This window comes from Candidatus Caccoplasma merdavium (assembly GCA_018715595.1).
Classification (GTDB): domain Bacteria; phylum Bacteroidota; class Bacteroidia; order Bacteroidales; family UBA11471; genus Caccoplasma; species Caccoplasma merdavium.
Genome location: DVLI01000024.1, coordinates 1 through 57,671, shown reverse-complemented (window position 1 = coordinate 57,671; position 57,671 = coordinate 1). Strand labels below are relative to the sequence as shown.

Annotated in this window: 55 protein-coding genes, 1 tRNA gene and 1 rRNA gene (1 of these 57 running past the window's edge); 30 read left to right on the top strand and 27 right to left on the bottom strand. The window is 54.6% G+C overall.

Annotated features, from left to right (window positions below; all coding sequences use genetic code 11):
- From xseA to IAD09_08165, 8 genes are all read left to right on the top strand, one after another.
- Positions 1-780: the 3' portion of an exodeoxyribonuclease VII large subunit gene (xseA, locus tag IAD09_08200; GenBank protein HIT82200.1), read on the top strand. The gene continues 459 nt to the left of window position 1, outside the view; only the last 780 of its 1,239 coding nucleotides appear in the window; the start codon falls outside the window, past its left edge; the stop codon is at positions 778-780.
- Between the two features lie 10 nt (positions 781-790).
- The gene (gene xseB / locus IAD09_08195) at positions 791-1,000 is read left to right on the top strand and encodes an exodeoxyribonuclease VII small subunit (GenBank protein ID HIT82199.1); all 210 of its coding nucleotides are present in this window, start codon (positions 791-793) and stop codon (positions 998-1,000) included.
- A gap of 49 nt (positions 1,001-1,049) precedes the next feature.
- A complete protein-coding gene (locus tag IAD09_08190; protein ID HIT82198.1) occupies positions 1,050-2,588 on the top strand; it encodes a glutamate--tRNA ligase in 1,539 nt (512 codons plus the stop codon).
- Between the two features lie 19 nt (positions 2,589-2,607).
- A complete protein-coding gene (locus IAD09_08185) occupies positions 2,608-3,858 on the top strand; it encodes a 3-deoxy-D-manno-octulosonic acid transferase (GenBank protein HIT82197.1) in 1,251 nt (416 codons plus the stop codon).
- A complete protein-coding gene (locus tag IAD09_08180; GenBank protein ID HIT82196.1) occupies positions 3,848-4,630 on the top strand; it encodes a Cof-type HAD-IIB family hydrolase in 783 nt (260 codons plus the stop codon). The genes IAD09_08185 and IAD09_08180 overlap by 11 nt, the downstream gene beginning before the upstream one ends.
- A 249-nt stretch (positions 4,631-4,879) precedes the next feature.
- Positions 4,880-5,887 (top strand): phosphate acetyltransferase, encoded by a 1,008-nt coding sequence (pta, locus tag IAD09_08175; GenBank protein ID HIT82195.1) that lies wholly within the window; start codon positions 4,880-4,882, stop codon positions 5,885-5,887.
- Between the two features lie 24 nt (positions 5,888-5,911).
- On the top strand, positions 5,912-7,111 hold the full coding sequence (locus tag IAD09_08170; protein HIT82194.1) for an acetate kinase: 1,200 nt from the start codon (positions 5,912-5,914) through the stop codon (positions 7,109-7,111).
- 109 nt (positions 7,112-7,220) lie between these two features.
- On the top strand, positions 7,221-8,189 hold the full coding sequence (locus IAD09_08165) for an alpha/beta hydrolase (GenBank protein HIT82193.1): 969 nt from the start codon (positions 7,221-7,223) through the stop codon (positions 8,187-8,189).
- A 42-nt stretch (positions 8,190-8,231) separates the two neighbouring features.
- Here IAD09_08165 and IAD09_08160 read toward each other — a convergent pair whose 3' ends face one another.
- From IAD09_08160 to ribD, 11 genes are all read right to left on the bottom strand, one after another.
- Positions 8,232-9,011 (bottom strand): UDP-2,3-diacylglucosamine diphosphatase, encoded by a 780-nt coding sequence (locus IAD09_08160; GenBank protein HIT82192.1) that lies wholly within the window; start codon positions 9,009-9,011, stop codon positions 8,232-8,234.
- 24 nt (positions 9,012-9,035) lie between these two features.
- Positions 9,036-9,350 carry an SUF system Fe-S cluster assembly protein gene (locus tag IAD09_08155; GenBank protein HIT82191.1) on the bottom strand — a complete coding sequence of 105 codons (315 nt, stop codon included), beginning with the start codon at positions 9,348-9,350 and terminating at the stop codon, positions 9,036-9,038.
- A gap of 29 nt (positions 9,351-9,379) precedes the next feature.
- Positions 9,380-9,784, bottom strand: a complete 405-nt coding sequence (locus tag IAD09_08150; protein ID HIT82190.1) for a hypothetical protein — start codon at positions 9,782-9,784, stop codon at positions 9,380-9,382.
- Positions 9,785-9,791: 7 nt separating this feature from the next.
- Complete coding sequence (murI, locus tag IAD09_08145; GenBank protein ID HIT82189.1) at positions 9,792-10,637, bottom strand: glutamate racemase; 846 nt, start codon at positions 10,635-10,637, stop codon at positions 9,792-9,794.
- A 54-nt stretch (positions 10,638-10,691) separates the two neighbouring features.
- Positions 10,692-11,195, bottom strand: a complete 504-nt coding sequence (locus IAD09_08140) for an OmpH family outer membrane protein (GenBank protein HIT82188.1) — start codon at positions 11,193-11,195, stop codon at positions 10,692-10,694.
- 62 nt (positions 11,196-11,257) lie between these two features.
- The gene (locus IAD09_08135; protein ID HIT82187.1) at positions 11,258-11,773 is read right to left on the bottom strand and encodes an OmpH family outer membrane protein; all 516 of its coding nucleotides are present in this window, start codon (positions 11,771-11,773) and stop codon (positions 11,258-11,260) included.
- A gap of 73 nt (positions 11,774-11,846) precedes the next feature.
- Positions 11,847-14,507, bottom strand: coding sequence for an outer membrane protein assembly factor BamA (gene bamA, locus IAD09_08130; GenBank protein ID HIT82186.1), 2,661 nt, complete (start codon positions 14,505-14,507; stop codon positions 11,847-11,849).
- Positions 14,507-15,244 carry an isoprenyl transferase gene (locus tag IAD09_08125; GenBank protein HIT82185.1) on the bottom strand — a complete coding sequence of 246 codons (738 nt, stop codon included), beginning with the start codon at positions 15,242-15,244 and terminating at the stop codon, positions 14,507-14,509. Before IAD09_08125 ends, bamA begins: the two co-directional genes overlap by 1 nt.
- Before the next feature lie 46 nt (positions 15,245-15,290).
- Positions 15,291-15,968 carry a hypothetical protein gene (locus IAD09_08120; GenBank protein ID HIT82184.1) on the bottom strand — a complete coding sequence of 226 codons (678 nt, stop codon included), beginning with the start codon at positions 15,966-15,968 and terminating at the stop codon, positions 15,291-15,293.
- Between the two features lie 91 nt (positions 15,969-16,059).
- Entirely contained in the window at positions 16,060-17,592 is a 1,533-nt protein-coding gene (locus IAD09_08115; GenBank protein HIT82183.1) for a hypothetical protein, read from the bottom strand.
- A 117-nt stretch (positions 17,593-17,709) separates the two neighbouring features.
- Positions 17,710-18,783 (bottom strand): bifunctional diaminohydroxyphosphoribosylaminopyrimidine deaminase/5-amino-6-(5-phosphoribosylamino)uracil reductase RibD, encoded by a 1,074-nt coding sequence (ribD, locus tag IAD09_08110; GenBank protein HIT82182.1) that lies wholly within the window; start codon positions 18,781-18,783, stop codon positions 17,710-17,712.
- A 239-nt stretch (positions 18,784-19,022) separates the two neighbouring features.
- Here ribD and prmC point away from each other — a divergent pair, with 239 nt between their 5' ends.
- From prmC to IAD09_08075, 7 genes are all read left to right on the top strand, one after another.
- On the top strand, positions 19,023-19,871 hold the full coding sequence (gene prmC, locus IAD09_08105; protein ID HIT82181.1) for a peptide chain release factor N(5)-glutamine methyltransferase: 849 nt from the start codon (positions 19,023-19,025) through the stop codon (positions 19,869-19,871).
- Between the two features lie 14 nt (positions 19,872-19,885).
- A complete protein-coding gene (locus tag IAD09_08100) occupies positions 19,886-20,371 on the top strand; it encodes a RecX family transcriptional regulator (GenBank protein HIT82180.1) in 486 nt (161 codons plus the stop codon).
- A gap of 136 nt (positions 20,372-20,507) precedes the next feature.
- Entirely contained in the window at positions 20,508-21,044 is a 537-nt protein-coding gene (locus IAD09_08095) for a ComF family protein (GenBank protein ID HIT82179.1), read from the top strand.
- Positions 21,045-21,171: 127 nt separating this feature from the next.
- Positions 21,172-21,810 (top strand): orotate phosphoribosyltransferase, encoded by a 639-nt coding sequence (locus tag IAD09_08090; GenBank protein HIT82178.1) that lies wholly within the window; start codon positions 21,172-21,174, stop codon positions 21,808-21,810.
- A gap of 33 nt (positions 21,811-21,843) precedes the next feature.
- Complete coding sequence (locus tag IAD09_08085; GenBank protein HIT82177.1) at positions 21,844-22,257, top strand: SRPBCC family protein; 414 nt, start codon at positions 21,844-21,846, stop codon at positions 22,255-22,257.
- A gap of 15 nt (positions 22,258-22,272) precedes the next feature.
- Complete coding sequence (gene argH / locus IAD09_08080) at positions 22,273-23,616, top strand: argininosuccinate lyase (GenBank protein HIT82176.1); 1,344 nt, start codon at positions 22,273-22,275, stop codon at positions 23,614-23,616.
- 13 nt (positions 23,617-23,629) lie between these two features.
- Complete coding sequence (locus IAD09_08075) at positions 23,630-24,127, top strand: hypothetical protein (protein ID HIT82175.1); 498 nt, start codon at positions 23,630-23,632, stop codon at positions 24,125-24,127.
- A gap of 183 nt (positions 24,128-24,310) precedes the next feature.
- On the opposite strand, the gene IAD09_08070 is transcribed toward IAD09_08075, so the two are convergent.
- The 8 genes from IAD09_08070 to IAD09_08035 form a co-directional block, all read right to left on the bottom strand.
- Complete coding sequence (locus tag IAD09_08070; protein HIT82174.1) at positions 24,311-25,426, bottom strand: ABC transporter permease; 1,116 nt, start codon at positions 25,424-25,426, stop codon at positions 24,311-24,313.
- Between the two features lie 8 nt (positions 25,427-25,434).
- Positions 25,435-26,541 carry an ABC transporter permease gene (locus IAD09_08065; GenBank protein HIT82173.1) on the bottom strand — a complete coding sequence of 369 codons (1,107 nt, stop codon included), beginning with the start codon at positions 26,539-26,541 and terminating at the stop codon, positions 25,435-25,437.
- 1 nt (position 26,542) lies between these two features.
- Entirely contained in the window at positions 26,543-27,289 is a 747-nt protein-coding gene (locus tag IAD09_08060) for an ABC transporter ATP-binding protein (GenBank protein ID HIT82172.1), read from the bottom strand.
- Positions 27,279-28,199 (bottom strand): ABC transporter ATP-binding protein, encoded by a 921-nt coding sequence (locus IAD09_08055; protein ID HIT82171.1) that lies wholly within the window; start codon positions 28,197-28,199, stop codon positions 27,279-27,281. Before IAD09_08055 ends, IAD09_08060 begins: the two co-directional genes overlap by 11 nt.
- Before the next feature lie 15 nt (positions 28,200-28,214).
- Positions 28,215-28,436 carry a hypothetical protein gene (locus IAD09_08050; GenBank protein HIT82170.1) on the bottom strand — a complete coding sequence of 74 codons (222 nt, stop codon included), beginning with the start codon at positions 28,434-28,436 and terminating at the stop codon, positions 28,215-28,217.
- Between the two features lie 4 nt (positions 28,437-28,440).
- Positions 28,441-29,358 (bottom strand): HlyD family efflux transporter periplasmic adaptor subunit, encoded by a 918-nt coding sequence (locus IAD09_08045; GenBank protein HIT82169.1) that lies wholly within the window; start codon positions 29,356-29,358, stop codon positions 28,441-28,443.
- A 13-nt stretch (positions 29,359-29,371) separates the two neighbouring features.
- The gene (locus IAD09_08040; protein ID HIT82168.1) at positions 29,372-30,646 is read right to left on the bottom strand and encodes a TolC family protein; all 1,275 of its coding nucleotides are present in this window, start codon (positions 30,644-30,646) and stop codon (positions 29,372-29,374) included.
- Positions 30,647-30,715: 69 nt separating this feature from the next.
- The gene (locus IAD09_08035; GenBank protein HIT82167.1) at positions 30,716-31,351 is read right to left on the bottom strand and encodes a TetR/AcrR family transcriptional regulator; all 636 of its coding nucleotides are present in this window, start codon (positions 31,349-31,351) and stop codon (positions 30,716-30,718) included.
- Positions 31,352-31,869: 518 nt separating this feature from the next.
- Between IAD09_08035 and IAD09_08030 the strand changes: the two genes are divergently transcribed.
- Positions 31,870-31,953, top strand: a tRNA-Leu gene (locus IAD09_08030).
- Positions 31,954-32,201: 248 nt separating this feature from the next.
- Here the strand turns inward: IAD09_08030 and IAD09_08025 are convergent.
- Positions 32,202-34,109: a T9SS type A sorting domain-containing protein gene (locus IAD09_08025; protein HIT82166.1), complete on the bottom strand. Its 1,908-nt coding sequence runs from the start codon at positions 34,107-34,109 to the stop codon at positions 32,202-32,204.
- Between the two features lie 485 nt (positions 34,110-34,594).
- Between IAD09_08025 and IAD09_08020 the strand changes: the two genes are divergently transcribed.
- From IAD09_08020 to IAD09_07985, 8 genes are all read left to right on the top strand, one after another.
- Entirely contained in the window at positions 34,595-38,158 is a 3,564-nt protein-coding gene (locus tag IAD09_08020; GenBank protein HIT82165.1) for a SusC/RagA family TonB-linked outer membrane protein, read from the top strand.
- A 27-nt stretch (positions 38,159-38,185) separates the two neighbouring features.
- Entirely contained in the window at positions 38,186-39,685 is a 1,500-nt protein-coding gene (locus tag IAD09_08015) for a RagB/SusD family nutrient uptake outer membrane protein (protein ID HIT82164.1), read from the top strand.
- 11 nt (positions 39,686-39,696) lie between these two features.
- Positions 39,697-40,644 (top strand): hypothetical protein, encoded by a 948-nt coding sequence (locus IAD09_08010; protein HIT82163.1) that lies wholly within the window; start codon positions 39,697-39,699, stop codon positions 40,642-40,644.
- 46 nt (positions 40,645-40,690) lie between these two features.
- Positions 40,691-42,382, top strand: a complete 1,692-nt coding sequence (locus tag IAD09_08005) for a S8 family serine peptidase (GenBank protein ID HIT82162.1) — start codon at positions 40,691-40,693, stop codon at positions 42,380-42,382.
- A gap of 6 nt (positions 42,383-42,388) precedes the next feature.
- Positions 42,389-43,552, top strand: coding sequence for an aspartyl protease family protein (locus IAD09_08000; protein ID HIT82161.1), 1,164 nt, complete (start codon positions 42,389-42,391; stop codon positions 43,550-43,552).
- Between the two features lie 13 nt (positions 43,553-43,565).
- Positions 43,566-44,708: a hypothetical protein gene (locus IAD09_07995; protein HIT82160.1), complete on the top strand. Its 1,143-nt coding sequence runs from the start codon at positions 43,566-43,568 to the stop codon at positions 44,706-44,708.
- Between the two features lie 60 nt (positions 44,709-44,768).
- The gene (locus IAD09_07990) at positions 44,769-46,010 is read left to right on the top strand and encodes a thioredoxin fold domain-containing protein (protein ID HIT82159.1); all 1,242 of its coding nucleotides are present in this window, start codon (positions 44,769-44,771) and stop codon (positions 46,008-46,010) included.
- A gap of 82 nt (positions 46,011-46,092) precedes the next feature.
- Entirely contained in the window at positions 46,093-46,722 is a 630-nt protein-coding gene (locus tag IAD09_07985; protein HIT82158.1) for an NYN domain-containing protein, read from the top strand.
- A 73-nt stretch (positions 46,723-46,795) separates the two neighbouring features.
- Here the strand turns inward: IAD09_07985 and IAD09_07980 are convergent, their stop codons facing one another.
- Together IAD09_07980 and umuD are read right to left on the bottom strand one after the other, a co-directional pair.
- Entirely contained in the window at positions 46,796-48,067 is a 1,272-nt protein-coding gene (locus IAD09_07980) for a Y-family DNA polymerase (GenBank protein ID HIT82157.1), read from the bottom strand.
- Between the two features lie 63 nt (positions 48,068-48,130).
- Positions 48,131-48,562: a translesion error-prone DNA polymerase V autoproteolytic subunit gene (gene umuD / locus IAD09_07975; protein HIT82156.1), complete on the bottom strand. Its 432-nt coding sequence runs from the start codon at positions 48,560-48,562 to the stop codon at positions 48,131-48,133.
- 313 nt (positions 48,563-48,875) lie between these two features.
- On the opposite strand from umuD, the gene IAD09_07970 reads away from it, so the two are divergent.
- From IAD09_07970 to IAD09_07945, 6 genes are all read left to right on the top strand, one after another.
- Positions 48,876-49,718, top strand: a complete 843-nt coding sequence (locus IAD09_07970; GenBank protein ID HIT82155.1) for a hypothetical protein — start codon at positions 48,876-48,878, stop codon at positions 49,716-49,718.
- A gap of 496 nt (positions 49,719-50,214) precedes the next feature.
- A complete protein-coding gene (locus tag IAD09_07965) occupies positions 50,215-50,403 on the top strand; it encodes a VOC family protein (protein ID HIT82154.1) in 189 nt (62 codons plus the stop codon).
- Between the two features lie 62 nt (positions 50,404-50,465).
- Positions 50,466-51,377 carry an alpha/beta hydrolase gene (locus tag IAD09_07960; protein HIT82153.1) on the top strand — a complete coding sequence of 304 codons (912 nt, stop codon included), beginning with the start codon at positions 50,466-50,468 and terminating at the stop codon, positions 51,375-51,377.
- Between the two features lie 271 nt (positions 51,378-51,648).
- Positions 51,649-52,338, top strand: a complete 690-nt coding sequence (locus IAD09_07955) for a response regulator transcription factor (GenBank protein HIT82152.1) — start codon at positions 51,649-51,651, stop codon at positions 52,336-52,338.
- A 562-nt stretch (positions 52,339-52,900) separates the two neighbouring features.
- The gene (locus tag IAD09_07950) at positions 52,901-53,386 is read left to right on the top strand and encodes an outer membrane beta-barrel protein (protein HIT82151.1); all 486 of its coding nucleotides are present in this window, start codon (positions 52,901-52,903) and stop codon (positions 53,384-53,386) included.
- A gap of 398 nt (positions 53,387-53,784) precedes the next feature.
- Positions 53,785-54,564: a ZIP family metal transporter gene (locus IAD09_07945; protein ID HIT82150.1), complete on the top strand. Its 780-nt coding sequence runs from the start codon at positions 53,785-53,787 to the stop codon at positions 54,562-54,564.
- An 83-nt stretch (positions 54,565-54,647) separates the two neighbouring features.
- Here the strand turns inward: IAD09_07945 and IAD09_07940 are convergent, their stop codons facing one another.
- From IAD09_07940 to rrf, 5 genes are all read right to left on the bottom strand, one after another.
- Positions 54,648-54,965, bottom strand: a complete 318-nt coding sequence (locus IAD09_07940) for a DUF5056 domain-containing protein (protein HIT82149.1) — start codon at positions 54,963-54,965, stop codon at positions 54,648-54,650.
- Positions 54,949-55,497 carry an RNA polymerase sigma factor gene (locus IAD09_07935; protein HIT82148.1) on the bottom strand — a complete coding sequence of 183 codons (549 nt, stop codon included), beginning with the start codon at positions 55,495-55,497 and terminating at the stop codon, positions 54,949-54,951. The genes IAD09_07940 and IAD09_07935 overlap by 17 nt, the downstream gene beginning before the upstream one ends.
- On the bottom strand, positions 55,484-55,954 hold the full coding sequence (locus tag IAD09_07930; protein ID HIT82147.1) for a hypothetical protein: 471 nt from the start codon (positions 55,952-55,954) through the stop codon (positions 55,484-55,486). Before IAD09_07930 ends, IAD09_07935 begins: the two co-directional genes overlap by 14 nt.
- Positions 55,955-56,111: 157 nt before the next feature.
- Positions 56,112-57,230: a hypothetical protein gene (locus IAD09_07925; GenBank protein HIT82146.1), complete on the bottom strand. Its 1,119-nt coding sequence runs from the start codon at positions 57,228-57,230 to the stop codon at positions 56,112-56,114.
- 324 nt (positions 57,231-57,554) lie between these two features.
- Positions 57,555-57,663: ribosomal RNA gene (rrf, locus tag IAD09_07920) — 5S ribosomal RNA — on the bottom strand.
- Positions 57,664-57,671 lie beyond the last annotated feature (8 nt).

The following is a 57,671-nucleotide window of genomic DNA, read 5'->3' as shown; positions in this document are numbered from 1 at the left end:
CGCATCGCCATCATCTCCTCGCCCACGGCCGCCGGATACGGCGACTTCATCGACCAGTTGCACCGCAACGCCTACGGATACCGCTTCTACACCACCCTCTTTGCAGCAGCCATGCAAGGAGCACACGCCGGGCAATCGATTATCGAGGCGCTCGAACGCATCTACCGCCACGAGGAGCACTTCGACGGCGTCGTCATCATACGCGGCGGCGGCGCCACCTCGGATCTGAACTGCTTCGACAGCTACGAGCTGGCACAAAACGTGGCCCAGTTTCCGCTGCCCATACTGGTAGGCATCGGGCACGACCGCGACGAGACGGTCATCGACAGCATCGCCAACGTGCGGGTAAAAACCCCGACAGCCGCCGCCGAATGGCTCATCGGCCGGGCCGCCGAGGCTCATCGGCGAGCCTGCGACCTGCAAGCCGCCATCTCGACCGCCATCAAAGAACGGCTGCACAACGAGAGCTACCGGGTACAAGCCCTCGGCCGGCAGCTCCCCACCCTCATCGACCGCCGCATCGTCATCGAGAAGAACCTCCTCTCGGGACTCCTGCCCCGGCTGCGACAAAACATCGACCGCCGCATGGCCGACGAACGACAACGCCTCGCCCTGCGAGAAGAGACCGTGAGACTGTCGTCGCCCCAGCATATCCTGAACCGCGGCTACTCGCTCACCCTGAAAGAGGGGAAATGCGTCCGCTCGTCCCAGGAGCTGAAACCGGGCGACCACATCACCACTTTTTTCGGCGAAGGGTGCAGCGAATCGCAAATTTTATAATCTTATAAATATGGAGAAAACCGAAAAACCGTCTTATGCCGCCGCCATGGAAGAACTCGAAGCCATCGTGGCCCGCATACAAGACGACACCTGCGAAATCGAAACCATCAAAGAGTTGACGACCCGCGCCCTGACCTTGCTGAAATACTGCAAGGAGACCCTTTTCGAGACCGACGAGGAGCTCAAAAAACTGCTCGGCGAGCTCGATGAAGAAAAATAAACCCCGAAACTTTTTCACTTCCCAAGAACATAAAACTTCCCAATCAACGATGGAAACGACAGAAAGAAAAGTCCGTGTACGTTTTGCACCGAGTCCCACGGGCGCTCTGCATATCGGCGGTGTGCGCACTGCCCTCTACAACTACCTCTTTGCCAAGCAACATGGCGGCGACATGATACTCCGCATCGAAGACACCGACTCACAACGCTTCGTGCCGGGCGCCGAAGCCTATATCATCGAGGCCCTCGAATGGCTGGGCATCAAGTTCGACGAAGGCGTGGGCTACGGCGGCAACTTCGCCCCTTACCGCCAGTCGGAGCGCAAGGAAATCTATCGCAAGTATGTCGACCAACTCCTGGCTGCCGGCAAAGCCTACATCGCTTTCGACACCCCCGCCGAGCTCGACGCCAAACGCCAGGAAATACCCAATTTCCAATACGACGCATCGACCCGCAACGGCATGCGCAATTCCCTCACGATGAGCGCCGATGAGGTCGAAAAGCTGATAGCATCGGGACACCCCTACGTCGTGCGCATAAAAATAGAACCGGGCGAAGAGGTTGTCGTCGACGACCTCATTCGCGGCAAAGTCACCATCAACTCGTCGATACTCGACGACAAGGTGCTTTACAAGTCGGCCGACAACCTGCCCACCTACCACCTGGCCAACATCGTCGACGACCATCTCATGGAGGTGAGCCATGTAATCCGCGGCGAAGAGTGGTTGCCCTCGGCACCGCTCCATGTGCTGCTCTACCGGGCATTCGGCTGGGAAGAGTCCATGCCCCGCTTTGCCCACCTCCCGCTGCTGCTCAAACCCGAAGGCAACGGCAAACTGAGCAAACGCGACGGCGACCGCCTCGGATTCCCCGTCTTCCCGCTCGAATGGCACGACCCCAAAACCGGCGAAGTATCGTCGGGCTACCGTGAAGCCGGCTATCTGCCCGAAGCCGTCATCAACTTCCTCGCCCTGCTGGGCTGGAACCCCGGCAACGACGAAGAGATATTCTCGATGGACGAGCTGATAAAACTCTTCTCGCTCGAACGGTGCAGCAAAAGCGGAGCCCGATTCGACTACGAAAAAGGCAAATGGTTCAACCACAAATACCTGCAAAAGAAGAGCGACGAGGAGCTGGCCGAGCTCTTTGCCCCGACCTTGGCCGAGCACCACGTCGAAGAACCCGACCCGGCACGGCTGGCCCGCATCATCGGCTTGGTAAAAGAGCGCGTCAGCTTTGTCAAGGAGTTGTGGGAACAAATCTCATTCTTCTATGTAGCCCCCGAGACCTACGACCCCAAAGCCATCAAGAAACGCTGGAAACCGGAGACGCCGGCCATCATGCAGGAGCTCATCGCCCTGCTCGAAGGGCTCGACGACTTCGAGTCGAAAGCCACCGAAGAGGTGGTCATACCCTGGATTGAGAAAAACGGCTACCACATGGGCAACGTAATGAACGCCTTCCGCCTGGCCGTCGTGGGCGAATGCCGCGGCCCGCACATGTTCGACATCACCGAGCTCATCGGCAAAGAAGAGACGCTGCGCCGCCTGCGCGTCGCCCTCGAACGAATCACACCGGCCAACGACTAAATACCGAACCCGCCGAAGCATGAAAAAAGCGCTTTACAACTTAGGCATACGCTCCTACCGGCTGTTGGTGAAAATAGCCGCGCTGCGCAACCCCAAAGCCCGCAAACTGGCCGAAGGCCAGAAATCCATCTTCCCCTATCTCGAAAAGGAGGTGACGAAAGAGGGGGAATACATCTGGATACACGCCTCGTCGCTGGGAGAGTTCGAGCAAGGACGCCCCCTTATCGAGGAGTTGAAAAAACAATACCCCGACAAGAAAATCGCCCTCACGTTTTTCTCCCCGTCGGGCTATGAGGTGCGGAAAAACTATCCGTTGGCCGACCTGGTATGCTACCTGCCGTTTGACCTGCCGCACAACGTATGCCGCTTTCTCGACCTGCTGAGACCGTCAATAGCCATTTTCATCAAATATGAGTTTTGGGGAAATTACCTGCGCGAACTGCGCCGCCGGCAAATTCCCACCTACATCATCTCGGCCATCTTCCGTCCCGACCAGATATTCTTCCGCCCCTACGGCGAGCTCTTCCGCCGCATGCTGCGCACCTATGCCCACCTCTATGTGCAGAACGAGACGTCGCGCGAGTTGCTGGCCGGCATCGGCATACACAACGTCTCGGTCGTGGGCGACACCCGGTTCGACCGCGTCGTTGACATACGCCGACAAGCCAAAAAGCTGCCCATCGCCGAAGCCTTCTCGGCCGGACGGCAGGTACTCATCGCAGGCAGCTCGTGGCCCAAGGACGAAGATATTTTCATCGACTACTTCAACCGCCACCCCGAACTGCGCCTCATCATCGCACCCCACGAGATACACGAGAGCCACATTACCGAGATACTGGGCAAGCTGAAACGCCCCGCCGTGCGTTACACCCAGACCGACGAAGCCGAAGCCGCCACGGCCGACTGCCTCATCGTCGACTGCTTCGGACTCCTGTCGTCGATATACCAATACGGACAGATGGCCTACATCGGGGGCGGCTTCGGCGTGGGCATACACAACGTACCCGAAGCGGCCGTCTATGGCATACCGGTCGTATTCGGCCCCAACTACCGGAAATTCCAGGAAGCCAAGGACCTCATCGCCGACCAAGGGGCATTCTCCATTTCCACCCCGGACGAGTTTGAGAAACTCATGCAACACTTCGAGAACGGAGAGGAATACCGCCGCCAATGCGGAGAAAACGCCGCTACATACATCTACACCCACACGGGTGCCACAAAGACCATTCTCATGGGCATAGCCCAAGAACTTTCCGTCCATGCAGAGTAAGGCCCTCTTTTTCGACATCGACGGCACGCTCATCAGCTTCCGCACCCACGAAATCGTGCCCTCGGCCTACGACGCCTTGGCCGCCCTGCGGCGGAAAGGGCACAAGGTATTCATCGCCACCGGCCGCCCGCTGCACCTCATCAAGGGAGTGGGCGACGCACAGTTCGACGGGTTCATCACCTTCAACGGGAGCTATTGCCTCACGGCCGACGGCGAAGAAATCTATTGCGACGCCATACCGGCCGACGAACTGGCCGCCCTGTGCCGGCACGAGCGGCAACACGGCCCCTACTCCTTCTCGTTCATGGGGCTCGACCGCGTCACCGTGAACCGCATCGACGACCGCGTGACCCGGGTAGCCAACATGCTCGACCTGCCCGTACCCACGCCGGCCGACATGGAACAGGTCGCCGCCAACGAACGCATCATACAAATCAACCTCTACACCGACGAGGCCGACGAAACCGACGTGATGCAGGCCATACCCCATTGCGTGTCGAACCGTTGGAGCCCCATCTTCGCCGACATCAACATGCGCGGCAACAACAAGCAGCACGGCATCGACCTCATTGCCGCCCACTACGGCATTGCCCTGCGCGACACCGTGGCCTTCGGCGACGGAGGCAACGACATCTCGATGTTGCGCCATGCAGGGACAGGCGTCGCCATGGGAAACGCGAGCGACGCCGTGAAACAGAGCGCCGACTACGTTACCGACGACATCGACAACGACGGCATCGCCAAAGCCCTGAAACACCTGGGTCTGCTCTAACGCACGCCTCATACCCTCCTTCCCTCCCGACCCGCCTCCGACCGGAGAAAAGCCCCAACCCCGAGTGCCGCACGTCCCGCCTTCAAGCATGGAAGGAAGGCGGCAAAGGGCTATTTTGCAGCCGGTTGCAAATTATTTTTACCTTTTTATTGGGATTTTGGACAAAAGTTGTTATTTTTACCCCTACTTTTGCAAGAGCATTTGTCTGGCTTACACTATACATAACACAACAATAAAATCATTTCAGCCATGAGCTTAATTGACGAAATCGTTGCTCGCGCCAAAGCGAACAAACAACGCATCGTTCTTCCCGAAGGTACCGAAGAACGCACTTTGAAGGCCGCCGACAAAATCATTGCCGACGAAGTCGCCCACATTATTCTTCTCGGAAATCCCGCCGAAATCAAAGCGCTTGCCGAGAAAAACGGATTGAAGAACATCGATAAAGCCACCATTATCGACCCCACAAACCACCCGAAAAAAGAGGCTTATGCCAACCTGCTTTTTGAGCTTCGCAAGAAAAAAGGCATGACCGAAGAACAAGCCGCCGGACTGGTGGAGAACCCCCTCTACCTGGCTTGCCTCATGATCAAGAGCGGCGATGCCGACGGCGAGATAGCCGGTGCCCAAAACACCACCGGAAACGTGCTGCGTCCGGCCCTGCAAATCATCAAGACGGCTCCCGGCATCAGCGTCGTATCGGGTGCATTCATCATGTTTATCCCCAACAAGCAATACGGCGAAAACGGCATCATGGTCTTTGCCGACTGCGCCGTAACGCCCAACCCCACGGCCGAACAACTGGCTCAGATTGCCGTATCGACGGGACAAACCGCCCGCATCATCGCCGGCTATGAACCCCGCATCGCCATGCTGAGCTTCTCGACCAAAGGCAGCGCCAAAGACGAAATGGTCGACAAAGTGGTAGAAGCCACCCGCATGGCCAAAGAGCTCGACCCGACACTGCTCATCGACGGCGAACTGCAAGCCGACGCCGCCCTCGTTCCCTCGGTAGGCCAAAGCAAAGCTCCCGGCAGCGAAATCGCCGGTAGAGCCACCGCTCTCGTATTCCCCACCCTCGAAGTGGGCAACATCGCCTACAAACTCGTGCAACGTCTCGCCGGCGCCGAAGCCATCGGCCCGATTCTGCAAGGCATAGCCGCTCCCGTCAACGACCTCTCGCGCGGCTGCTCGGTCGACGATGTCTACAAAATGATTGCCATCGCCTGCAACCAAGCCATCGGTCTGAAAAAGTAATTCATCACACATTCCGTTAAAATCATGAAAGTACTTGTTCTGAACTGCGGTTCATCATCTATCAAATACAAACTGTTCGAGACCGACACCAAAGCCGTACTGGCACAAGGAGGCATCGAGAAAATAGGGTTGAAAGGCTCGTTCTTGAAACTGACCCTCCCCAGCGGCGAGAAAGTGGTACTCGAAAAAGACATTCCCGAGCACACCGTCGGCATCGAATTTATCCTCGACACCTTGGTAAGCAAGGAATACGGTTGCATTGCCTCGTTGCAAGAAATCAACGCCGTAGGCCACCGCGTCGTACACGGCGGTGAGAAGTTCAACCAGTCGGTACTCATCGACAAAGCCGTCAAGGAAAAAATCATCGAATGCATCGACATCGCCCCGCTCCACAACCCGGCCAACCTCAAAGGTATCGATGCCGTTGAAAAGATTCTCCCCAACGTGCCGCAAGTAGCCGTGTTCGACACGGCCTTCCACCAGACCATGCCGCAATATGCCTACATGTATGCCCTGCCTTATGAGCTCTATGAGAAATACGGCATTCGCCGCTACGGTTTCCACGGCACCAGCCACCGCTATGTGTCGCGCCGTGCCTGCGAGTTCCTGAACCTCCCCTATGAGCAACAACGCATCATCACCTGCCACGTCGGCAACGGCGGCTCCATCACGGCCATCAAAGACGGCAAGTCGGTCGACACCTCGATGGGCCTCACCCCGGTCGAAGGTCTCATGATGGGTACCCGCTGCGGTGACGTCGATGCCGGCGCACTCGTATTCATTCAAGAGAAAGAAGGTCTCGACGACAAAGGCATCTCGACCCTCATCAACAAGAAGAGCGGCGTGCTGGGCATCTCGGGCGTATCGTCGGATATGCGCGAAATCGAAAGCGCCATTGCCCAAGGCAACGAGAAAGCCAAACTGGCTCTTACGATGTATGAATACCGCATCGCCAAATACGTCGGCGCTTATGCGGCCGCCCTCAATGGTGTCGATGTCATCGTCTTCACCGGCGGCGTAGGCGAAAACCAAGCCGTTACCCGCGAAGCCGTCTGCAACCAACTCGGATTCATGGGCGTGGAAATCGACAAGGAACTCAACAAGAAATCGCACGGCGTAGAGGTCGAGCTCTCCACCCCGGCTTCGAAAGTGCGTGTCGTTGTCATTCCCACCGACGAAGAGCTGATGATTGCCCTCGACACCCAAAACATCGTCATGAAATAATCGACCCTCACTTATTACACCCTTGTGCCCGACGGGCACAAGGGTGTTTTTTTATCCGACACAATCATCTTTCACCGAGACGACAGTCTCCTTACACTCCTTCATACTCATGAAAACCTCCCTACTCACAACCGCGTTCTGCCTCCTGTGGTTTGCAACAACCACCGCCCAAACCGTCATCATCGACGGGGTACCGCGCGACACCTCGTTCACCCTCGACGGCACCTACAAGAAAGAACGGAAATACCGTCCCTACATCGAACCGGTAAGAACCTCCCTCCCCGAGGGGGTGCGCGCCTACGAAGGGGTGACCTACAAGACCGTGTCGAACCCATGGGGTGAACATGCGCTGAAAATGAACATCTATCGCCCCGACGACGACAAGAAATATCCCGTCCTGCTCATGATTCACGGCGGCGGTTGGAACTCGGGAAGCCCCGAATTGCAAGTCCCCCTGGCGCAGCAAGTCGCCGCCCGGGGGTATGTAACCATTCCCGTCGAATACCGACTGATACCCGAAGCGCTCTATCCCGCCGGGGTCGAAGACCTCGAAGATGCCATCACATGGATTTACAAGAATGCCAAGCGATATGGCATCGACCGCAAGAAGATTGCCGTGTCGGGCTGTTCGGCCGGCGGCCAGCTGGCCATGCTTCTCGGCACACAGAACAAAAGCGGCAAAATAGGAGCCGTCATCAACATGGACGGCATCTCCTCTTTCGTCACCGAGGAGTCGGTGGGGCGCGCCCGCGAAGCCCGCAAAAAGGGGACGACGCTGCCGGTCGACGCCATTTGGCTGGGGGGCACCTACGAAGAGCAACCCGATAACTGGAAAGGCGCCTCGGCCCTCTTCTGGATAGGCCGGCAATCGGCGCCGGTGTGCTTCATCAACAGCTCGATACCACGCTTCCACAATGGCCGCGACGAAGCCATCGAGCAACTGCATGCCCTCGGCATCTACACCGAGGTGCATACCTTCGACGACACGCCACACACCTATTGGTTCTTCCGTCCGTGGTTCGACGACACGGTGTCATACATGGCCGATTTTCTCGACAAGATTTTCAAAGGCAAATAACGGCTCCCGACCGGGAGCGTAAAAAGACGAAGGGGAGACCTCTCAACAGGTCTCCCCTTCGATGTATTGTTCGAGAAACAGTTGTTCGCCGTCGAAACGGGCATAAGAAAAATGGTGAATCCAATCGCCGAGTATCACGACCCGACAGTCGCGGGCGAGCATCAAGTCGAGCATGATGTGGCGATGCCCGAAGATAAAGAAGTCGATATGCGGCGAAGGATTTTCGCGACTGTACTCCTTGGCATACCGCACCAGGAACTCATCGTCTTCTCCCTGATAAGGCAGGTCATCGCCATGTTTGCGGCTGTGCGACGACCATCGGTGGGCGAAGGCAACCGTCCAACGCGGGTGAATGGCCGAATAGAGTATCTGGCAGAAACGGCTGTGAAAAATGGCCCGTATCAGGCGGAAGGAAAACGGCGTGCGCCCCAATCCGTCGCCGTGGGCCAAATAGGCCGTGTAACGCCCCAGCGACACCAGGCAGGGCGACTTGTGCACAATGACCCCCAACTCGGCGGGGAGATAATCGAAAATCCAAATATCGTGGTTTCCGATGAACCAATGCACCTCGACCCCGCTGTCGGTGAGCTCGGCGATTTTGCCGAAGAAACGGGTAAATCCGCGAGGCACGACATACTTGTATTCATACCAGTAGTCGAGAATGTCGCCCAAGAGGTAGACGGTCGCGGCATCGTGCTTGATGGTGTCGAGCCAGCGCACGACACGCCGTTCCTGCTCCAACTGCTGGTCGTGCGTGAGCGTGCGTGTTCCCAAATGCAGGTCGGAGAGAAAATAGACGTTCGTTCTCATGGGGCTGGGCATCGGAGCGGAAAGGTTATCGGGCTATCAGAGGAAACCAAGTTCGAGTTTGGCCTCTTCGCTCATCATGTCCTTGTTCCACTCGGGTTCGAAGACAAGGTTGATTTGTGCCGAAGCGACCCCTTCGACACTTTCGATTTTCTGTTTTACGTCTTCGACGATAAAGTCGGCCGCGGGACAGTTGGGAGCCGTGAGGGTCATATCGATGACGACATGGGCGTCATCATCGACATCGACTTTGTAGATGAGGCCGAGGTCGTAGACATTGACCGGGATTTCGGGATCATATACGGTGCGCAACATCTTCACGATGCGCTCTTCGATTTCGAGGGTGTGTGACATTTCTTTCTTCGTTATTTTACGGGAAACAATCAATGTCGGCGGGGAGAGTGCCCGTCGTCTTTTTTCGACCCCGAGCGGCGGGGACGTCCGTTATGCGGTTTGAACGGCTCTTCGCGGTCGACCTTGTTGCGGAGACCGCCGCGGGTGCCGCGATGAGAGCGACGGGTCGGGGAGGTCTCTTCTTCCTCCACGGGGTAATGCGGGAGGGGGCGTTTCTTGGGTTTCGGCAACTTGGGGCGCTCGACAAAGGATTCGGGGTTGGGACGCAATATCTCACCGTCGATGCGCACGGTATCACCGGGCAAGACCTTGGTACCGGGCAAGGCGACCGCACCGTTGACTTCGACGCGGGCGTCATCGACCAACTTGTCGGCTTCGCGACGGGAGCAAAAACCGGTGTCGCTGATATACTTGTTGATGCGTACTTGTGCCATAAGACTATTATTCGAGGGTAAGACGGGTTACCGTCACTTTTTTCTGTAAAAATATCGAGGCAAGGGTCGAAAATTTCTCGGGCGACTCGGTGGTGTAGAACGTGCATTCTCCTCCTCGCTGGCAACGTTGTTCCATCTCGGGGTGGCGTCGCAGGTAGTCTTTGAGACTCTCGGCCACAATATCGCCCTGAACCAGCGGCTCGACTCCCTCGGGCAGATAACGGCGTATCTGGTGAAGCAGGAGCGGGTAATGGGTGCAGGCAAGTATCACGGTATCGATGTGCGCATCTTGGGCCATGAGTTCGTCGATGTATTTCTTGATGAAATAGTCGGCTCCCGGCGTGTCGTATTCGCGGTTCTCGACCAAGGGCACCCACATGGGGCAGGCTTCACCGAAGATTTGTATATGCGGGTAGAGTTTCTTGATTTCGAGGGTATATGAGCAAGACTGTATGGTGCCGAGCGTGGCGAGGACTCCCACCCGGCCGGTGCGGGTGACGTTTCCCACAATCTCGGCGGTGGGGCGGATTATGCCCAAGACGCGGCGGTCGGGCGCAATCTGCGGCAAATCGAGTTGCTGTATCGAGCGCAACGCCTTGGCCGATGCCGTGTTGCAGGCAAGTATCACCAGGCGGCACCCCATGGAGAAGAGCTTGACCACGGCTTGGCGGGTAAACTCATACACGACCTCGAACGAACGGGTTCCATAAGGGGCCCGCGCATTGTCGCCCAAGTAGATGTAATCATACTCGGGCAGCACTTTTCGGATTTTTTCCAAGATAGTCAGACCACCGTAGCCCGAATCGAAAATTCCGATAGGTCCGGGACGGTGGTCTGGCAGGAATGTCGGCATATCTTTCACGCAAAAATTTTTTTTCGGGTTAGACGGCCGCAATGCCGGTTGTTTTTATTGCAATCCCAATTTTGCTTTCACCAGGGGCGTCGCATCAATGGCTTGGCCTCCGGCATAAAGCACCGAAGGAATGCTCATGTCGAAGATGAAGGTGAAGCCGTTTTCCTGGCCGACAGCCTTCACGGCATTGGAGATTTTCTCTTGCAGGGGAGCCAAGAGTTTGGCCTGTTGCTCTTCGAGGTCACCGGTAGCCACTTCGCGGAAATTCTGAATGCGTTGTTGTATTTCCTGAATTTCCTGCATGCGACGTTGCTTGATGTTCTCGGGCATGGAATCTTGGCTGTTGACGAAGTCCTTGTACTTGTTGGTAAACTCTTCCTGCATCTTCATGAATTCGTTCTCGTATTGCTTCGAGAGGTCTTCGAGTTGTTTCTCGGCCGTGGCTTTCTCGGGCATGAGGTTGAATACATCGACGGTGTTTACGGTTCCGAATTTAAGGTTTTGGGCGGCAAGGCTCAAAGGCAATGCCAGGAAAGCAAGAATAAAAAGTTTCTTAATCATGATATGGTGTTATTATTATGTTTTTTTGTTGTCGTTTCGATAGGGCAAATGTAGGTAAATTATTTGGAATAACCCAACTTCGTCAGTACTTCGTTGCTGATGTCGATGCGCGGCGAGGCAAAAATAATGTTTGCCGACGAAGCCCGGTCTATGACCATCTGGTAACCCTTCCCTTCGGAAATCGATTTCACGGCTTCATAGATGTCGTCTTGTATGGGTTTCATGAGACTCTCACGCTTCTTGTAGAGCTCGCCTTCGGGGCCGAAATACTTCCGGCGCAAATCCTGCGTGGCCTTGTCTTGTGCCAGTATCTCCTCTTCCTTCTGCTGCTTCTGGGCATCGGTAAGGAACACGGCATTGGACTGATACTCCTTATACATCTCTTCCACTTTCTGAGCCTGGTCGGTAATCTCCTTTTCCCAACGGAGGGAGATTTGCTTCAACTGCTCATTGGCCATTTCATAGGCCGGTATGTTTTTGAGAATATACTCCATGTCGATGAGGGCAAACTTTTGCGCATTGGCCCCGACAAGGCCAAAAGCCAATACAGCCACTAAAAGAACGATTCGTTTCATAGGCTTTCTTTTTAGGGTTTGAGTTTTTCTTATACAACAATCGGTTTTGTATCCTGTTCTGCCGGGCTCCTCATCAGAACTCCTGTCCCAAGATGAAGTGGAGCTGGCTGCCGCTGATCTTGGCCGACGTGGGCAAAGCCTTGTCGAAACCATATCCCCAGTCGATACCCATGAGACCTATCATCGGGAGGAAGATGCGCACACCCACACCGGCCGAGCGTTTCAGTTTGAAAGGATTGACTTCTTTTACCTCGGTCCAGGCATTACCCGCCTCGGCAAATGCCAACGCATAAATGATGGTAGAGCCTTGCATCAGCACGGGGAAGTGCAACTCGGCACCCAAACGGGCGTAGGCATAACCCTCTTTTCCGTAGGGAGTGAGGGCTCCGTTCTCATAACCACGCAGGGCTATCGTCTCGGTGGCATAGTTGTAGGACGACCCGGTCATGCCGTCACCGCCCACATAGAAGGTCTCGAAGGGCGATTTCTTGTATTGGTTGTAAGAACCGAGGATTCCGAAATCGAAACGTCCCATCATCACGAGCGTATAGGTTTTGTCTTCTCCGAAACCGAACGATGCGAGGGGGAGGAAGAATTTGCTGTTGAACTTCCACTTGTGGTACTCAATCCAACGGTACATCTTCTGCTGGTCATCGGCGTTGGTAATATCGAGAGACGCATAATCGGTATTGTCGAAGAGCGAATAGGGCGGCGTGAGTTGCACCGAGAAGGAGAACTGCGAACCGCGGGTCGTGTAGTAGGGATTGTCGATGGAGTTACGCGCCAAGGTGAGTCCCAACGTGATGCTGTGCGACGTACCGTTCTGCATGCGGAAGAGGTACTCCCAGTTTTTGAGCTTATACAACTGGTAACTGAGGTCGGCCGAGAAGGTGAAGTAGTCATCGGGCCAAGTAAGTCGCTGTCCCAAGCCGACCGAGACGCCGAAGAGTTTGATATACTTGTCGGGGTCGATGGCATAGGTATAATCCGATGCGCTCGAATTGTAGCCGTAGAGGTAGTCGTAGTAGCTGTAATAGTTGTCGTTGTAGAACGAGGTACTCAACGCGGTCGATTTACTGTAATAGACCGAGAAGCTGAACGAGTTGGGGCGTTTGCCGCCAAACCACGGCTCGAAGAACGACATGCTGTAAGACTGGTAATAGCGGGCATTGGTCTGCACGCTGAGGGTAAGGGTCTGACCGTCGCCCTGCGGTATGATGCCTTTATAGGTCTTGGGGTTGAGCAGGTTCTTTATGGAGAAGTTGGTAAACTTCAAACTCAACCGGCCGATGATACCGGTCTGTCCCCAACCGGCCGAGAGCTCGACCTGATCGTTGGCTTTCGATTCGAGCACATAGGTAAGGTCTACGGTACCGTTCTCGTAATTGGGCTCGGGTTTCACGTCCATCGTCTCGGGATTGAAATGCCCCGACTGCATGATTTCACGCATCGAACGCATCAGCTCCGAACGGTTGAAGAGTTCTCCCGGCAGCGTACGCAACTCCCGACGCACGACATGCTCATAGAGGCGGTCGTTACCGGTAATGGTCACCTTGTTGATGGTGGCCTGTGGACCTTCGAGTATCGAAAGTTCGAGGTCGATGGAGTCATTCACGACATTATTCTCTATGGGGGTGATTTGGAAGAAGAGGTAACCGTTGTCCATATAGATGGTCGATATGGCATCTTCGTCGGTCTCGGTGCGCTCTTTGAGCAGTTTCTGGTTATAGACGTCACCGGGTTCGAGTCGCAGGACACGGTTGAGCTGGTCGGTCGTGTAGACGGTATTCCCCACCCAGTTGATGTTGCGGATAAAGTATTGGTCGCCCTCTTCGAGATCGATGTAGATGTCGACCGTTTTTTCGTCATAGGGCACGACACTGTCGGAGAGTATCACGGCATCGCGATAACCCAGCTCGTTGTACTTCCCGATAATGAGTTCGAGGTCCTCGGCATAACGTTCGGGCACGAACTTCTTGGGACGGAAGAGCGTGGGCAGATATTTGCGCTGACTGGTCTTTTTCATCGTGCGGTGCAGCTTGCGGTCGCTCAGCACCGTATTGCCGGTGAAATAGATCTTGTGTACCTTGATTTTTTCTTTCTTGTCGATGTCGATGTCGACAATGACCTGATTCTCGTGCGAGAGGTCATCTTTCTGATAGATGGTGACTTCGGCATTCTTGAAACCCTTGTCGTCGTAATAGCGTTTGATGAGGAGTTTGGCCCGGTCGATGAGGTTGGGGGTAATCTGGTTGCCTTTTATCAGGCCGAGGCGTTGTTCAAGTTCTTCGCGTTCCGACTTTTTTATGCCGATGTAGTTGACCTGCGAGATGCGGGGGCGTTGTTGCAGGGCAATGTTGAGCCACACCTTGTTGCCGGCCACCTTGGTTATCGAAATGGCAATGTCGGAAAAGAGGCCCTGTTTCCAAAACCGTTGAACGGCATTGGTGATGGCTTCGCCGGGAATCTCGATGACATCGCCCACCGAAAGGCCCGAATATCCGATGATGACAAAATCTTCGTAATTGTCGGTGGCTCCCGACACGGTAATGTCGGCTATCTCATATTTTCGGGGCAGGGCACCATAGTCGATGGCCGGATTGTAAATCGTATCGACCGGAGCACCCGTCTCCGCGAGTTGGGCCACCGCAGGGGTGGGAAGGAATAAGAAAAAGAGAAGCACGACCAGCAAGCCGACTTTCCCGAATGATATTTGGCAAGAGTGTGTTGGCATCATAATTGTTCACTGATTTTTCCGAAGCGGCGTTCGCGCGACTGATAATCACAAATGGCTTTGTAGAGGCTCTCCTCGTCGAAGTCGGGCCAATACTGGGGGGTGAAATAGAGCTCGGCATAGGCAGCCTGCCACAAAAGGAAATTGCTGATGCGGCACTCCCCCCCGGTGCGTATCAACAGGTCGGGGTCGGGAATCGCACGGGTCGTCAGGGCCGACGAGAGCATCGCCTCGTCGATTTGCTCCGGCTGCAACCGGCCTTGGGCCACACGCGCGGCCAACTCCCGGGCGGCACGCACCAACTCCCACCGCGCCGAGTAACTCAGGGCCAACACCAGCGTGAGGCCCGTATTGGCGGCCGTCTGCTGCATACACCGGTCGAGACGCTCCCGCACCTCGGCGGGCATGCGGTCGAGGTCGCCGATGGCCGTGAGGCGCACGTTGTTTTTCATCAGGTCGGGCGTCTCCTGCTCGATGGCCATGACCATGAGGGCCATGAGGGCATCGACCTCCTCCTGCGGACGCGACCAGTTCTCGGTCGAGAAGGTATAGAGGGTGAGATATTCGATTCCCAGGTTCCCGGCAGCCCGGGTTATGGTACGCACCGACTCTACGCCCTGGCGATGGCCGTAAGAGCGATCTTTCCCGCGTTCCTTGGCCCAGCGGCCGTTACCGTCCATGATGATGGCGATATGGCGGGGCAGGCGGTTTTTATCTATGCTGTCTTTGAGCGACATGTTCTCTATTGTCTAAATTAGGTTCATATATTGTCGCCGGGGCCTCTCAGAAGGCACTCGACGGATTGCAATCGACACACTTGCGACCGATGTCGTAGGTAATGGAAATCATCGTGAACGAATACCAGTCGGTGTTCTTGAACGCCGCACTGGTAATGTGATAGGGGTCATCGAGCTGCTTGCCGTCGAGCTTGTCGCCCAAAGTCTTGCGCATGGTAAACTCCAATCCGATGTTCCAACGCCGGGCGATTTTGTATTTCAGGCCGACTCCCATGGGAATTTGCAGGCTGAAATATCCGTCGCCTTTCCGCGGCACGGCGGAAAAACCGAGACCGGCCACGATATAGGGTGAGAAGCGGCGCGTTCCTTTGTAGGACTCTCCCACCCCGTAATGAAAGAAGTTGAACTCGGCCTGTGCCCCGAAGTCGAGCAGCGGCCGGCTGAACTCATATTGGGCGTTCCCCGGCAGGACGTTGTCCCAGCCTTCGGTCGACCCTTTCATGCGTGCCATCGACACGTTGTATTTCAATGCCCACCGGTAATTGATGTGCTGACGGAACATCACGCCGTAGGCACCGCCGGGATTGTGGAAGGGTCGGGTGTTGATATCACCGATATAGACCCCCATGCCGGCCGCGGCACCTATTTCGTAGAGATACTCTTGGGCCGAGAGGGGCAGCCAAGTACCCAACACCAAGAGTTGTATGATCCACCATTTTCTCATATTCAAGTTCCTCGTTTCAAGTCTCATGTATGAGAAACGCAACTCCGGCCGAAAAAATTATCCCTACTCCCCACTATTTTCACCTTCATTACTAAAAGGTAAAGCGCAGAATGACTCCGCGGCATATCTCGTCGAGCAGGTTGCCGTTCCTGTCATATCCGCCAAAGACATAGACATAAGGCACCGGCTCGTCGCCGCTGCGGGTCATGCGGCCGAGATAGGGTGTCTCGGCCCATCGCCACGTCGAGAGAGACTGGCCGGTGACCGAAGCCGGCTCCTCGCGAATGTAGGCCGAAGCGAAAGCGCGGGAGGTAAAGCCCATGTTCGACACATAAAGCGGGGTGCCTTTGGCGGCCTGTTCCCAATATCCTCCCAACGTGTTGGTGTAATAAAGGTCGTTACGGAGTCCCGAGGCATCTTTCCCGCCCAATATATAATAGTAGGTTTTGCGAATGAAGTAATCCGACTCGGCATCGTACTCGTCGTTGTAATAGGCAAAGAAGAGAGCGCCTTCGCGGGGCGAAACCGTAGCTCCGGCACCGCCCGCAATGCCGACATTGGAAATGGCGGCCCAACGTTCTCCGTCATAGGCCCAGATATGGCCGCAATAGGAATCGTCGGCACAACGGCCGCCGAAGAAATAAATTTGCGATGTGCCGTAAGAAGAATCGGCGTATGCGACCGTACTACTGAATCCCGATATGGGGAAGTCCTCGTCGATGAGTGCGTCCACGGTCGTCGTACCGCTTTCATAGGTGGCGTGATGATACCCCGAAGCCGAAGCTACCACGCCGGTGAGCCGTTGTTCCCACATACCGATAAGCGCCGAGAAACGGGCATCGGGCACGGGGCTCCACGAGAGACCGTCGGTCGAACGGCACAACTGCTGATTGCCATCGGCATCGGGCGCGCCGCACAGGGCAAAGAGCGTGTCGGCCGAGGCCACCAGCGTGCTTACCGACAGGGTATCGCCCCACGGGGTGAAGGCGGCGACATTGCATTCCGAGGCGGGAGCCGATGATGTGGCCAAGTTATATGCCGCGCCATCGGTGGTAAAGCAGTAGGCTTTCCCGCCGAAAGAGAGAGTTTTCTGTTCTTGGGGGTCGTCAAGCAACGTGGGCAGGGTATTGGCACCCAAAGTCGCCCACACCAGCGAGTCGGCCTGCACACGATGCACGCGCACCTCGATGCTGTAATCTTGCGAGGTAACCCCGTCGGCCGCCACGACCTTCATCTTCACATCGTTGTTGAAGTCGATGGAATCGTCTTCGTTTTCGAGATAATCGATGGTTTTGAGCAAGGAACCGTCGTCCTTGTTGAGAACGGTAATTTCGACACTCGACGGCGAATCGAAGGTCATATCGAGCACAAGCGCCGAGACATCGGTCCCATAAGGCAGCGAATCGGGGTTGAAAATCCGCCCGTTCACGAGGTCGATGGTAAAATAGCGATACGCCAGATTGGTGAGCACCGTAATGTCGGGAGACAGAGCAAAGGTGCGCACCATCGTGTTGGTATAGGACGTGTATATGAGATCGGAATCGTCATCAGAATTGCAGGCCGAAAAGCCGCACAACAAAAGTCCGATGCAAACCGGCAACAGAAAAAGTCTCGATAGTTTCATTCTTGCGAAAGAGATTACTTGATACAAGGTTGCAAAATTAGAAAGATTTTCGGCTTTTTCTTCTTCGCACCGAGATTATTATAATAATTTATAAATAAAGCAGGACGATTTGTGTCTTTATGACAAATTTTCGGACCGCACATAGTGCTCGACCCTGCGAGAGCCATATTCCGTGACACCCGAAAGGGCTGCCGAGACAAGCCGGGGCGCCCGCACTCCGTCGTCCAAATCAAAGGGTGCCGTCTCGACATGAGCCTCGTTCCAAAGACCGGCATCGATAAACGATTGCAAGGTGGCGGCACCGCCCTCCACCAACAAGGAGGTAACCCCCTCGCGATAAAGCGACGCCAACAGTTGAGGAACGACGGGCTGTGAAAAATCGAGCACCGAATAATGCACATTCGGGGGCAGCAAGGAGGCATCAGGCTCAGAACCGGTCACCAGCTCGGTAGGCAGGCCGTCGGTGAGCAGCGGCGATGAGGGTGGTAGTGCGATATTTTTTCCCAGGACGACCCGCAGCGGGGAACGACGTCCCGGCCACAGCCGCAAAGTGAGTGTGGGGTTATCGAGCCACGCTGTGCGTGCGCCCACCAATATGGCATCGCACCCGGCCCGCAGACGATGGACGAAGAGCGAAGTCTGCGCGTCGGAGAAGCGACACGGAGCCTCCTCGGGTCGGCGGCGGCGGTCGATAAAACCGTCGCGGCTCTGCGCCCACTTCAAGACGACATAGGGCCGCTGCCGCTCATGGGCCGTCATAAACGCGGCATTCAAAGCCCGGCATTCGGCTTCGAGCATCCCGGTGACGACCTCCACACCGGCTTCCCGCAACATGGCGACCCCCCGACCCGAAACCGAGGGGAACGGGTCGAGACACCCCACGACGACACGGGGTATTTTCTTCTCGATGATCAGCCGGCTGCACGGCGGCGTCTTGCCATAATGGGAGCAGGGTTCGAGCGAGACATAGAGTGTGGAGCGGGAGAGGCACTCGGGGTCACGCACCGATGCCACGGCATTGACCTCGGCATGGGGCCCGCCGAATTGCCGGTGATACCCTTCTCCCACGATTTTCCCGTCACACACGATGACCGCACCCACCATGGGGTTGGGCGACACCCGCCCACGGCCGCAGGCGGCCAGTTGCAGACAACGCCGCATATATTGCATATCATTCTCCCGATTTTCCATCGTTCTATTTTTTGCTGTCGTTAAAAATTACCGTGTCACACCGAGCGGAAAAAAAGTGATTTTTTCAGAAGACAGGAGGCGGCTCGGCATAGTCAAACTCGAAAACTTCGTTTTCCCGCCAGTTTCTGCTCTCGCCTTTCGCTATCTTTTCAGAAGACAGGAGACGGCTCGGCATAGTCAAACTCGAAAACTTCGTTTTCTTGTTTGTTTCTGCTCTCGCCTTTCGCTATCTTTGTGTCATGCAAAAGACAACCCGATATATCAAAGACTCGCTCGATGGCCTCTACCCGCCCGAAGAGATACGCGCCCTGACCCGCATTTTGTGGGAAGAGGTGTGCGGCTTCTCTCCCGTGGAGGTAATCTTGCACAAAGATAAGATTTTGGACGAAAGTAGCCGAAAAAAAATCGAAGTTATCGTCGAAAAACTCCGGCAGCACGAGCCGATTCAATATATCTTGGGACACACCCGTTTCGGCGGGCTGCGTTTCGGCGTGGCTCCCGGCGTACTCATTCCGCGCCCCGAAACCGAGGAACTGACAGCTCTTGTCGTTGATGAAAACAAAGAAAAACGACCTTCAAAAACCATCGACATCGGCACCGGAAGCGGCTGCATCGCCATCACCCTCGCCCACCACTTTCCCGATTGCCGGGTCGAGGGGTGGGACATCTCGGCCGACGCGTTGCGCATTGCCGAAAAGAACAACAGAGACTTAGGTACCCGGGTAACGTTTCTGCAACGCGACATCTTGCACTACACGCCCCCGACCGAAGAGCACGGCAGTTGCGACCTCATCGTCAGCAACCCGCCTTACATCGTCCCCTCGGAAATGGCCGACATGGAACCGCAGGTTCTCGACCACGAACCGCATACGGCCCTGTTCGTTCCCGAAAACGACCCGCTGCTGTTCTATCGCGCCATTGCCATCACCGCCCGGCAGCTCCTGCACCCGGGAGGGAAACTCTACCTCGAAATCAATCCGCTTTTCGCCTCGGCGACCGCCGACCGGCTTCGCGCCGAAGGATTTGGCCACGTCACGATTATCCGCGACTTGTCAAATCGTGAGCGATTCGTCACGGCCACCCGATAAACCCATTTGCCCCGATGAAAAAACCCCTCACCCCCGACGAAGCCCTCTACCGGGCAGCAGCCCTCTGTTCCACGGCCGAAAGATGTGCGAACGAAATCGAAGAAAAACTGGCCGGCTGGGGCATTCCCCCCACAGCCGCCTCCAACATCATCGAACATCTCAAACGCGAAGGCTACATCGACGAGGCGCGTTATTGCCGGAGTTATGTGCACGACAAGATACGGTTCGACCGCTGGGGGCGACTGAAAATCGCGGCCGCCCTGCGGCAAAAAAAAATATCGGGCGAAGCCATTGCCGATGCCCTCTCGCACATCGACGAGGAAGCATACCGTGCCGGACTGCACGAGTTACTGGACCGCAAACGGCAACAACTCGGGAACACCGGGAACCCGTCCGAGCGAGCCAAGCTGGTGCGTTTTGCCCTGTCCCGGGGATTTGAACCGGGGATTGTCTTCCCCATTTGCGGAGAGAACGACCATGAAACATCGTATGACGACTGACGCCCTTCTCGACCTGCTGTTTCCCCGCTTGTGCGTCGTATGCGGCCGACGGCTGCAAAGCGACGAGCCGCACTTGTGCCTGCACTGCCTGCAACACCTGCCGCGCACCAAATTCCACGAAGAGACGGAACATGCCATGGAACAGTTGTTCAGGGGGAAAGCCGACATCGACGCCGCTTTTGCCCTGTTTTATTCCACCCCCCACTCCGGCTACCGGAATCTGCTGCACCACATCAAATACCACAACGGGAAAGAATGCGCCCGCTACTTGGGACAGTTCTATGCCCGGGAGCTTCGCGCAAGCGGGCAACTCGACGACATCGACTTCATCATACCCGTTCCCCTGCACCGCTCCCGGTTGCGGAAGCGCGGCTACAACCAAAGCGAATGGATTGCCCGCGGCATTGCCGACGTGAGCGGCATCGCCGTCGACACCCACAGCCTCATACGCCGCAAATCCAATCCGTCGCAGACTCACCTCTCCCTCTACGAACGCTGGCTCAACACCCGCGACATCTTTGTTCTCTCGCCCAGGCACACCTGCACCGGCCGTCATATCCTCCTTGTCGACGACATCGTCACGACAGGAGCCACACTCCTGGCCTGCACCGAGGCATTACAGGCCGCCAAACCGGCCGGCATATCACTTTTTGCCCTCTCATTCGCCCGTTAAAAATAGTGTACGAAATTTCCTTTTTTATTTTTTCTATTCTCGTTCTTTTCACTATCTTTGTGTGCCGCAAAATGCCAATCCGGCATTTCAACAACCCCTATACCCCATCGAATAAAAAAGGAAAATTATGAAAACATTGGAGCGTTTAGTTGCTGAGAAATTATTGAAAATCAGTGCCGTAAAATTGCAACCCGCATTGCCGTTCACTTGGGCATCGGGCTGGAAATCGCCCATCTACACCGACAACCGAAAAACGCTTTCGTATCCCGCCATACGGAGCTTTATCAAAATAGAACTCTGCCGCCTCATCTTGGAGCGGTTTGAAAACATCGACGCCATTGCCGGCGTCGCCACCGGAGCCATCGCGCAAGGCGCCCTCATCGCCGAGCAACTGGGATTACCCTATGTCTATGTGCGTTCGGCCCCCAAAGACCACGGCCTCGAAAACCTCATCGAAGGAAACTTGATTCCCGGCCAACGCGTCGTCGTCATCGAAGACCTCATCTCCACGGGCGGCAGCAGCCTCAAAGCCGTCGAAGCCATACGCAACGTGGGCTGTGAAGTAGTGGGTATGGCCGCCATCTTCTCCTACCGTTTCCCCGTCGCCGAAGAACGGTTCAAAGCCGCCAAGGTCGATGTCGTCACCCTCAGCAACTACGAAGCCGTGCTCGAAGCCGCCCTCAAAACCGGATACATCACCGACGACGACCTCGAAACACTGAAAGAGTGGCGCAAAGACCCCGCCTCCTGGAACGCCGGGAAATAATTCAAGATTTTCTTTAAAACAGACTTTAAACCGATGACCTCCTTTGAAAGCCCTGTAAAAACCATCGCGGCAAATGTCGAGACGGTATTTGAGATGTTGTCCGACCTTTCCAACCTCGAACGCCTGCGCGACAGAATCCCCGAAGACAAAATATCCGATTTCCATTGCGACCGCGACAACTGCAAATTCTCGGCCAGCCCGGCCGGGAACATTGCCCTGCGCATTGTCGAAAGGGAACCCCACAAAACCATCAAGCTCGAAACGGTGGAGTCGCCCATACCCTTCTTTATCTGGATACAGCTGCTCCCCACCCCCGAAGACAACACGGCCATGAAAATCACCCTCCGCGCCGAGTTGAATCCCTTCATTCGAGGTATGATTTCCAAGCCCCTGCAAGAGGGCGTCAACAAAATTGCCGAGGTCATCACACTCATTCAGTTCTATTAAAAAGCACTCCGCTCAATGGCACAGAAACTTTGGGAAAAAAACGTGCAAGTCGATGCCGGCATCGACCGCTTCACCGTGGGAAGAGACCGTGAAATGGATCTCTACCTCGCCCCCTACGACATACTCGGCTCCATCGCCCACATCATCATGCTCGAAAGCATAGGGCTCCTCACCCGCGACGAGCTCGACACCCTCACCGCCGAGCTGCGCCGCATCTATGCCGTTGCCGAAGCCGGAGAGTTTGCCATCGAAGAGGGCATTGAAGACGTTCATTCGCAAGTCGAGCTCATGCTCACCCGCAAATTGGGCGACATCGGCAAGAAGATACACAGCGGACGCAGCCGCAACGACCAGGTGCTGGTCGACCTGAAACTTTTTATCCGGTCGGAACTGCAACAAATCGTGGAGCTCACCGACCACCTCTTCACGACCCTCATCGCCCAAAGCGAGAAATACAAAGAGGTGCTCATGCCGGGCTACACCCACCTGCAAGTAGCCATGCCCTCCTCGTTCGGGCTGTGGTTCGGCGCCTATGCCGAGAGCCTCGTCGACGACCTTACCGTGTTGCTGGCCGCTTATAAGGTGAGCAACCGCAACCCGCTGGGCTCGGCAGCCGGCTACGGCTCGTCGTTCCCCCTCAACCGCAGCCTCACCACACAGCTGCTGGGCTTCGACTCGATGAACTACAACGTCGTCTACGCCCAAATGGGTCGCGGGAAAACCGAACGCATCGTGGCCTCGGCCCTCGCCTCCATCGCCGCCACCCTCGCCAAACTGGCTTTCGACGCCTGCCTGTTCAACTCGCAAAACTTCGGCTTCATCAAGCTGCCCGACGCCTACACCACCGGGTCGAGCATCATGCCCCACAAGAAAAACCCCGACGTATTCGAGCTCACCCGCGCCAAATGCAACAAGATACAGGCACTGCCCTACCAAATCACCCTCATTGCCAACAACCTGCCGTCGGGATACTTCCGCGACCTGCAAATCATCAAGGAGGTGTTCCTCCCCTCGTTCGACGAGCTGAAAGACTGCCTGCGCATGGTCGAGCAGATGATGAGCCGCATCACCGTCAACGACCACATTCTCGACGACAAGCGCTATGACCCCATTTTCAGCGTCGAAGAGGTAAACCGTCTCACACTCGAAGGCACCCCCTTCCGCGACGCCTACAAGCAGGTGGGCCTGCGCATCGAGGCCGGAGACTTCACCCCCGACAAGAACCTGCACCACACCCACGAAGGCAGCATCGGCAACTTGTGCAACGAGCAGATTACCGCCCTCGAAAAACAGGTCGTGCAGGACTTCGACTTCGGGAAGACCCGAACCGCATTCGACGCCCTGCTGGGTCGCCGGTAAAAACCTCCGCACCATGTCACGCCACGTTCCTTTCCGCCATCTGCTCGGCTGTTGCCTGCTCGCCGCTTCGTACCTTCTCACCGGGTGCGACAACTACGACGACCAACGCCTGCCCGCCCGCCCCGTGCACATCGAGATATACTCGGCACAATGGAGCGTCTACGGTGTCCATGGATACATGGAGTGGCAGACCTTTGTCAAGAATACCCTGCCCAAGGGATACTCCTGGGCAGCCAACAGCTATTCGGGTTTCGGCGGCGTGTTGCTCATCTGCGGGCTCAACAACCAACTTCTCGCCTACGACATGGCCTGCCCCGTCGAGTGCAAAAGCAACGTGCAGGTAACCATCGACGAAGAGGCCGGTGTGGCCGTGTGCAACGCCTGCGGCTCGACCTACGACGTGTTCAACGGCTACGGGCAACCCCTCTCGGGCCGCGCCCAAGAGAAGAAATACGGGCTCACCTCCTATCAGGTGACCTACACCTCGACCGGCTACCTCATTACCCGGTAAGAGATTCCCCCCACGACATAAAACACCCAAGGTCCGTGACAAATCAAGATTTGTCACGGACCTAGTCATTTGCAGACCTGTCAGGTGATTTTTCCCAACGTTCGGCACCTCCCCATCAAGCCCCGTAATGCAACGATTTCCCCTTAAACAGAACCGCCGCCGTGAGACCACGGAGATGGTTGCTCAGGCATTCTTCTTATAACTGAAAACCGCCCAAAGGCTCAACACCAAAGCGAAACTGCACAAGGCCATGAATTGCGGAATAAGCTCCATAAACGCACTGCCTTTGAGGTAAACCAGCCGCATCACCTGCATGAAATATTTCAGAGGGTTAAGCACCGTTATGGCCTGTGCCCAACCGGGCATACTCGACACGGGTGTAAAGAGTCCGCTCATCAGAATAAAAATCATGATGAAGAAAAACATCACAAACATCGACTGCTGTATGGTATCGGAATAGTTGGAGATGACCAGCCCGAAACCCGAGACCACCAATACATAGACACTTGCAAAGAGAAATATCGTGAAGAGGCTTCCCTCGGGATAGATACCGTAGACGAGTGCCGCCAAAATCATGCAAAGGGCCAATACCAAAAAGCCGATAACCCAGTAAGGTATGAGCTTGGCCAGGACAAAATAAGATTTCTTCACCGGTGTAACATTGATCTGCTCAATGGTGCCGGCCTCCTTCTCTCCCACGATATTGAGCGAAGGCAGGAAGCCGGCCAACATCGTAAGCAACATGACCATGAGGGCCGGAACCATAAACACTTTGTAGTCGAGGTGTGGATTGAAGCGGTATCGGGGCTCTACGTCAAAAGCGGGTATGGCCCCGAATGCCGCCATCTCGCCGACATATTCGACCCGCAGGTCGGAGGCATAGTCGTTCAGTATCGACGACATGTATGAGGCACCCAACATTCCCTTGGTGCCATTGACGGCATTGGCCCGAATCGAAACGGCACCGGTTTCGCCCTTGACCATCGACTTCTCGAAGTCGACCGGAATTTCGAGAATGAGATCGGCCTCTCCCGACTCGATGCTGTGCATCGCCTCCTTGTCCGAAGCAGAAACGTCGGAGAGACGGAAGTAGCCCGACGAAACCACCTTCTCGACCAGCCGCGCCGACGTTGTCGTGTGGTCATTATCGATAACGCTCAATTTCACATTCTTTATCTCCTGGTCGGCCGCCCAGGGAAAGACAAGCATCACCATCAGCGGCATCATGAGTATGAATCGCGGTATGAAGGAGTTGCGAGCGATTTGCTTGAACTCCTTTTCGATGAGGAACTTCAACATGGCTGTCTTTAACTTAATCGGGTTTTAAACTTTTTGAGACTCAACGCCAACAGGAATCCGGTCATGAGCAGCAACACGCCCAACTCACGGAGCACAAACTCCATGCCGACGCCCTGTATCATGATTTTCTTTATGGCCTCGATATACCAGCGCGCCGGTACGGCGGCCGAAATCCATTGCAACACAGCGGGCATGCTCTCGATGGGGAACACCATGCCCGAGAGTATCATCGTAGGCATCAGCAGCCCCATGCCCGAGGCAAGAATGGCAGCCATCTGCGTGTCGACCATCGTAGAGATGAGCAGACCCAAAGACAGAGCCAAAAAGATGAACACCAACGAAATAAACATGAGCAAGAAGAGGTTTCCGGCCACGGGCACATGCAACACATAAACCGAGAGCAAAAGTATCATCAGCAAATCGAGAATCGACAATACGAAATAGGGTACCGACTTGGCCAGGATTATGTAGACAGGCTTCATGGGAGAAGCCAGCAGCACCTCCATGGTGCCCGTCTCCTTCTCGCGCACGATGGCGATGGAGGTCATCATGGCACAAATGAGCATGAGTATCATCCCCATCACCCCGGGTACAAAGTTGTAGGCACTCTCGGACTGGGGGTTGAAGAGCATCTTTATCTCGGGCATGATGCGGAACGGGAGGCTGCCCTGCTCGGCAAGCGACTGCTGATAAAGGGCCAATATGTTCGAAGCATAGGCCGTAATCATCGACGCCTGGTTGGGCTCGGTACCATCGGTGACAAGCTGCACCGAGGCTTCGCCGGTGTGCAGGAGATTCTCGGCAAAATTTTCATTGAACACGATAACCAGACTGATGCGACCATACTTGAAGACCTCATTGATGTCATCGACTTCGGCAAGTTCGTCGTCGAGCACAAAATAGGGACTGGTGCGAAACTTCTCGACAATCTGGCGAGTCACCACATCTTTCGACGGGTCATAAACGGCCACCTGCACATCTTTGACCTCGTTGGTGAGGGCAAAACCGAACAGCAGAATCTGCACGACCGGCAACCCGAGCAATATCAGCATCGTGCGCTTGTCGCGGAAGATGTGATAGAATTCTTTCCTTACAAACGATATGAACTGTTTCATGTCAATCTCCTTTCCGTGTTGCTTCCCTGGCGAGGCGGCGGAACACCTCGTCCATCGATTCCGCGCCGAACTGATGCCGCAGATTGGCCGGCGAGTCGAGCGCCTTTATTTTTCCGTCGACCATAATCGACACCCGGTCGCAATACTCGGCCTCGTCCATATAGTGGGTGGTGACAAATACCGTAATGCCCCGCTCGGCCGCCTGATAGATGAGTTCCCAAAACTGCCGCCGGGTAACCGGGTCGACTCCGCCGGTAGGCTCGTCGAGAAAAACAACTTTCGGCTCGTGGAAAATCGATACCGAAAACGAGAGTTTCTGTTTCCACCCCAACGGCAACGACTTCACCAGCACATCGCGCTCGCTCTCGAAACCCAATTCGTGCAAGATGCGATCGGTCTCGGACGCGATTTTCCGGGTACTCATGCCGTAAATACCGCCAAAAAGGCGCAGATTTTCCCACACTTTGAGGTCTTCATAGAGCGAGAATTTCTGGCTCATGTATCCGATGTTCTTCTTCACCTCTTCGGATTGCCGGGCAATGTCGAAGCCGGCCACGCTGCCCGAGCCCGACGTGGGGCGGCTCAGGCCGCACAACATGCGCATGGCCGTCGTCTTACCGGCGCCGTTGGCCCCGAGAAAGCCGAATATCTCGCCCCGCTTCACATCGAACGTGATGTGGTCGACGGCCGTGAAATCGCCAAACATCTTGGTGAGCTCGTCGGTGCGTATAACAATATTATTTTCCATCTTTCGCGACTTTTGACAACAACATGAAACAATCTTCGACCGAAGGTTTTATCTCGGCAATTTCGACCGCGGTGTGTCCTTTCGATACCAGATGGGCCGAGAGACCTTCTACGGCCGAACGGTCGTCGAAGGAAGCATGACAGGTGGCCCCGAAAGAGAATGCCGAGTCGATGCCGGGGTAGGTGCGCAAATCGTCCAGCAACTGGTGCATGCGGGCCGACTGCACGGCAAAGAGCGCCTTGGGATAACGCGCCACGATATGGGCCGGGGTGTCGATTTGGAGAAAACGTCCGTTTTGAATGAGGGCGATACGGTCGCAAAGCGATGCCTCGTCCATGTAAGGCGTCGACACCAGAATGGTCAGCCCCTGTTTTTTGAGCTTCATGAGCATCTCCCAGAACTCTTTGCGGGATACAGGGTCGACTCCCGTAGTAGGCTCGTCGAGAAAAAGCACCGTGGGCTTGTGTATGAGGGCACAGCTCAGAGCCAGTTTCTGTTTCATGCCGCCCGAAAGGTTTCCTGCCTTGCGATGCTTGAACGGTTCGATTTGCCGGTAAATGTCGGCAACGAGATGGTAGTTCTCCTGGATGGTCGTGTTGAACACGGTGGCAAAAAAGGAGAGGTTCTCTTCGACCGACAAGTCTTGATAGAGCGAGAAACGCCCCGGCATGTAACCGATGCGGTTGCGTATCTGCCGGTAATCTTTCACCACGTCGAGACCGGTAACGGTAGCCGTCCCGGCATCGGGCAGAAGCAGCGTGGTGAGAATGCGGAAAAGCGAGGTCTTCCCCGCTCCGTCGGGGCCTATGATGCCGTAGATTTCACCGGGCAGGACATCGAAAGAGACATCGTTCAACGCCTGCACCCGGCCATAGGACTTACTGAGATGTTGCACCGAAACACTATACATGGGTTATCGTCTGGGTTATTCGTTTTCTCTCGTGGGCGTTACCAGTTCGGCCAGGAGCACACCGCCGCCATGGTACACGACGACAAGTTTGTCTCGCATGTGCCAACCGAGGGAGAGCGACACATGGTCGACCTCATAACAGGTCTGCGCGGCAATTCCCTGCACACTCATGCGCCGCTCGTCGAGCAGGAGCTGCCAAATGCGACAGACCTTGTCGCTCATACTCGGTTTTACCATAAGCCTACTTCTTTGCTATTTTTATCTCTCCATACATGCCGCGTTTGATATAGCCGTCGTTTTTCACGGCGATTTTCACGGCATATACCAGGTTGGCACGTTCGTCACGCGTCTGAATGGTCTTGGGGGTAAACTCGGCCTTGTCCGAAATCCAGGTCACGGTACCGGCATACTCGCGGCGGCCCGATTCCCCTTCATCGGCAAAAACCCGCACAGGCTGACCTATCTTCATCACCGTCAACTGGCCGGCCGTCACATAGGCCCGCAAAAAAAGATGCTCGATGTCGGCCACCTTGAAGAGCGAACGCCCCTGCGTGGCCAACTCGCCGGGCTCGGCATACTTGGTGAGAATCGTCCCGGTGATGGGGCTCGAAATGCGGTTTTTGGCAATCTGGTCTTCGATTTGCGCAATCTGCGCCGAGAGTCCGAGCAACTCTCCGGCCACGCTGCGGTTATTGTTTTCGAGCGACTCGATTTGTGCCGAGAGCTGCTTTTCGAGCAAGGCAATTTGGGCATTGATGTCGTCGAGCTGCTTTTGGTTGGCAGCGTTCGACTTCACGAGATTTTCGAAGCGAAGTTGCTCGCGCTTCTGCGTCTCTATCTGCTGTTGCAGCGAAGCCACCTGGCGGGGAATATCATAACGGCGGCTCGCGACCGCGAGACGATTGGCCTGCAACTGTTCTTTTCTGAGATGGAGTTGCACCGTATCGATGTGCCCCAGGAGAAATCCGGCCGTCACCTCCTGCCCCTCTTCGATGTTGAGCTCGACGATTTCACCGGCTCCCTGCGCCGAAACAACCACCTCGGTCGCCTCGAAGACCCCCGATGCGTCGTATTCGCCATCGTTGTTGCGGCAAGAAGAGAAAAGCAATAGTGACAGGGCTGCCGGGAGGGCGATTTTCTTGATTCCTGTTGTATTCATAACATCGCATTTATTAGTTGTTGGTAATATATTTCAGGTCATAAATAGAGAGGAGCAACTCGATTTCGTGAAAAATCTTCTCCTGTTCGGCCATTTGCTGGGCATTGACGTCGCGCATAAAGTCGGTGCCCGAGAGCGTGCCGTTGGCCATCTTGGCCGCCGAAGCCTCTTTTACGGCCGTGCGCAACGCGACTATCTCATCGTCGTAACGCAACTGCTCGACATAACGGGTGATTTCGTTGTTTTTCTGTGCCCGGTCGATGTCGAGATTGAAGAGGAAGGTCTCGCGCTGCAACTCCACGCCGCGAATACCCTCTCGCAACTGCCGCTTACTGGTGCGCCGGGTATAGAAACCTCCCAGGTTCCACGAGAGTTTGAGGCCGGCCACATAATAGGCGGCAAACTCATCTTCGAGCATATTCAGTCCGGGCTTGCCGTACCCGCCGGTAAAAAAGAGACCGAGTTTCGGCATCAAGCCCGAGACAACCGACTTGTCTTGTGCTTGCAGATTGGCTATCTGTGAATCATAGAGCAACAGTTCGGGCCGGTTTATCCGCTCGGCCGGCGAAGGCGAAGGCATCGGTTTCACAAACTCGGCATCGGGGGCAATCTCCTCCCCGATGAGCCGGGCCAGCATCTCGACATAGGCCCGCCGCGTCGTCTCATACTGTATGCGGCTCTGCTGCGCTTTGAGGCGGCTGATTTTCACGGCATCGAGGTCGGCCTGGTTACCGACGCCATTGGCGACATACGACTCCACCTGTCGGAGATTGCGTTCGAGCTCCTCCTGGTACAACGTGTTTTGGCGTATCTGGGCATCGGAAAGCAATATGCCAAAGAAAAGCTGATTGACCCGTGCGCGTATTTGATACAGCGCCACGTCGGTGTTTTTCTTTTCAACTTCGGCCGACGTGCGTATCTCTTCTTTGCGCGAACGTATGGTTCCACCGTCCCACACCGTTTGGGTCACATCGATAGTCGCCCCATACTGGTCGCGGCTCAACGTGGGTATGTCGACCCCCGAAATACCCAAACTCGAAAAGTCAAACGGCAACCGGGTGACGTCGGATTGATACGAGGCTTTGGCCGAAAACGAAACCTGCGGCACATATCCCTTGGAGGCATTCGCGAGGTTATACTCACGGCTTTTCTCTATAAGGTCATACTGCTTGATAAGGGGATAATTGGCCTGGGCCTTTCGATAGCACTCTTCTATCGTGATTTGTCCCGCGCACGGCAATCCCAAACAGAACGAGACAAAGACGACAAGAATTTTTTTCGTGTCCATATGATAGGTTATGATAGGTTTATTAGGTTGTTTTTCATTCGATTTTTGAGGGCAAGGCAACGGCACCTCTCACACAGGCTCAAAAGGTGATTTCCGAATCTGACGCAACAAGATTTCTACCACCTCCGGTTTTCGCTTGTCGAGCTGTTCGTCGAGTTGTTCGTCGGTGAGGTCGAGCACACGCTGCAACACCGGGGCAATAATAAAAGGAGCCATGTCGAGTGAGACCAGCGTCAAAATCACATTCAACGTCGAGACAGGCCGCGCGGCGCCCTTCTCGATCTCCTCATGCAACGCCTCGTCGATTATACCGAAAATCTTCACCATATATTGCTTTATCTTGTCGAGTATCGGAGCGACGCGCACCGGGTCGGAGAGCACCTCTTTCAGCAGGAACGGGACCAAACGGGGATTTTTGCGAAAGAGCTCGAAATGCACCTCAACCATCTGGGAGATTCTCTCTTCGAGCGTTTGTGCCGTCAAATTGATGTCGAGAAAATGGGTCGCAATAAACTTTACCTTCTCTTCGAAGATTTGCACGAAAAGGTTGTCCTTGGTGCGGTAATAATAATGCAGCAGAGCCTGGTTGCACCCGGCACGTTGCGCAATCTGCTTGGTCGTAGTCTGCTCAAATCCTTGTTCGAGAAAAAGCTCCTCAGCGGCTTTGAGTATGGCCTGCCCGGTATTTGTTTCTTCGTTTTTCATTATCTGACAATAAATTAATCAATCGATTTAATTACAAAATTAAATCGCACACTTAATAGTTTCAAATTTTTAGCACGAAAAAATTATCAGCCCGACCAAACAAACGGGGAATGAGCCTCAACAAACAAGAAGAGCCGTTCTCCATCAGCCTTGGACGCCTCCGCCAGAGAGCTGAATATCAATAAAGACGACCGGCAAACGCCAACTTTCGGGATAGAAACGGTCCCTCAAACCAATATCAAAAAACGTCAAAAGACATTCCGTGTTTGAGTCCTACACCCAAGACAAAGGGGCGGTCGGGCCACACAAACACACCTCCTCACCGGCAAAGCCGGAGGGCACCATCGTATTCAAAGCCGCGCAACGCAAAAAATCTCAAAAGAGCCATATTGTTTTTTCACGAATAAGCACTATCTTTGCCGACGGAAAGCCCCCAAGGCCGCAATGGGCACGACAAAAGCCGGCTGCTGCGACCCCAGGATTTCCGGGCCGGAACACAAACCGATTTCCGCAAGGAAGCTCGAATGGTGGAATGGTAGACACGAAGGACTTAAAATCCTTTGGCCATTGCGGCTGTGCGGGTTCGAGTCCCGCTTCGAGTACAGAGAGCCACGCAGAATATTCTGCGTGGCTCTCTTGTTTTTACTGCTCCAAACCTTTGCGGCAAGATTCTTTTCATTATATCACTCTTTGCAATATTCTGCTCCTTCGATTTATGGTGTCATGTTTTGTGCGCTATCGTTTTTCGTGATGGCATTATCGGACAGGCCGGTTATAAAAACCGCCGCCGCAGAATCCTGCGGCGGCGGAGATATTTCGTTCCTATAAAGGAATCGTGTGAACGTCCCGATTAGAGGATAACACGTTGTACCTGGTTACCGGCTTTTACAAGATACATGCCGCGGGGCAGCGTGATGGCGGTGTCGGAGGTTCCTTGGCTCATGAGTGCGCCACTGAGGCTGTAAACTTCTACTTTTACCGTTTGAGCAGCCTTTACATAGAGTACGCCGTTCTGAGCGTAGATGAGAGCCGAGGTGTTGTCGGCACTTTCGTTGATTACTGCGCTACCGGCATCTTTCTTGGTTGCGGTGGCAGCCGTGATGTTGATCGACTCGTTGGCAACGTTGTCCTTAACGGTAAAGCTGGCATCGTCGAAGAGAATCTCGGTGGCCGATTTTACCGACATGTAAACCTCGCTGGTGAGTTCCCAGGTTCCTACCGTCTGAGCGGAGATAACGATGCGGCGGTCGGCCTGGTTGTAGGTGGCCTTGAAAGCGGCATCGGCTATACCCCACATGCCGGTGATGGTGAGGGCATTTTCACCGTTGGCGGCATCGGCTGCAATGGTGAAGTCGAAGTCGGTGTAACGGGCTGTCGTCTTGGGATCTTCGGTAGGCAGAGGCCAACCCATAGACCAAGAGTAATAGTAACCTTCGGTGGCTACCAGAGAGTAGGTACCCAGCACGTCGGACAGGGGTACATCTACCTGTACGGTCTTGGTAAGAGTGGCTCCACTAAAAAGTATTGCATCGCCGAAGAACGAAGCAATGCCGAATACGGCATCGGTCGAGAGGCTTCCGTCGGCGTTCACCGTGAAGGCGAAAGAGCCTTGTTCGGTGTAACCTTCACCGCCCAGCATGTCGAAGTTGTCGTTCAGATATTGACCGAATGCTACGGTTATTTTCTGCGAAGCGGCATCGTATGTTCCCACGAAAGAGTTGGCCGATGCGACAAAGTTACTGAATTTCACCTCGTTCTCATTATCGGTAAGACTGACAACGACATCGAACTCCGTAGGCAAGCTATTGGGATTTTCACTTACACCGGCGGCTACAAACGTATAGGTTCCTGCCAACTGGTCAATAGCCGAAGACGCCACTTCCTTGGTTGCCGTGGCAGCCGCGATGTTGATAGCTTCGTTGGTGGTATTGTCTTTAACGGTGAAACTGGCATCGTCGAAGAGAATCTCGGTGGCCGATTTTACCGACATGTAAACCTCGCTGGTGATGTCCCAGTTTCCTACCGTCTGAGCGGAGATAACGATGCGGCGGTCGGCCTGGTTGTAGGTGGCCTTGAAAGCGGCATCGATACCCCACATGCCGGTGATGGTGAGGGCATTTTCACCGTTGGCGGCATCGGCTGCGATGGTGAAGTCGAAGTCGGTGTAACGGGCTGTCGTTTTGGGGTTGTCGGTGGGCATGGGGAAGAACGACGACATGTCGAAATAATTTCCCTCGGTAGCTACCAGAGAGTAGGTACCCAGCACGTCGGACAGGGGTACATCTACCTGTACGGTCTTGGTAAGTGTGGCACCCGTGTAGAGTACCGGGCTTCCCCAGAACGAACTGATACCGAATGTGGCATCGGTCGAGAGGCTGCCATCGGCATTCACCGTAAATTCGAGAGAGCCGGTCTCGGCATAAGCCTCACCGCAGAAAACATCGAAATCGTCGTTCAGCAACTGACCGAACGCCACGGTTATTTTCTGCGAAGCGGCATCAAATGTTCCCACGAAAGAGTTGGCCGATGCAACGAAGTTGCTGAATTTCACCTCGTTCTCATTATCGGTAAGACTGACAACGACATCGAACTCCGTAGGCAAGCTACCGGGATTTTCACTTACACCGGCGGCTACAAACGTATAGGTCCCGGCCAAGTCATCGAGCGTAACGGCAGCTTGTGCGGGGCGTGCCGAGAAGGCAAGCAAGGCCACAGCCACAAGCGTAAACAATGTTTTGAAGGAGTTTTGTTTCTTCATACGCAGAAATTTAAAATGTTAAGGATCTTATTTTAAAAAGAAAAGATTTCGGCACTATATCGTTGCAAATATATACAAAGTTTGCGAAACTGCTTACTATGTGATTTTATTTTTTTTGTTTTGTATAAAGTGGTAATTATGGATAAGTGGTTAATATACAACGAAAAGAGTGGTTTTGTGAAAGGCGCATAATACTTTTTAACTACGAAAACGTGCATTATAGGGCATGAAATTAAAGAGAAAATAAATTCTTTTTTCTATGTTTGCATAGCATAATACGGCGACATAAACCGAAATCTCCCTTAACCTAAGCAGAAAACTATTGAAAACTGTCGCATTTCCATGCATAAAGAACCTTGGAAGAGGGTAATTCCGGGAATTAGACTATACGTCTTGCGACAATCGACGTTGTAAACCAGATTCTTTGTCGAGTAGCCAACTGAACTATTCGTGCTAATAAGAAACCCGAAACCAAAATTACTATGATGAAAACAGGAATACGACCGACATCGCTCCACATCGGCTACCTCGTGGCTCTGTTTCTACTTTTGCTGGCACCTTTGCAGGTCAGTGCCCAGGAAGCTCGGCTCTCCATCGATGTAAAAGACGCGACCTTAGATGCCGTGGCGTGGTATATCCAGCAAAAATCAAATTGCATCATCTCCTACGAAAGCGACGACATAGGAGAAATCAACCACTTAAACATCGCGGTAAAGAACAAGACCGTTTCGGAAATACTCGACTTGTGTCTCGACGGCACCGACCTTTATTATGAAAAAGAGGGCAACACCTACCTCATCAAGAAAAAAGCCGCCGCACGCAAAGTCTACATCACCGGTATCATCAAAGACGAGACCGGCGAGGTACTGCCGGGCACGACCGTGCAACTGAAAGGCACGAAAACAGGGGCGGTCAGCGGCATGGACGGCCGATACTCGATATTGATTCCCGACCAAAAAGGGGTGAAACTGCTCTATTCCTTCATCGGCATGGAGGCGCAAGAGAAGACCTACACCGGCAACACCCGCATCGACGTGACCCTGGCCGCGACTACCAATTCGATGGAGGAGGTAGTGGTTACCGGTTACCAAAACATCAAGCGCAAAGACCTCGTAGGCTCCTTCACGACCTTGAAGGTCGACGACATTCTCATGCCGGCCTACACCAGCATCGACCAGATGTTGCAGGGCCGTGTGGCCGGTATGGTGGTAACCAACACCAGCACCCGCGTGGGCACTTCGCCCCAAATACAGATACGAGGCACCTCGACACTGATGGGAAACCAAGACCCGCTGTGGGTGGTCGACGGCATCATACAGGAAGACCCTCTCGAACTGGAATCGGCCTCGCTCATGACCGATGACCTGAAAAACATCATCGGCAACCAGATTTCGTGGCTGAACCCGCAAGACATCGAGACCATCACGGTGCTGAAAGACGCTTCGGCCACAGCCATCTACGGTTCGAAAGCCTCGAACGGCGTCATCGAAATCACCACCAAGAAAGGGAAGATGGACCGGCTCACCATCAACTACTCGGCCAACTTCTCGATTACCAACCGCCCCCACTACGACGACCTCAACTACATGAACTCACAAGAGCGCATACAATTCTCCGAAGAGGCTTTCAACTGGGGGACGTCTTACGCCTCGGTGCCCATCAAGCAACCCTACACCTACGAGGGACTCATGCGCATGTACCTCGAAAACGACATCTCGCAAGAAGAGTTCCTGCGACAGCGCGCCGTCTTGGAGACCCAAAACACCGACTGGTTCTCCCTGCTCACCCGCAACGCATTCAGCCACAACCACAACCTGAGCGTGCGCGGCGGCACCAACAAGATTTTCTACAACACGTCGGTGAGCTATGCCAAGTCGTCGGGTCAGGAAATCGGCAACGACAGCGAACGCATGACGGGCCGCATCAACATCGACTTCACGCCCAACGACAAGTTGAGCATCAACGCCTCGATAAGCGGCAGCGTAAGCGAGACGACGGGCTTCGGTCAGAATGTCAACCCGCTGCAATATGCCACAACCGCCAACCGCACCATACCCGCGTATGACGAAGCCGGCAACCCCGTTTTCTACCAAAAGAGAGCGACCTACTCGCTGAACAACACCGTCACCTCGCTCAGCTACAACTTCATGAACGAGCGGGACAACAGCGGCTCCTCCTCAAAATCGACCGACCTCTCGGCGTCGCTCGACCTGAAATGGCGCATTCTCGACTGGCTCACCTATCAGTTTACCGGCGGATACAGCAATACCAACAGCGACAACCAGTCGTACCGCACCGAACGCACCTTCGGCATCGCCGAGGACTATCGCGGATATGACTTCAACTCGGTGCTGCCCAGCAGCCCCGAATTCAAGGCCGCCATGCTGCCTTTCGGCGGTGAACTGTTTACCAACAACTCCCGCCAGACCTCTTACAACATACAGAACAAGTTGCAGGTGTCGAAATCGTTCGGCCGCGCGGGCCGCTTAAACGCCCTCATCGGCGTCGAAGTGCGCTCGGCCACCAACAACGCCATCTCCAACACCGTCTACGGCTATGTGCCCGACCGGGGCGAGAAACTGGTGCAACCCACCCCGCTCAGCGATTTGGTACCCATAAGCGGCGGCATCGACAAGGCGTGGGGTATTCTCCAACGCATCTACGAGGGTCAATGGCGGAAAACGAACCAGACCAACAACTTCTTCTCGGTCTTCGCCACCTTTGCCTACTCGTTCCTCGACCGATATGTAATCAACGCCAATATCCGTAACGACGCGTCGAACCGCTTCGGACAAGATGCCAACCACCGCATCGACCCCACCTACTCGTTCGGTTTCTCGTGGCGGGCCTCGGAAGAATTCTTTATCAAAGATTACCTGCCGTGGCTGACCGTGCTCAATTTCCGCGGTACCTACGGCATACAGGGCAACGCCATCACCCGGCTCAGCCCCGACCTCATTCTCACCCAAGGAACCATCGCCAACCTCTACAACCAATACCAATCGACCATCTCCCAAATACCCAACCCCAACCTCAGTTGGGAACGCACGACGAGTTGGAACGTAGGTCTCGACCTGGAGCTCTTCCACATGGTAAACATGAACCTCGAATACTACTCCCGACGCTCCAATGCCATCGTGGCCCAGTCGCTGCCCTATGAGTACGGTATCTCGGAGATGAACATGAACGGCGGTATCATCACCAACCAGGGGGTGGAATACACCGTCAGCTTCACGCCGGTGCAGACCCGCGACTTTGCCATGAGCATCAGCGTGAACGCCTCGAAAAACTGGAACCGTGCCGGCAAGTCGGACTACGAAGCCGTGACGTCCGACTTCCTGAACGGCCGCACCGATGTCATCGTCAAGGAGGGATACCCCATCGGGGGCTTTTGGTCATACTCGTTTGCCGGGCTCGACGGGCAGACGGGACAACCGCTCTTCAACCTCCTCGACGTTCCCGAGGAGATGCGCAGCCGCACGCTCGACCCCACGACCTATCTCGTGTACTCGGGCCAACGCGACCCCTTCTTTACCGGCGGCCTCAACCTGAGCATACGCTACAAGTCGCTCACCCTCAGCACCAGTTTCTCGGTACTGCTGGGCGGGAAAAAGCGTCTGCTCTCGCCGTATGAACAGTTTGGCAACCGCTACTTCATGCCCGAACCCGACGTGAACGTGAACCGCGACCTCCTCAACCGTTGGAAAAAGCCGGGCGACGAGTTGCACACCATCATCCCCTCCCTGCCGGGACAGAGCCAAGTCTACATAAGCCTTCCTAACGGAGAGACGGAATATCCCATCTATGTGTGGGAAGAGTCGGACGCCATGGTGGTAAACGCCTCTTTCCTCCGCTGCCAGCAAATCGGGCTCTCGTGGAATATCAAGCCCGGTAAACTCGAAAAGATAGGAGTGAGCAATCTCATGCTCAGTGCCAACGTCAACAACATTTTCGTCATCGCCAGCAAGCGATTCAACGGATTCGACCCCGAAGTGCAGAACAGCGTCATGCCCCGCACTTTCTCCTTGGGCATCAACGTCGGATTTTAACATAACCTCACCACAAACAACCCGCTCATGACCAAATATATCCTCACCGCCATTCTCGCTCTTACCGCACTCTCCTGCGGCGATTTTCTCGAACCCAAATCGCAAAGCGAGTTCGTACCCAAAGAGGCAAACGCCCTCAACGAAATGCTGCTGGGCGAAGCCTATCCCAAACCGTCGGGCTCGACCAGCATCAGCGCCTATCTCGAAATCTTCAACGACGACATCTGCTGCGCCGATACCGAAGGTACGCTCGACGACAACTCCATCAGTTTCGAGAGCGGATACCAAGCCCTCTTCGGCTGGCAACCCACCATGTTCATCACCATGGAGGGTTTGGGCATGATGCCGATAAACATTTGGGAAAGCACCTACGAATTTATCCTGGGCGCCAATGCCGCCCTCGACTATATCGACGGCGTAACGGGAACCGCCGAGGAGAAAGCCTACGTCAAGGCACAAGCCTACGCCCTGCGGGCATTCTACTACTTCTTGCTGGTAAACACCTACGGTATGCCCTACAACTACGACAAGACGTCGCTCGGCGTACCCTTGAAACTGACCAGCGCCCTCGAAAACAAATTTCTCGAACGCAACACGGTCGACGAAGTCTACCAACAAATATTCGAAGACCTCGACAATGCCGAGGATTTGTACCTGACCCTTCCCCGCGAGAAACAGTACCAGCCCGACGGCAAGACCAGCCTGCCCATGGTGCAGTTGCTCAAATCGCGCGTATATCTCTACACCGAGAACTGGACCGAGGCTCAACGTTATGCCCAAAAGGTCATCGACGAATGGAACTTCTCCCTCACCGACCTGCGCACCTTGCCGGCAGCATCGACCGCCCAGCCCTACTACAACTTCATCAAGATGGACAGCCCCGACTGCGTTTGGGTCTACGGCAGCATCGCCGACATATCTTATTACCTGAACCTGTATGTCACGCTCAGCGACAACTCCACACAGAAGTTTTTCAACGCCTCGCCCGACCTGCTCGACGCCTTTACCCCCGGCGACCTGCGCAAGAAACACTATATCGTAACCGAATACCGCAACGACGCCATCTACCTGCCGCTCGGGAAATACCAAATCGAGGCCAATCACGAGCCGGGTAACTCCAACTCCTTCGGGCAGGCTTTCCGCCTGGCCGAGGCATACCTCAACGCGGCCGAGGCTGCGGTGATGAACGATGAAGAGGGACTTGCCCGCACCTTGATCGAGGAGTTGCGGCAGAAACGTTTCAACGAAGAGAACTATACGCCCATCGACCCCACCCTCACGGGCGACGCCCTGCTCGAACGGATACGCCTCGAACGGCGTCTCGAACTCTGCTTCGAAGGGCACCGCTGGTTCGACCTGCGACGCTACGGAATGCCGTCGTTCTCGCGCGACTGGAAAAAACAGGGGGTTGTTACCAAACGCTACACGCTCCAACACAACGACCTCTCGTATGCCATGCCGCTGGCGCCCTCGATTCTGGAAAAGAATCCCTACCTCGAACAAAACCAACTGGCACCCGAACGATAAAATATATTCCCATGAATATGAAAATAAAATTCCTCCCCGTTTTCTTTCTCTCGGCCGTCATCTCCCTCACCGCCTGCCACAAGGAAGAGGCAATCATACCCTCGAACGAAGGCATGCCCACGCGGTTTGAATTTCCACAAGGAAACCAGCCGTGGGATCAGGACATCATCGACATTCAGAAAAAATTCGGCATATACCTCATCTACAAAGATTTCAGCTCCGACGACTTCAACCGCAGCTGGACCGGCGGCGGTGGCTCCTACACCGGCAGCGACCTCACCGACGAGCAGGCCCGCTGGTATGTCGACTTCATGAAAGACCACATCTTTGCCTACCTCACGCCCGAGATCACCAAGAAGGTACTGCCCATCTACTACTATCTGGTGTATGACTTTTACATACCCAATACGTTCGGCACCATCACGTTCAAGGTTCCACAGAACAACTATTTCGAGGGGCTCGACTTTTGGCTGGTATGTCTCGAAGGCGAACCCGACCCCACAAGCGGCGAACAGATACTCAAACCCGTCGACGCCAAGACCTATCACCAGCGCCGCGGCATGATCATGCAGAAGATTTTTGCCAAAGCCGTGGAGGCGGGCACCATCGTGATTCCCGATGAATTTTACGACGGGTTCGACTTCAAAACCGGGCTGGTAACCGGCATCGGCAAAGAGAGCGACCCCAACTATTACCTCAACCGGGGGTTTGTCGACAAAATCTTCGGTCTCATGTTCGACCAGACGATATACGTCTACGAGATACCCACCCGCGAAGATGCGTTTCTCGACTACGTCAACATTGCCATGCGCTACACGCGGGAGGAGTTTGACCAACGCTACCCGGCCGACCAATACCCGTTCATACGGCAAAAATACGACCTGGTGAACCGCCTGATGGCCGACACCTACCACATCGACCTCGAAGCCATCGCGCAAGGCCCCGAAATTCTCGAATAAACCCACTACCCTATACTCCCAAACCACAACGCATTAAAACCGGAACATGAAAAAAACAATATGGATACTCCTCTTTGCCTTGGCCGGTCTCCACGTCCAAGCGCAGGAAAAGGCAACGACATCGAGCCAAAGCGAGCTCGACTGGTACAACTGCTCGGTCGAAGAAGACCAGGTGTTTGGCGCCGCCGTCAACAAGGCGTATGATTACCTGAAAGGCCGTAAAATCAAGAAACAACCCATCGTCGCCCTCATCGGCGGCGGCATGGACATCGAGCATGAAGACCTGAAACAGTCCATCTGGAAAAACCGAAAAGAGAAAGACAACCAGAAAGACGACGACAAGAACGGTCTCGTCGACGACCTTTACGGGTGGAACTTCCTCGGCGGCAAAGACGGCCGCATCATGGAGTACACCATGGGCGAAGGCGACCGGGAATTCATGCGGCTCAAAGAACGCTATGCCGACTACATCTACAACCAAGGGAAATTCTATAAAATCATCGACGGCCGCAGAGTCGAAGTCGAAGCCCCCGACAGTGAATTTTACTATTACTACAACCAAGTGCTCGAAGAGTCGAAACTGGCCCGTGCATACGGCGGATATATGTTCTCCTACGTCATCAAGGAATACGGCGACCGCTTCTACGACCAGATGCGCGAACGCTTTCCCGAGAAAGAGTCTTTCACGCTGAGCGATTTCGAGACCTGCTACGACAAGGACGCCCCGCAAGACAGCCTCTCCGACGCCGCTTTCCTGCTCATGGCCTACGCATTCAGCCTCTACAACACCGACCAGTGGGAGACCGTCTACAACACCTTCGTGGTGCCTACCGTCGAGAACGGACGGGAAATGTATGAAGAGGTGCTGAACAAGCCCGAGAGCAACGACCATCGCCGCGAAATCGTCGGCGACGACCCGCTCGACCTCTCCGACGACCGCTACGGCAACAACCAACTGCTCACCGCCGACGCCGCACCGGGTGTCATGGCAGCCGGTATCATTGCAGGCAAACGCGGCAACGGACTGGGTAGCGACGGCATCGCCGACCAAGCCCGCATCATGACCCTGCGCGTATGTGCCAACGGTGGCGACCCCTACCTCAAAGACATGGCACTGGCCATGCGCTACGCCATCGACCACGGGGCCGACGTCATCGTCTTGCCGGGACAGAACACCCTCTACCCCGAAGAGCAGAAACAATGGGTGGCCGAGATGCTGAGATATGCCGAGGAGAAAGGCGTGCTGGTCGTCGTTCCCGTATATGACCTCTCGCTCGACCTCTCCGAGATAACTTTCTTCCCCAACCGCAACATGGACGGCGGAAAAGGGCTGACCAACCTCATCACCGTGGCTGCCTCGGACAAGGCAGGCAACCCGTCGATGAACGCCAACTACGGCGTAGAGGGCCTCGACCTCTTCGCTCCCGGTATCGACATCTACTCGGCCTACACGGGCGACAGCTATCGCACCGGCAGCGGCGAATTTCTGGCAGCCGCCTCGGTAGCCGGTACCGCCGCCCTGATAAAGAGCTATTTCCCCAAACTCACCGGCTCGCAGATACGCGACATTCTGCTCCGCAGCGTGACATCGCGCCGCGGTGCCGAAGTCGAGAAAGGTATCCGCGTCGACGACAATGCCACGCAAGACCTCTTCCTCTTTGAAGATTTGTGTGCCTCGGGCGGAATCCTCAACGCCTACCAGGCCATCGTCGAAGCCGAAAAAACCGCCAAGAAATAACCGGATATGCTCAAAAGACTGCTCGGCTCGGTAACCTTATGCCTCTGCTGTTTGATGGTGCAGGCACAACCCGTCGCCTCGACGATGCCTTACCGGCTCGTTGCCGGCAAGCTGGTGATGGAAATGTCCGTCAATGGGACGACCTACCCCTTCGTCCTCGATACCGGCGGGCAGACCTCGTTTCTGAAATCGTTTGCCGACCGCCTCGGCTGGACGGCCGTCGACACGCTCACAGCCGTTGATGCCAACAACGAGACAATCTCTTTCGCACGGGTGGCCGTGTCGCACATCGCCACACCCGACGGCAAGATAACCTTCTCCGACGTTCCCGCCCTGCTGCTCGAACAAGACGCCGGGCTCTCCTGTTTCGGTGCCGTGGGCATCATCGGCAGCGACATGCTCGGCGAGATGATACTCTCCATCGACGGTGAGAGCCGCACCCTCACGCTCGCCCCGGGCAGCGCCGCCCCGGCCATCTCGCTGCGGAGGCTCATCGAGTTCGATGCTGCGGCCGGCGGTATGCCCATCATACCGTTCCAAGTCGTGCCGGGCATCACCTTGAAAGCCCTCTTCGACACCGGGTCGCCGCAACTGCTCTCGCTCCGCGCGCAAGATTACCAGCGCATCGACGGGCGTGCCGGCGTGCAATGCCTGGCCCGCAGCTACGGAGAGAGCAACATGGGCATCTCGGGGCGACGGCAGGAAGAAGAGGCCATGCGAGTGGGCATACCGGCGCTGTCGGTAGGCTCGGTCAAGTTCGAAGCCGTCGTCACGACCACCGCCGAAGCCCCCATCTCGCTGCTGGGCACCGAACTGCTCACATACGGACGCATCACCATCGACTATCCCCGCCAACGGCTCTACTACGAAGCCTACCGGCCCGAAGAGACACACCGGCCCGAAAGCCGATATGCCGACATCGAACTCACCGTGAAAGAGGGCGACCTGGTAGTGGCCCGTGTCTGGGGCGAAGACCATGAGGGTATAGCTCCGGGCGACAAGGTGTTGGCGATAAACGGGAAACCGGTGGGAACATTCGACTTCTGCGAGAGCATCACCCAAGGCATTCCCGCGCTGAAAAAGAAAAAGAAATCCCGGCTGACTATCGACTGTCGAGCCGGAGAAAAGACCGTCGTTTATGAACGTAAACCGATTCGCTTCAACCGCTAAGCTCACGCGGCTCATCGTCGCCCTCGTATTCGCAGGGCTGGCAACCGACCCGTCGGCCGCCCAGATACAGAACCGGGTGTGCGACACCATACCCTACGACTATATTCACAACCGCATCGTCATACCCGTCGTGCTCAACGGCATACCGGTGCGCTACATCGTCGATACCGGCGGACAGACGGGTACCGTGGCCGAGGTGGCCGTAAAGGCCGGCGCCGAGGCGCAAGGCTATGCCGGCGTGTCGGACCTGAACAGCAACAAAAGCGTTTTCCAAAAAGGAGTCATCAGCAACGTCGCACTCTCGCCACACCATACCCTCGCACAACTCTCCTCGCTCATTCTGCCCGAGAACGGATTTTTCGACGAGCTGGGAGTCGTCGGCATTCTGGGGTGCGACGCCTTCGCCGGCACGGTCGTAACCATCGACGAACGGAACAAGATTTTGGTCATCAACATTCCCTACCGTCCCGAACGGCTGAAAGTCGGCGACGGTCTGCCGCTGCTCTCGACCAACAGCTTGCACCCCATCGTCGAGGTACCGTTCGGTAACACGACCGTCGAGGTACTCTTCGACACGGGCGTACCCGACTTTCTCCTGCTCTCGATGCAAGACGCCGAGAGACTCACCACCGCACAGGCCGCACACAAGGAGAGCGAAGCCTTCGGCATCGTGGGAGCGGGCATACACGGACTGGGCGACCCGGTAAAAATCGCACGCCTCACCGTTCCCGAACTCACTGTCGGCTCCCAACGCTTTACGGGAGCCTCAGGCACCACGACGGTCATGGACAACAGCATCATCGGCGCCTCCCTGCTGCACCACGGAAAGGTGGTCATCGACTTCCTGCGCCGGCGTTTCTACTTCCTGCCCTACTCACAAGAGCCGGTCGACATGGCCGACGAACCGGGCCATTGGAATGTCGACATACTGCCGCTCGACGGTGCTTTCCGCATCACCACCGTGTGGGAGAGCCTCGGCGGACAGGCCGCTTTCGGCGACAAGGTCGTCGAGATAAACGGCACCCGGCTCGACGGTGTGCCCATGGACGAATGGTCGATACGCCGCATCATGGCCGACATACCCACCGACACGGCCACCCTCATCATCGAAAAAGAGGGGAAAGAAAGGCGCATCATCATAACGAAAGAAAAATAAACGATTATGAAAAAACGTATCCTCCAAATAGCCTTGTGGTGCATTGCCGGCCTCATCGTCATGGACGGCACGGCACAGACAAGCGGCTCGTCGTATGTTTTCGACTACCGCGACACCGACGGGAAAATCATCGTCACGCTCGACGTCAACGGTCGTGCGGCCGACTTCGTCGTCGACCTTGCCGGGCACACCGCACTCCTTCCCGCACACCTCGACGCACTGGGCATCGACACCACGCGGCACGGAGACCCGGGCTACGACCACTTTCTCTACAAGCAAGTCGCCACACGCGGCATCGTGGAGATAGGAGCCCTCACCCTTGGCGACGCCATCTACAAGAGCAACGTGCCGGCCTTTGTGCTCGACGGCGACCCCGCCTACCTGCAATCGCTCGACGTGGCGGGCATTATCGGAGGTTCGTTCTTCCGCGACATGGTGCTCACCATCGACTCGCGCCATCGCAAAATCACACTGTCGCTTCCCTACCGACCCTCCTACATGAAACTCAACTGCCGCGCCGACATGCGCCTGCTGCCGGGCAGCGGCATCGCGTGCGACGTAACCATCGGCGGGGAAAACCGGAGCCTGCTCCTCGACACCTGGGCCGATGCCCTCGTCAACCTCACGGCCGCCGACTACGAGACATGGAACCTCACCACGGGCACAACGGCCGCCGGCAACAGCCAGCCGGCCTACTCGGCTCCCGTCACCACCAACGAGGCGGCCCCCCTGCCCGACTGGACATTTGTAAAAACGCCTCTGACGGGCGGCATAGCCGTGAAAGACACCGTGCTCTCTCACTCGACCCTGGGGCTCGACCTGCTCCGGAACGGACTTCTCTCCATCGACTTTCCCCGGCAGAAAATCTATTACCAACCCTTCGACCTCGTTGCCGTAACCTACGAGGCAACGGCCGCGAAGGCCGACACCGTCGCCGAAGCCGACGGGACGGTTACCCCCATCAACAAAGATTTCTTCGTGCGGCACATCTTCGACTACCGCCTCGGTGGAGATCCCAAGCTCAAATGCCGGAAACCGGTGGTCATCGACTTCTGGGCCACCTGGTGCATTCCCTGCAAAAGGCTGCTGCCCGAGATAGAGAAGTTTGCCCGGGAATACCAAGGCCGGGTATCGTTCTACAAGGTCAATGCCGACCTCGAAAAAGAACTCTGCCAATACTTCAACGTGCAGGCGCTTCCCACGTTGATATTTATTCCCGTTGATGGCAAACCCATCGTCGAGGTGGGCGCCACGCCCGAGAAATACCGGCAGATAATCGAGGAGAAATTGTTGGGACAATAGGCGGCAGACCGGGTGGAAAATTTTTCTTTTCGGAGAAAAGAGCTATCTTTATGGCATCGAACGCAATAAAACGGTATGACCCATGAATGACTCGATTCAATCCATAGGCTTGTTTATCGACGGCGGCTACTATGCCAAAGTGAACGAAAACCTCGAAGAGACCTCGCGCCTCAACATCGACCTCGCCGCCTTGATGAAGTATATCCGCGACGTGGTGGGCCGGTTGAGCCACACCCGGGCCGCCGACAGCCACATTACCGAGAGCCACTACTTCCGCGGGCGTTACCGGGTCGACGAGGCCGCCAACAAGCACCTGCTCTTCGACGAGCGCCGATTTGAAGACTCGCTCATCGAGAACGACGTCATCTTCCACTACAAGCACCTGCGTTCGATACAGCGGGGTGGCAACGAAACGGTGATAGAAAAGGGCATCGACGTGTGGTTCGCCCTCGAAGCCTACGAACTGTCGACGATACGGCATTTCGACTACGTCGTGCTCATCACCGGCGACGCCGACCACGAGATGCTCATACGCAAACTCAAAGCCCTGAAAATCTATACCATTCTCCTCACTTGGGACGTAGCCCGCGGCGAAACCTCCACCTCACGATTCCTGCGCGAAGAAGCCTGCACCCACATCGAACTGAGCAAAGAAGTGGCCCTCAACCCCGCCCTGCTCGGCCAGCTTTGCCGCCCCGTCCGCACGGAGTAGCCGTCTCTTCATCAATCCTAAAAACTAGATAAGGGATTTCGTCGGAGCTGCTCCCCGCGGCGACTTACCCGTCTTACGACTTGACTTGAATGATTTCGTCGAGGCGGGTGGTGTATTGGCGGCTGCGGTGCTCGCTCTTGATGTGCCATGTCGTGTCGTAGCCTTGCAGGGCTATGCGCACGGTGTCGTGGCCGTTCTTGCGGTTGATGCGGTCGATGGCTTCGGCCAAAGCCGACTGGCGGGCGCGGTCAACGGTGTCGAAGAGGTAGGTCTGCACGGCCGTATCGGGCACCAGGTCGCACACCATCACGCCGGCCTTCTTGTAATCGTAAATTTCCTCACGGGGATAACTCTCGCGCAGGAGGCCGACAACGGCCGAGATGATTTCCTGCACGTCGCCGGTGGGTACCGGCAGGTAACGCGTGCGGTAGATGGTATCTTGCGGGGAGTCTGTCGAGAAACGGCTGGTACGGGCAAAAACGGTTACCGCCCGGCAGTAATGATGTTGCCGGCGCAACTTGCGGACACAGGAAGCGGCGAAGTTGGCAACGGCCTCTTCGAGTTGAGCACGACGGCGTATGCCCCGGTCGGGGAAGCTGCGCGAGGTGCATATCGACTTCTTCTCGGGTATCTCATCGTCGCCGATGCAGGCGATACCCTGCAACTCTTTCCAGGTGCGCACCCCCGAGACGGTAAAGTGGCGACGCACCCAACTCTCGCCCCGTGCCACGAAATCGGCGGCAGTGGCCACGCCGAAATATTCCATCTTGGCCAGGTTGTGCCGACCGACACCCCACACCTCGCCAATGGGACAGCGGGCCAACGCCTTGCACCGTTTCTCTTCGCTGTCGATGAGACACACCCCGGCATATCCGCTGTATTTCTTGCCGAAATGGGCCGCCACCTTGGCCAGGGTCTTGGTAGGTGCTATCCCCACCGTTACGGGAATGCCGGTACCGCGCTCCACGGTGCGGGCCATACGCCGGGCATACTCGGGCAACGCCTCATTGGAGCAGACGCCCGTGAGGTCGAGAAAAGCCTCGTCGATGGAGTAGGGCACACAGTCGGGCGAAAACTCGGCAAGGAGCGACATGACACGGCGGCTCATGTCGCCGTAGAGATTGTAATTGCTGCTGAAAACCGCCACGTTGCCACTCTCCAAAAGGCCGCGAATCTGATACAAGGGGGTACCCATCTTGATGCCCATGGCCTTCACTTCGTTGCTGCGGGCCACCACACAACCGTCGTTGTTGGAGAGAACGACGACCGGCTTGTCGCGCAGGGCGGGAGCAAACACCCGCTCGCACGAGACGAAGAAATTGTTGCAGTCGACCAAGGCTATCATACGAAAGGATAGATAAAAGGGGTAAAAAACAGCCGGTAGAGAAAAACGGGAGAAGCCGAAAAGTCAGCGCTGCCGCTTGATGTTGTAGGTAACCACGCCCCACACGACAAAATGGTTCTCGGCCGTGACACGCAGGGGAGGATAGTCGTCGTTGGCCGGGACGAGCCACAGGCAGTTGCCGGCCTTGTCGATGCGAATGCGTTTGAGCGTGAACTCCCCGTCGACAAAAGCCACGACGATGTTGCCGTCTTGCGGTTCGAGCGCCTTGTCGACGATGAGCAGGTCGCCGTCGTCGATGCCGCAGTCGCGCATCGAATCACCCTTGGCCCGGGCATAAAAAGTCGTAGCCGGGTGACGTATCAATTCCTTGTTGAGGTCGATAGACTCGGTCTCATAATCCTGTGCCGGACTGGGAAAGCCCGCCCGCACACCGCCTTCGGCATAGTCGACCGAGAGGCCGGTCTTCACATCGGCCGCAAAAAGTTTGACTTTCATATCACTCGGGAACCTTTCTCCAAAATCCAATAAAATGAATCAAAAAAACGTCTTCTTACGGGACATATCTTATCTTTCAAAGATAACATGCCTGTCTGAAAAAACAAACATATAGGCTGTTTTTAACAGGGAAAGAACATACCTGTCTCCCCGTTAAAACAAGCCAATACTTCCACCAATCTTTCAGAAACCCTACCTCTAAATTTGCATATACAACACACTTTCTTAAAAAACAATAAAACAAAAATTATTTTATTGTATATTTAAGTTTTCAGACATATATTTGAGAAATTACATATTAAATTATTTCGATATGAAAAACTTATATTCTTTTTTATTTATAATCATTTTAGACGTTTTTTTTCAATCTTGTTCTAACAACAATGATTTCGTAAGTATACATCAAGAGCCAATGACCTTTATTCAAAATAATATCGATGAGTTTGAAAAAAAATACATTACAACAAAAGTTGGTCACGAATATTATGAAAACAGCATCAAACTTTTTGGATTCCAAACCATTTATATCGAAGAAGAAGGGAGAGAAGCTTTAAGAGATTTTGTAAAAAATCATAGCAATGAAATTCCCAATCATCATTATATTTCAAAAGATTATTCTTATATTAGAATCTATTATCCTTTAAGTGATGCTATTATTGAAATTGACGGAGGAGAATTCTTGTCAAATAAATTGGGTATTATAAAAATAAACAACATAACCAATTTATCTACTATAAAACTAATCGGAAGAAAAAAAACTGAAAAAATATTAGGAACAAAAAATAATATAATAAAAGGAAATAAGATCCTTTTTAGAGAACAAAGAGAAGAAACATACTGCAAAGATAACCAGATTTTAATATTCGATTTTGGAGACCTCTGTTCATGTGAACAAGACAATCCAAACATGAAGAAAACGACAATGGGTATCCCTTGTTTCCAAAATCATGGGAATAAAAATTGTACCACAGCCTTTGGCATAACAATAAATGAAGGACGATGTACTTTTCAAGAAAAAATCTGCATGGACTATAATGGGCCTAACACAGATTGTGTAAAATATAATAAAACCCATTGGAAACGCTATAGAAATTTTGTAGGTAGTGATTGCGATTATGCTATGGGGCAAGGGTATTGCTGGAACGAACTCATGTAAAACTAGAGAACAAAAAACATCAAATTTCATAACATACTATCCCCATAAAAATAATCCCATGTACTCAGTTGGCGTTTTTTTAGCATTTGATTTTCTCCTTTTTATTCTCATGGATGCGGCTTACAGATTATGCCCGCCCAAAATCATAGAAAAGAAACAAGAATATGTCTTGTTTTTTCTCGACTTTCTAAGCCTGTATTTCACGCTCTTCATTTTCATTACCAATATAGTCAAAGAGCCCTCTTTCTCACACTTTTTGTTTTGGACTTTGCTGTTCCCAGTATTGTTTCTTTTTCACTTGATATACCATTTTAAAACCGTAAATAAAAGCAGGCATCTCTCATTTTTCCTATTCTTCGTGGCTGTCTACGTTTTAGCTATAAGGGCATCTACACTCATTCTTTACATGTTCAGTTCCATGTAAATAGTATCGACCGCATATACTTTTGTTTCCGTCCCGATTTTCTATCTTTGCGGAAACGATTTTTCTATTTAAATGAAGATAGAACACTTGGCCATTTGGGTGGGCGACTTGGAACGGTTACGCCGATTCTATATGAAATATTTCGATGCAGAATGTGGTGAGATGTATGTCAACGATGTAAAAAAATTCTCCTCCTACTTCTTGACTTTCGGGAAAAACGGAGCCCGCATAACGCTGATACACATGTCCAATACAGAATAACAACCCAATGGGAAAAAGAATAATTTCATACTTTTATCCTTATCAAAAGACTTTCTTATGCCATGAAAAAATTTGTATTTTTTCTTTGTCTCATGAGCCTGATTACAACTGTCGAAGCACAAGAATTCATACCCATTTGGGAAAAAGGTAAAATGCCCAACAGCCGGGGGCTGAACCTGCCCGACAGCATCGCCAACGAACGTATCTATCAGGTCGGCACGCCAGGGCTTTACCTCTTCGAGACCTCCCAAGCCGAAAACAAGGGCGCGGCCGTGGTCATCGTACCCGGCGGAGGCTATGCCCGGCTGGCCTATCAAATCAGCGGCTTCCAGCTTGCCAAATGGTTCAACACGATGGGATTCACCGCCTTTGTGCTGCAACACCGGCTGCCGCAGTCGCCCGATGTCGAGACCTGCTACCAGGCTCCGTTGCAAGACATGCAACGCGCCTTGCGCTACATTCGCGCCCATGCCGACCGCTGGGGCATCGACCCGCAACGCATCGGCGTCATGGGTTCATCGGCCGGAGGACACCTGTCGGCCTGCGCCGCCACCATTACCGACGATTGGAGCCGCGCCGGCGACCGTCTCGACACGGTATCGTTCCGCCCCGACTTCGCCATACTCGTTTCGCCCGTCGTGTCGATGGACGAGATTGCTCATAAAGGGAGCCGGGAGAATCTGCTGGGCACATACGACACCCCCGCAATGCGCGACAAATTCTCCTGCAACAAGCAGGTGTCGGAGTCGACCCCGAAAATGTTTATCGTCCATGCCATGGACGACCCCGCCGTGTCGTGTCTCAACAGCCTGCGCCTCTTTGAGGCGCTGAAACGCCACGACATCAAGGGCTCGTCGCTGCACATCTTCCCCAACGGCGGGCACAGCATCGCCCTGCGCAACAACCCCGGTTCGACCAACGACTGGACCCGTCTGGCCGAAGAGTGGCTCCACGAAACGGGTCTATTGCATTGACCCGTCTGTTCCCCCGCCATACCGGGGCCGAGGCGGCCCGCCTTGCAGCGGGTCGCCTCGGCCGCTATACGGGAAGGTAAGTCCCATCATGTTACAAACCTGTAACACACTTATTACAATTACATTAAACCATTCGACAGGTATTTTTTATCTCATCCCAGCCTTATAATTTTGTGCCATGACTTAGGAGATTCCCCCCGGGGATATGTTCGAGACGAACAGACTCACTCCAAGCCAACCAGTTTTCACACGGCGTTTTCAAGTAATGAATATGAGTGCTTCGAAACAAAAAATCCTCGTGGTCGATGATGAAGAGTCGCTCTGCGAGATAATCCAGTTCAACCTCGAAGTCGAAGGTTATGATGTCGACACGGCCAACAGCGCCGAAGAGGCGTTGCGTCTCGACCTGACGAGTTACGACCTTATCCTGCTCGATGTGATGATGGGAGAGATAAGCGGATACCGTTTCGCCCGCATGCTGCGCGAACGCCCCGAAACAGCCCGCATACCCATCATCTTCTGCACCGCCCGCGACTCCGAAGACGACATCGTCACGGGGCTCAACATCGGTGCCGACGATTACATAGCCAAGCCATTCTCAACCCGCGAAGTGATAGCCCGCGTGCGAAGCGTCCTTCGCCGCACCGAACACCAAGAGGAGAAACGTGACGACGGGACGCTCGCCTTCGAGACGCTCCAAATCAACCGACGCCGGAAATGCTGCACCATCGACGGCGAAGAAATCGAACTCACCAAGAAAGAATTTGAGATTCTCGACCTCTTCCTCAGCCACCAAGGCACCATACTCTCGCGAGCCGACATTCTCAATCAGGTATGGAGCAACGATGTGGTCGTTCTCGACCGCACCATCGACGTCAATATCACACGCTTACGAAAAAAAATAGGCCGTTACGGGAATCACATCATCACCCGTTTGGGATACGGATATGGATTTGAATAAATCAAAAAGAAAGTAAAAAAGCAGCCAATATCGAATACAACAAAGGCGATTTTTGACAAAAAGTTTGGATAAATGCCAAATATCGCCATCTTTGCTTTTGCAAATAAAATCGGAGCCTGCCGACGACCTCACCTACACCGAAGAAGCGGGTGAAGGATCGACGATCGACGCCATGGCTCTCGACACAACGTTCCCTTCAAAAAAACACCTCTCTTCTCGTCAGGGAACTGTGTCTTGATGCTGAACAAAGACAAACAGGCAACCGACACTTCCCCAACGGGTCCAAAGTCGAAAGCAACACCCGATAGCTCGGTATTCAATGGAAAGAAATCACCTTTAAATAAGGCTGTTTCGACATTCTCCCGGTAAACTTTTGCGCCGCCCAAGCATGAGAGATGCTTGGGCGGCATCTTTTTCATGACAGGCTGGTGGATTATGTCCAAACTCGCTCTCGACACAGAATGAAACCACGACAACCGCCCGTATATCTTTTTTAACATCTATCACCACAATCCGCGATAAAAATTTACTACCTTTGATAATAACTTTAATTTTCAGCGATATGAAAAAGGTATTATTTGCAATAGCCGTACTGTGTTTGACAGCAACACAAGCCTTTGCACAAGATCTCAAAGGAGACATGGGTATCAACGTACACGCCGGTATCTCTTCGACCGGTGGAGCACAAGGACTGGCCGGAGTGGAATTTCGCGTAGCCGTGGCCGACGGTTGGCGTTTGGCTCCGCAATTCAACATCGGTGGCGGACACGACCTGAAATTTTTCGACATCACGGTCGATGCCCATTATGTCATCAACACCACCCTCAAAAATTTCTCGGTCTATCCCATTGCCGGTGTCGGTTATGACCACTATTGGCAGAAGTATCGGACCTACAAATCGACGGCCAACCGCATTTTCCTCGACCTGGGTTTTGGAGGAGAATACGCCATCAACGAAGCCATCTCCATCACAGCCGAAGCAAAGAGCCAGTGGATGACCAATATGAGCAAGGGTATGTTGCTCGTCGGTTGCTCTTACAAATTCTAACCATCTCTCCCACCATTAGAAAACGCACCTCGTCGGGGGTGCGTTTTCTATATCCCAACCGCCACGTCGTCCCCCCCCATCATGATGAATAACGACGCGTATCGGCCTGTTCTTTGGATGGATCCCCCACTTTTGCCGGGCTCCATTCCCGGGTTTCTTATCATACGCCAAGGTGGATCATTCCCCGTGCGACGGGGAATCCACGCATATCGCTTCCACACGAGGTCATAAAACATCGGTTCGCGAGAGGAATTTTGGATTCCGCTCCAAGGCGGGAATGACAATTCAAAGAGATGGGGAGGCGCCTCGGCATAGCCAACGGCGAAATCTTCGCTTTCTCCTTGCCTCTGCTCTTGCCTTTCACTATCTTTGCCCGTACTACTTCAATACAAAATCTTATGGACGGATTATTCTTGGGGCTACTGTTGCCCTTTGCCGGTACGGTGACAGGCGCCGCCTGTGTTTTCCTGCTGAGAGACTCATTGCCGGGTATGCTGCAAAAAGCCCTGCTGGGTTTTGCCTCGGGGGTCATGGTGGCCGCCTCGGTGTGGTCGCTGCTCATTCCCAGTATCGAACTGAGTGGCGCTGAGGGTGCCTGGGCGGTCATGCCGGCCACGGTAGGATTCTTGGCCGGCATGGGCTTCCTGCTGCTGCTCGACCACATCACCCCGCACCTTCACCTCGACAGCAAAAAGCCCGAAGGACCCCGGAGCCGACTCTCCCGCACCTCGATGCTCACCCTGGCGGTAACGCTGCACAACCTGCCCGAGGGCATGGCCGTAGGAGCCGTCATGGCCGGCGTACTCACCCAGTCGGCCGACCTCTCGGCAGCCGGAGCCATCGCCTTGTCGATAGGTATCGCCATACAGAACATTCCCGAAGGGGCCATCATATCCATGCCCATGCTGGCCGAAGGAAACAGCAAGAAAAAATCATTTGCCCTCGGTGCCCTGAGCGGAATCGTGGAGCCACTCGGAGCCATCATCACCCTGCTGCTGGCCGCCTATGTAACACCGGTTCTCCCCTATCTGCTCGCCTTCTCGGCCGGCGCCATGCTCTATGTCGTGGTCGAGGAGCTCATACCCGAGAGTGCGACCGGCCGCCACAGCAATATCGGCACGATAGGATTTGCTGTCGGTTTTGCCCTGATGATGATTCTCGACGTCGTCCTGGGCTAAACTCATTTTTTACAAGACAAAAAAGGGAAGGCATCGAACGAATTTTCGATGCCTTCCTCTTATAATAATATGCCGGGACAAGATTACCGCCCGATGTGCAGCAGGCGATTCAGTTGCAAACCAAGCCCGCAAGCCGAAGCCAGGACACAGAAAGCAGCTACCACAAGCGACTTGTAATCCTGGGCATGCAGGCACACCCGGGCATAATCGACATATACCGCCGCAGCCACGATGCACATCACGACAAAAACCGCCCACGCCACGCGACGGGCCATCGACGAACGGCGGGGCAGACGGGCCATCACCCGGCGCGTAAACCACTTGTCGGGCTCGTCTTCCAGAGCCCGGCGTCCGCTTTCTTTGAAAAGCGACCGTAAAGTCTCATCATTCATCTCTTTCATATCGGTCTTGTTTGAAATATTCGCTTACATGTTGTTTTCCTCTGAACAGTAACGTCTTCACGCTGCCCTCGGTGCGTTCCATCACCGAAGCGATTTTGGCGATGGGCATATCTTCGAGATAGAAAAGCGACAGCGCCATGCGCTCTTCGGGACGCAGCGTGCCCAACGCCCTCATGACATCGATTTTCTCGGCAACCGGCATCGGCTCGACACTCAGGGCGGCCACCTCGTCGGAATCGATACTGTCGAACTTCTCCATACGCCGGCTGTAATCGTAGAAAAGATTGCAGGCAATGCGGAAGAGCCAGGTCGAGAACGACGACAGCCCCTTGTAACTCCTTATCCGCTCGTAGGCCCGCAGAAACGTGTCTTGCGCCAGGTCGTCGGCCAGATAGGAATCGCCGCCGGTGAGATGCAACAGGAAACGACGGAGCCTCACCTGATACTTCTCGACCAGATGGGCAAAAGCCCGGCGGTCGTCCCAAAGGACACACCGGGCTATCCAAGCCGCCTCTTCGCTACTGTTTTTCATCGGCCGAGTCGTCTTTGTCGCCCTTTTTTTCCAAACGTTGCAGGGCATAGACCAGGAAGCCTCCCAGGCTCATGACCAGGAATATAATGGCCACGCCGGTAAAAATATATTCGCCCGAGACCCAGCCCATGAAGAGGGATCCAAGCCCTATACCCAGGTATGTATTCTCCTCTTTGAGCGGTTTACGCTTTTTCCTGGGAGACCAAAAACCGTCGGGCAAATCACGGCCGCTCTCCAACGACTTCTCGATAATGCGCGCACGCATTTGGGATTTGCGGTAATTGTATATCAAGATGGCAATCAAGATGGCCAACACCACCACAAAAGGCACCACAAGGATCGAAACTGTCAGGGGTATAATGTTCGAGGCTATTTCGTCCAAAAAGCCGTTATCGGCCAGGGCGATACTTGGTAAGGCAAGCAATATGGCTGCGGTCAGCAAAATTTTATTTTTCATTGTTGTATGTTTTATAGATATTAGACGAAGCAAATATGCAAAAAGTTTCGTAACGATAAAATTTATTCTCCGTTCCCCCACAAACGTAAACCGGGTTTTCTCTCCGCACCAAGTCTCGGGCTGTGCCCGGAGTGGCAACCGAACGGCGCAGCGTTCATCATCGGTCCGACAGATATTCGAGCAGGTTATGCAACCGCTCCGTCCTGTTTTTCCCGGGGATTCTCACATCGGGACGAACGCCAACCTCGCCATTGAATGTGCCGTCGGCATTGATACCGCTATCAATGGGATAGCGCACAAGAATACCGCTCTCGGGCAGGCAGACGATACCCGGGTCGGAGCCCATGCCCTGCGTGGCCGTGGTCCGCCCCACAAGGGTTGCCCAGCCGGTACGCTTGCAGAAGTCGGCCCATATCCCCGACGAAGAGAAAACGCCGCCATCGACCAACAAAAAGATTTCCCCCTCGAACGCCACCGGATTCTCGGGCCGGATTTTCTGGTGCGTCTCATGGACATAATAAGAGCCGTCAAACAGCTCGTCGGGCAACGAGCCCCCTTCGGGCTGACTTTCCAACCGATAAGATTTCCGGCCAAAATAGCGGGGCTTGAAATATTTGTTCAACTCTCCATTTTTGGAAAGCACGTCTGTGGAAAATTCCAACGGTTCGTCGATAAGGCGCGGCACGATATGCTCCGACCAGTAACGCGTATTGCCGCCTCCGTTACCCTGAATGTCGATCACCAGACAACGGGCATCGGCAATCGACGACAGGAAGCGGTCTATTTTCTCTCCGTCGACAGCCAGCGAAGCCATGTCGAGCGCCTCGATGCGCATGTAGGCCACCCGACCGTCGCACAGTATCGTATCGCGGTAATACGAAACAACCGGTCGGGAGCCCTCACCGCTATTCACACTCGGTTTGTTCGAGAACATACGGCTCCAATAGGCGGCTCGGCCTTCGCTGCGCCGTATCGTCTTGACCCACCTTTTATATCCGCGGTTCGAGGCATACGCCTCTTCAAAAAACTCCGGCAGAGCCGTCGGGAACAAGTCGAGATGCCCGTCGCGGAGTTCCTTGATGATGCGATTCAGCGCCGAGATATAGCTCTTGTTGTCGGTAGTGGCCTTCAACCGCTCGACATACTCGTCGTGCCGTGCCAGCCAGTCGATACCAAATTTACGCTCGGCCACCCCGAAGAAAGGGTAGTTGTCGCGCAACACCCCGTAGAGGTATTCAAAGTCAGCCACCTTCTGCTCAGGAGTAAGCGGCGCCATCTCCACACACTCTTCCGTCTGTGCCGACAGACAACATGCACATAGACATAAGAATGAAACTAGACAAAATTTCCAAATTTTCATAATTCTCACCTCTTAATGGTGTTTTTGCATTAGACGTGCAGGAGAGAGAAAAAGTTTCACCTTTTCTTCCCCGTTTGTTGGCTGAGGGGTGCGTGTCTGTGGCTGAGGGGTAAGTCGCAGGTGGTTTGTTGGTGGTTTGTCGGCGGGTTGTTGGCTGTTGGGGGTTAGCGGTGCCGGCTCTCTGGGGAGTGGGTGTGGGGGTATAAAAAAAAACGCCGGGGACTTTTGTCTCCGGCGCTGAGGGGGCGGCTACCTACTCTCCCGCTTGCGCAGTACCATCGGCGTGATCAGGTTTAACTTCTCTGTTCGGTATGGGTAGAGGTGGAGCCCTGATGCTATAACCACCTTAGTCTTTTT

Bases quoted from the DNA above. Each gene is read 5' to 3' on its own strand.
- IAD09_07925 (HIT82146.1), bottom strand. From the start codon at position 57,230: ATGGCGCCGCTTACTCCTGAGCAGAAGGTGGCTGACTTTGAATACCTC.
- pta (HIT82195.1), top strand. From the start codon at position 4,880: ATGAGCTTAATTGACGAAATCGTTGCTCGCGCCAAAGCGAACAAACAA.
- IAD09_07935 (HIT82148.1), bottom strand. From the start codon at position 55,497: ATGAAAAACAGTAGCGAAGAGGCGGCTTGGATAGCCCGGTGTGTCCTT.
- IAD09_07940 (HIT82149.1), bottom strand. From the start codon at position 54,965: ATGAAAGAGATGAATGATGAGACTTTACGGTCGCTTTTCAAAGAAAGC.
- IAD09_08015 (HIT82164.1), top strand. From the start codon at position 38,186: ATGACCAAATATATCCTCACCGCCATTCTCGCTCTTACCGCACTCTCC.
- IAD09_08135 (HIT82187.1), bottom strand. From the start codon at position 11,773: ATGAAACGAATCGTTCTTTTAGTGGCTGTATTGGCTTTTGGCCTTGTC.
- umuD (HIT82156.1), bottom strand. From the start codon at position 48,562: ATGAAAGTCAAACTTTTTGCGGCCGATGTGAAGACCGGCCTCTCGGTC.
- IAD09_08185 (HIT82197.1), top strand. From the start codon at position 2,608: ATGAAAAAAGCGCTTTACAACTTAGGCATACGCTCCTACCGGCTGTTG.
- murI (HIT82189.1), bottom strand. From the start codon at position 10,637: ATGCCGACATTCCTGCCAGACCACCGTCCCGGACCTATCGGAATTTTC.
- IAD09_07945 (HIT82150.1), top strand. From the start codon at position 53,785: ATGGACGGATTATTCTTGGGGCTACTGTTGCCCTTTGCCGGTACGGTG.
- IAD09_08090 (HIT82178.1), top strand. From the start codon at position 21,172: ATGAAAACATTGGAGCGTTTAGTTGCTGAGAAATTATTGAAAATCAGT.
- IAD09_08115 (HIT82183.1), bottom strand. From the start codon at position 17,592: ATGAAACTATCGAGACTTTTTCTGTTGCCGGTTTGCATCGGACTTTTG.
- IAD09_08075 (HIT82175.1), top strand. From the start codon at position 23,630: ATGTCACGCCACGTTCCTTTCCGCCATCTGCTCGGCTGTTGCCTGCTC.
- IAD09_08060 (HIT82172.1), bottom strand. From the start codon at position 27,289: ATGGAAAATAATATTGTTATACGCACCGACGAGCTCACCAAGATGTTT.
- xseB (HIT82199.1), top strand. From the start codon at position 791: ATGGAGAAAACCGAAAAACCGTCTTATGCCGCCGCCATGGAAGAACTC.
- IAD09_07970 (HIT82155.1), top strand. From the start codon at position 48,876: ATGAAAAACTTATATTCTTTTTTATTTATAATCATTTTAGACGTTTTT.
- IAD09_08065 (HIT82173.1), bottom strand. From the start codon at position 26,541: ATGAAACAGTTCATATCGTTTGTAAGGAAAGAATTCTATCACATCTTC.
- IAD09_08010 (HIT82163.1), top strand. From the start codon at position 39,697: ATGAATATGAAAATAAAATTCCTCCCCGTTTTCTTTCTCTCGGCCGTC.
- IAD09_08050 (HIT82170.1), bottom strand. From the start codon at position 28,436: ATGGTAAAACCGAGTATGAGCGACAAGGTCTGTCGCATTTGGCAGCTC.
- IAD09_07960 (HIT82153.1), top strand. From the start codon at position 50,466: ATGAAAAAATTTGTATTTTTTCTTTGTCTCATGAGCCTGATTACAACT.
- IAD09_08040 (HIT82168.1), bottom strand. From the start codon at position 30,646: ATGGACACGAAAAAAATTCTTGTCGTCTTTGTCTCGTTCTGTTTGGGA.
- IAD09_08070 (HIT82174.1), bottom strand. From the start codon at position 25,426: ATGTTGAAGTTCCTCATCGAAAAGGAGTTCAAGCAAATCGCTCGCAAC.
- IAD09_07985 (HIT82158.1), top strand. From the start codon at position 46,093: ATGAATGACTCGATTCAATCCATAGGCTTGTTTATCGACGGCGGCTAC.
- IAD09_08165 (HIT82193.1), top strand. From the start codon at position 7,221: ATGAAAACCTCCCTACTCACAACCGCGTTCTGCCTCCTGTGGTTTGCA.
- IAD09_08055 (HIT82171.1), bottom strand. From the start codon at position 28,199: ATGTATAGTGTTTCGGTGCAACATCTCAGTAAGTCCTATGGCCGGGTG.
- IAD09_08150 (HIT82190.1), bottom strand. From the start codon at position 9,784: ATGGCACAAGTACGCATCAACAAGTATATCAGCGACACCGGTTTTTGC.
- IAD09_07965 (HIT82154.1), top strand. From the start codon at position 50,215: ATGAAGATAGAACACTTGGCCATTTGGGTGGGCGACTTGGAACGGTTA.
- IAD09_08100 (HIT82180.1), top strand. From the start codon at position 19,886: ATGAAAAAACCCCTCACCCCCGACGAAGCCCTCTACCGGGCAGCAGCC.
- IAD09_08125 (HIT82185.1), bottom strand. From the start codon at position 15,244: ATGTCGCTCAAAGACAGCATAGATAAAAACCGCCTGCCCCGCCATATC.
- IAD09_07980 (HIT82157.1), bottom strand. From the start codon at position 48,067: ATGATAGCCTTGGTCGACTGCAACAATTTCTTCGTCTCGTGCGAGCGG.
- IAD09_08095 (HIT82179.1), top strand. From the start codon at position 20,508: ATGGAACAGTTGTTCAGGGGGAAAGCCGACATCGACGCCGCTTTTGCC.
- IAD09_08005 (HIT82162.1), top strand. From the start codon at position 40,691: ATGAAAAAAACAATATGGATACTCCTCTTTGCCTTGGCCGGTCTCCAC.
- prmC (HIT82181.1), top strand. From the start codon at position 19,023: ATGCAAAAGACAACCCGATATATCAAAGACTCGCTCGATGGCCTCTAC.
- IAD09_08025 (HIT82166.1), bottom strand. From the start codon at position 34,109: ATGAAGAAACAAAACTCCTTCAAAACATTGTTTACGCTTGTGGCTGTG.
- IAD09_07955 (HIT82152.1), top strand. From the start codon at position 51,649: ATGAGTGCTTCGAAACAAAAAATCCTCGTGGTCGATGATGAAGAGTCG.
- argH (HIT82176.1), top strand. From the start codon at position 22,273: ATGGCACAGAAACTTTGGGAAAAAAACGTGCAAGTCGATGCCGGCATC.
- IAD09_08170 (HIT82194.1), top strand. From the start codon at position 5,912: ATGAAAGTACTTGTTCTGAACTGCGGTTCATCATCTATCAAATACAAA.
- IAD09_08000 (HIT82161.1), top strand. From the start codon at position 42,389: ATGCTCAAAAGACTGCTCGGCTCGGTAACCTTATGCCTCTGCTGTTTG.
- IAD09_08180 (HIT82196.1), top strand. From the start codon at position 3,848: ATGCAGAGTAAGGCCCTCTTTTTCGACATCGACGGCACGCTCATCAGC.
- IAD09_07990 (HIT82159.1), top strand. From the start codon at position 44,769: ATGGACGGCACGGCACAGACAAGCGGCTCGTCGTATGTTTTCGACTAC.
- IAD09_08045 (HIT82169.1), bottom strand. From the start codon at position 29,358: ATGAATACAACAGGAATCAAGAAAATCGCCCTCCCGGCAGCCCTGTCA.
- IAD09_07930 (HIT82147.1), bottom strand. From the start codon at position 55,954: ATGAAAAATAAAATTTTGCTGACCGCAGCCATATTGCTTGCCTTACCA.
- IAD09_08020 (HIT82165.1), top strand. From the start codon at position 34,595: ATGAAAACAGGAATACGACCGACATCGCTCCACATCGGCTACCTCGTG.
- IAD09_08160 (HIT82192.1), bottom strand. From the start codon at position 9,011: ATGCCCAGCCCCATGAGAACGAACGTCTATTTTCTCTCCGACCTGCAT.
- IAD09_07950 (HIT82151.1), top strand. From the start codon at position 52,901: ATGAAAAAGGTATTATTTGCAATAGCCGTACTGTGTTTGACAGCAACA.
- IAD09_08120 (HIT82184.1), bottom strand. From the start codon at position 15,968: ATGAGAAAATGGTGGATCATACAACTCTTGGTGTTGGGTACTTGGCTG.
- IAD09_08085 (HIT82177.1), top strand. From the start codon at position 21,844: ATGACCTCCTTTGAAAGCCCTGTAAAAACCATCGCGGCAAATGTCGAG.
- IAD09_08190 (HIT82198.1), top strand. From the start codon at position 1,050: ATGGAAACGACAGAAAGAAAAGTCCGTGTACGTTTTGCACCGAGTCCC.
- IAD09_08035 (HIT82167.1), bottom strand. From the start codon at position 31,351: ATGAAAAACGAAGAAACAAATACCGGGCAGGCCATACTCAAAGCCGCT.
- bamA (HIT82186.1), bottom strand. From the start codon at position 14,507: ATGCCAACACACTCTTGCCAAATATCATTCGGGAAAGTCGGCTTGCTG.
- ribD (HIT82182.1), bottom strand. From the start codon at position 18,783: ATGGAAAATCGGGAGAATGATATGCAATATATGCGGCGTTGTCTGCAA.
- IAD09_08155 (HIT82191.1), bottom strand. From the start codon at position 9,350: ATGTCACACACCCTCGAAATCGAAGAGCGCATCGTGAAGATGTTGCGC.